The 57,230-nt window shown below is 74.8% G+C and carries 52 protein-coding genes (2 of these 52 only partly in view); 11 read left to right on the top strand and 41 right to left on the bottom strand.

Annotated elements, in window-relative coordinates; all coding sequences use genetic code 11:
* The 21 genes from IEV86_RS11795 to IEV86_RS11695 form a co-directional block, all read right to left on the bottom strand.
* Positions 1-519, bottom strand: the start of a protein-coding gene (locus tag IEV86_RS11795; protein ID WP_152605734.1) for a fibronectin type III domain-containing protein. Its footprint begins 5,376 nt before the window's first position; the window shows 519 of its 5,895 coding nt (coding positions 1-519); the start codon lies at positions 517-519; the stop codon falls past the left edge of the window.
* A complete protein-coding gene (locus IEV86_RS11790; protein ID WP_043608904.1) occupies positions 516-2,066 on the bottom strand; it encodes a serine/threonine-protein kinase in 1,551 nt (516 codons plus the stop codon). The genes IEV86_RS11795 and IEV86_RS11790 overlap by 4 nt, the downstream gene beginning before the upstream one ends.
* Complete coding sequence (locus IEV86_RS18125) at positions 2,063-3,409, bottom strand: FHA domain-containing protein (RefSeq protein ID WP_188484675.1); 1,347 nt, start codon at positions 3,407-3,409, stop codon at positions 2,063-2,065. Before IEV86_RS18125 ends, IEV86_RS11790 begins: the two co-directional genes overlap by 4 nt.
* Entirely contained in the window at positions 3,406-4,437 is a 1,032-nt protein-coding gene (locus tag IEV86_RS11780) for a PP2C family protein-serine/threonine phosphatase (RefSeq protein ID WP_081978626.1), read from the bottom strand. Before IEV86_RS11780 ends, IEV86_RS18125 begins: the two co-directional genes overlap by 4 nt.
* A 284-nt stretch (positions 4,438-4,721) precedes the next feature.
* The gene (locus tag IEV86_RS11775; RefSeq protein WP_043604791.1) at positions 4,722-5,723 is read right to left on the bottom strand and encodes a polyprenyl synthetase family protein; all 1,002 of its coding nucleotides are present in this window, start codon (positions 5,721-5,723) and stop codon (positions 4,722-4,724) included.
* Entirely contained in the window at positions 5,720-7,294 is a 1,575-nt protein-coding gene (gene nuoN / locus IEV86_RS11770) for an NADH-quinone oxidoreductase subunit NuoN (protein WP_043604794.1), read from the bottom strand. The genes IEV86_RS11775 and nuoN overlap by 4 nt, the downstream gene beginning before the upstream one ends.
* Positions 7,291-8,934, bottom strand: coding sequence for an NADH-quinone oxidoreductase subunit M (locus IEV86_RS11765; protein WP_043604796.1), 1,644 nt, complete (start codon positions 8,932-8,934; stop codon positions 7,291-7,293). Before IEV86_RS11765 ends, nuoN begins: the two co-directional genes overlap by 4 nt.
* A gap of 15 nt (positions 8,935-8,949) precedes the next feature.
* A complete protein-coding gene (gene nuoL, locus IEV86_RS11760) occupies positions 8,950-10,947 on the bottom strand; it encodes an NADH-quinone oxidoreductase subunit L (RefSeq protein ID WP_081978621.1) in 1,998 nt (665 codons plus the stop codon).
* Positions 10,948-10,957: 10 nt separating this feature from the next.
* Positions 10,958-11,257 carry an NADH-quinone oxidoreductase subunit NuoK gene (nuoK, locus tag IEV86_RS11755; protein ID WP_043604798.1) on the bottom strand — a complete coding sequence of 100 codons (300 nt, stop codon included), beginning with the start codon at positions 11,255-11,257 and terminating at the stop codon, positions 10,958-10,960.
* On the bottom strand, positions 11,254-12,165 hold the full coding sequence (locus tag IEV86_RS11750; protein ID WP_081978622.1) for an NADH-quinone oxidoreductase subunit J: 912 nt from the start codon (positions 12,163-12,165) through the stop codon (positions 11,254-11,256). Before IEV86_RS11750 ends, nuoK begins: the two co-directional genes overlap by 4 nt.
* Positions 12,162-12,866, bottom strand: a complete 705-nt coding sequence (gene nuoI, locus IEV86_RS11745) for an NADH-quinone oxidoreductase subunit NuoI (protein WP_438501595.1) — start codon at positions 12,864-12,866, stop codon at positions 12,162-12,164. The genes IEV86_RS11750 and nuoI overlap by 4 nt, the downstream gene beginning before the upstream one ends.
* On the bottom strand, positions 12,859-14,274 hold the full coding sequence (gene nuoH / locus IEV86_RS11740; protein WP_229734619.1) for an NADH-quinone oxidoreductase subunit NuoH: 1,416 nt from the start codon (positions 14,272-14,274) through the stop codon (positions 12,859-12,861). The genes nuoI and nuoH overlap by 8 nt, the downstream gene beginning before the upstream one ends.
* Positions 14,274-16,916, bottom strand: a complete 2,643-nt coding sequence (locus IEV86_RS11735; protein WP_052426064.1) for an NADH-quinone oxidoreductase subunit G — start codon at positions 16,914-16,916, stop codon at positions 14,274-14,276. Before IEV86_RS11735 ends, nuoH begins: the two co-directional genes overlap by 1 nt.
* Positions 16,913-18,265, bottom strand: a complete 1,353-nt coding sequence (nuoF, locus tag IEV86_RS11730; RefSeq protein WP_043604800.1) for an NADH-quinone oxidoreductase subunit NuoF — start codon at positions 18,263-18,265, stop codon at positions 16,913-16,915. Before nuoF ends, IEV86_RS11735 begins: the two co-directional genes overlap by 4 nt.
* Positions 18,265-19,131, bottom strand: coding sequence for an NADH-quinone oxidoreductase subunit NuoE (nuoE, locus tag IEV86_RS11725; protein ID WP_043604802.1), 867 nt, complete (start codon positions 19,129-19,131; stop codon positions 18,265-18,267). The genes nuoF and nuoE overlap by 1 nt, the downstream gene beginning before the upstream one ends.
* Positions 19,131-20,507: an NADH-quinone oxidoreductase subunit D gene (locus tag IEV86_RS11720; RefSeq protein ID WP_043604805.1), complete on the bottom strand. Its 1,377-nt coding sequence runs from the start codon at positions 20,505-20,507 to the stop codon at positions 19,131-19,133. Before IEV86_RS11720 ends, nuoE begins: the two co-directional genes overlap by 1 nt.
* Positions 20,507-21,337 carry an NADH-quinone oxidoreductase subunit C gene (locus IEV86_RS11715; protein WP_081978623.1) on the bottom strand — a complete coding sequence of 277 codons (831 nt, stop codon included), beginning with the start codon at positions 21,335-21,337 and terminating at the stop codon, positions 20,507-20,509. Before IEV86_RS11715 ends, IEV86_RS11720 begins: the two co-directional genes overlap by 1 nt.
* The gene (locus tag IEV86_RS11710) at positions 21,334-21,888 is read right to left on the bottom strand and encodes a NuoB/complex I 20 kDa subunit family protein (protein ID WP_043604808.1); all 555 of its coding nucleotides are present in this window, start codon (positions 21,886-21,888) and stop codon (positions 21,334-21,336) included. The genes IEV86_RS11715 and IEV86_RS11710 overlap by 4 nt, the downstream gene beginning before the upstream one ends.
* A 118-nt stretch (positions 21,889-22,006) precedes the next feature.
* Complete coding sequence (locus IEV86_RS11705; protein ID WP_043604811.1) at positions 22,007-22,369, bottom strand: NADH-quinone oxidoreductase subunit A; 363 nt, start codon at positions 22,367-22,369, stop codon at positions 22,007-22,009.
* A 55-nt stretch (positions 22,370-22,424) separates the two neighbouring features.
* Positions 22,425-23,720 (bottom strand): geranylgeranyl reductase family protein, encoded by a 1,296-nt coding sequence (locus tag IEV86_RS11700; RefSeq protein ID WP_043604813.1) that lies wholly within the window; start codon positions 23,718-23,720, stop codon positions 22,425-22,427.
* A gap of 142 nt (positions 23,721-23,862) precedes the next feature.
* Positions 23,863-24,555 (bottom strand): demethylmenaquinone methyltransferase, encoded by a 693-nt coding sequence (locus tag IEV86_RS11695; protein WP_043604817.1) that lies wholly within the window; start codon positions 24,553-24,555, stop codon positions 23,863-23,865.
* A gap of 41 nt (positions 24,556-24,596) precedes the next feature.
* Between IEV86_RS11695 and IEV86_RS11690 the strand changes: the two genes are divergently transcribed.
* Positions 24,597-25,913 carry an isochorismate synthase gene (locus IEV86_RS11690; RefSeq protein WP_043604820.1) on the top strand — a complete coding sequence of 439 codons (1,317 nt, stop codon included), beginning with the start codon at positions 24,597-24,599 and terminating at the stop codon, positions 25,911-25,913.
* 117 nt (positions 25,914-26,030) lie between these two features.
* Entirely contained in the window at positions 26,031-26,453 is a 423-nt protein-coding gene (locus IEV86_RS11685; protein ID WP_043604856.1) for a DoxX family protein, read from the top strand.
* A 240-nt stretch (positions 26,454-26,693) separates the two neighbouring features.
* Here IEV86_RS11685 and IEV86_RS11680 read toward each other — a convergent pair whose 3' ends face one another.
* The 7 genes from IEV86_RS11680 to IEV86_RS11650 form a co-directional block, all read right to left on the bottom strand.
* Entirely contained in the window at positions 26,694-28,157 is a 1,464-nt protein-coding gene (locus IEV86_RS11680; protein ID WP_052426065.1) for a S1C family serine protease, read from the bottom strand.
* 89 nt (positions 28,158-28,246) lie between these two features.
* Entirely contained in the window at positions 28,247-30,775 is a 2,529-nt protein-coding gene (locus IEV86_RS11675; protein ID WP_043604861.1) for a glycoside hydrolase family 65 protein, read from the bottom strand.
* 110 nt (positions 30,776-30,885) lie between these two features.
* Complete coding sequence (locus IEV86_RS11670) at positions 30,886-31,599, bottom strand: HAD family hydrolase (RefSeq protein ID WP_043604823.1); 714 nt, start codon at positions 31,597-31,599, stop codon at positions 30,886-30,888.
* Between the two features lie 129 nt (positions 31,600-31,728).
* The gene (gene menD / locus IEV86_RS11665; RefSeq protein ID WP_052426066.1) at positions 31,729-33,645 is read right to left on the bottom strand and encodes a 2-succinyl-5-enolpyruvyl-6-hydroxy-3-cyclohexene-1-carboxylic-acid synthase; all 1,917 of its coding nucleotides are present in this window, start codon (positions 33,643-33,645) and stop codon (positions 31,729-31,731) included.
* On the bottom strand, positions 33,642-34,592 hold the full coding sequence (locus IEV86_RS11660) for an o-succinylbenzoate synthase (protein ID WP_043604866.1): 951 nt from the start codon (positions 34,590-34,592) through the stop codon (positions 33,642-33,644). The genes menD and IEV86_RS11660 overlap by 4 nt, the downstream gene beginning before the upstream one ends.
* Before the next feature lie 113 nt (positions 34,593-34,705).
* Positions 34,706-35,158 (bottom strand): hypothetical protein, encoded by a 453-nt coding sequence (locus IEV86_RS11655; protein WP_043604826.1) that lies wholly within the window; start codon positions 35,156-35,158, stop codon positions 34,706-34,708.
* Between the two features lie 108 nt (positions 35,159-35,266).
* Positions 35,267-36,643 carry an MFS transporter gene (locus IEV86_RS11650; RefSeq protein WP_052426067.1) on the bottom strand — a complete coding sequence of 459 codons (1,377 nt, stop codon included), beginning with the start codon at positions 36,641-36,643 and terminating at the stop codon, positions 35,267-35,269.
* 181 nt (positions 36,644-36,824) lie between these two features.
* Between IEV86_RS11650 and IEV86_RS11645 the strand changes: the two genes are divergently transcribed.
* Positions 36,825-37,766 (top strand): 1,4-dihydroxy-2-naphthoyl-CoA synthase, encoded by a 942-nt coding sequence (locus IEV86_RS11645; protein WP_043604828.1) that lies wholly within the window; start codon positions 36,825-36,827, stop codon positions 37,764-37,766.
* A 213-nt stretch (positions 37,767-37,979) separates the two neighbouring features.
* On the opposite strand, the gene IEV86_RS11640 is transcribed toward IEV86_RS11645, so the two are convergent.
* Entirely contained in the window at positions 37,980-38,156 is a 177-nt protein-coding gene (locus IEV86_RS11640) for a hypothetical protein (protein ID WP_161784032.1), read from the bottom strand.
* A 216-nt stretch (positions 38,157-38,372) separates the two neighbouring features.
* On the opposite strand from IEV86_RS11640, the gene IEV86_RS11635 reads away from it, so the two are divergent.
* Positions 38,373-39,557 (top strand): NAD(P)/FAD-dependent oxidoreductase, encoded by a 1,185-nt coding sequence (locus tag IEV86_RS11635; RefSeq protein WP_043604831.1) that lies wholly within the window; start codon positions 38,373-38,375, stop codon positions 39,555-39,557.
* Between the two features lie 45 nt (positions 39,558-39,602).
* On the opposite strand, the gene IEV86_RS11630 is transcribed toward IEV86_RS11635, so the two are convergent.
* Entirely contained in the window at positions 39,603-40,769 is a 1,167-nt protein-coding gene (locus IEV86_RS11630) for a DUF3048 domain-containing protein (protein WP_229734618.1), read from the bottom strand.
* A 105-nt stretch (positions 40,770-40,874) separates the two neighbouring features.
* On the opposite strand from IEV86_RS11630, the gene menE reads away from it, so the two are divergent.
* Together menE and IEV86_RS11620 are read left to right on the top strand one after the other, a co-directional pair.
* Positions 40,875-42,092, top strand: coding sequence for an o-succinylbenzoate--CoA ligase (gene menE, locus IEV86_RS11625; protein ID WP_229734617.1), 1,218 nt, complete (start codon positions 40,875-40,877; stop codon positions 42,090-42,092).
* A gap of 108 nt (positions 42,093-42,200) precedes the next feature.
* Positions 42,201-43,070 (top strand): 1,4-dihydroxy-2-naphthoate polyprenyltransferase, encoded by an 870-nt coding sequence (locus IEV86_RS11620; protein ID WP_043604001.1) that lies wholly within the window; start codon positions 42,201-42,203, stop codon positions 43,068-43,070.
* Between the two features lie 71 nt (positions 43,071-43,141).
* Here IEV86_RS11620 and IEV86_RS11615 read toward each other — a convergent pair whose 3' ends face one another.
* Positions 43,142-43,564 (bottom strand): PLDc N-terminal domain-containing protein, encoded by a 423-nt coding sequence (locus IEV86_RS11615; RefSeq protein ID WP_081978560.1) that lies wholly within the window; start codon positions 43,562-43,564, stop codon positions 43,142-43,144.
* A gap of 169 nt (positions 43,565-43,733) precedes the next feature.
* Here IEV86_RS11615 and IEV86_RS11610 point away from each other — a divergent pair, with 169 nt between their 5' ends.
* Positions 43,734-44,012: a DUF4229 domain-containing protein gene (locus tag IEV86_RS11610; RefSeq protein ID WP_043603999.1), complete on the top strand. Its 279-nt coding sequence runs from the start codon at positions 43,734-43,736 to the stop codon at positions 44,010-44,012.
* Between the two features lie 7 nt (positions 44,013-44,019).
* Here IEV86_RS11610 and ccsB read toward each other — a convergent pair whose 3' ends face one another.
* The 6 genes from ccsB to IEV86_RS11580 all read right to left on the bottom strand — a co-directional run bounded on the left by ccsB (position 44,020) and on the right by IEV86_RS11580 (position 49,546).
* Positions 44,020-45,015: a c-type cytochrome biogenesis protein CcsB gene (gene ccsB, locus IEV86_RS11605; protein ID WP_043603996.1), complete on the bottom strand. Its 996-nt coding sequence runs from the start codon at positions 45,013-45,015 to the stop codon at positions 44,020-44,022.
* A gap of 3 nt (positions 45,016-45,018) precedes the next feature.
* Positions 45,019-46,755, bottom strand: a complete 1,737-nt coding sequence (gene resB, locus IEV86_RS11600) for a cytochrome c biogenesis protein ResB (RefSeq protein WP_052425970.1) — start codon at positions 46,753-46,755, stop codon at positions 45,019-45,021.
* Positions 46,755-47,525, bottom strand: a complete 771-nt coding sequence (locus IEV86_RS11595; protein ID WP_043604025.1) for a cytochrome c biogenesis CcdA family protein — start codon at positions 47,523-47,525, stop codon at positions 46,755-46,757. The genes resB and IEV86_RS11595 overlap by 1 nt, the downstream gene beginning before the upstream one ends.
* Positions 47,526-47,579: 54 nt before the next feature.
* Complete coding sequence (locus tag IEV86_RS11590; RefSeq protein WP_043603995.1) at positions 47,580-48,215, bottom strand: TlpA family protein disulfide reductase; 636 nt, start codon at positions 48,213-48,215, stop codon at positions 47,580-47,582.
* A complete protein-coding gene (locus tag IEV86_RS11585; RefSeq protein ID WP_043603993.1) occupies positions 48,208-48,870 on the bottom strand; it encodes a histidine phosphatase family protein in 663 nt (220 codons plus the stop codon). Before IEV86_RS11585 ends, IEV86_RS11590 begins: the two co-directional genes overlap by 8 nt.
* A gap of 100 nt (positions 48,871-48,970) precedes the next feature.
* Positions 48,971-49,546, bottom strand: a complete 576-nt coding sequence (locus IEV86_RS11580; protein ID WP_081978559.1) for a MarR family winged helix-turn-helix transcriptional regulator — start codon at positions 49,544-49,546, stop codon at positions 48,971-48,973.
* Positions 49,547-49,755: 209 nt separating this feature from the next.
* Between IEV86_RS11580 and IEV86_RS11575 the strand changes: the two genes are divergently transcribed.
* Positions 49,756-50,307: a YceI family protein gene (locus IEV86_RS11575; RefSeq protein WP_043603991.1), complete on the top strand. Its 552-nt coding sequence runs from the start codon at positions 49,756-49,758 to the stop codon at positions 50,305-50,307.
* 264 nt (positions 50,308-50,571) lie between these two features.
* The gene (locus IEV86_RS11570; RefSeq protein ID WP_043603988.1) at positions 50,572-51,099 is read left to right on the top strand and encodes a DUF488 domain-containing protein; all 528 of its coding nucleotides are present in this window, start codon (positions 50,572-50,574) and stop codon (positions 51,097-51,099) included.
* Here IEV86_RS11570 and IEV86_RS11565 read toward each other — a convergent pair.
* Together IEV86_RS11565 and IEV86_RS11560 are read right to left on the bottom strand one after the other, a co-directional pair.
* Entirely contained in the window at positions 51,087-51,728 is a 642-nt protein-coding gene (locus IEV86_RS11565; protein ID WP_052425969.1) for a redox-sensing transcriptional repressor Rex, read from the bottom strand. The two genes, IEV86_RS11570 and IEV86_RS11565, sit on opposite strands and share 13 nt — an antisense overlap.
* Entirely contained in the window at positions 51,725-51,991 is a 267-nt protein-coding gene (locus IEV86_RS11560) for a glutaredoxin family protein (RefSeq protein WP_043603987.1), read from the bottom strand. The genes IEV86_RS11565 and IEV86_RS11560 overlap by 4 nt, the downstream gene beginning before the upstream one ends.
* A 35-nt stretch (positions 51,992-52,026) precedes the next feature.
* Here IEV86_RS11560 and IEV86_RS11555 point away from each other — a divergent pair, with 35 nt between their 5' ends.
* Positions 52,027-52,887, top strand: coding sequence for an HAD family hydrolase (locus IEV86_RS11555; RefSeq protein WP_081978558.1), 861 nt, complete (start codon positions 52,027-52,029; stop codon positions 52,885-52,887).
* A 63-nt stretch (positions 52,888-52,950) separates the two neighbouring features.
* The gene (locus IEV86_RS11550) at positions 52,951-54,846 is read left to right on the top strand and encodes an arylsulfotransferase family protein (RefSeq protein ID WP_052425968.1); all 1,896 of its coding nucleotides are present in this window, start codon (positions 52,951-52,953) and stop codon (positions 54,844-54,846) included.
* 131 nt (positions 54,847-54,977) lie between these two features.
* Here the strand turns inward: IEV86_RS11550 and arfA are convergent, their stop codons facing one another.
* A complete protein-coding gene (gene arfA / locus IEV86_RS11545; protein WP_043603984.1) occupies positions 54,978-56,486 on the bottom strand; it encodes an arabinosylfuranosidase ArfA in 1,509 nt (502 codons plus the stop codon).
* A gap of 60 nt (positions 56,487-56,546) precedes the next feature.
* A protein-coding gene (locus tag IEV86_RS11540) for a carbohydrate ABC transporter permease (RefSeq protein WP_081978557.1) crosses the window boundary here: on the bottom strand, positions 56,547-57,230 show its 3' portion. 273 nt of this gene lie beyond the right edge of the window; the window shows 684 of its 957 coding nt (coding positions 274-957); its start codon lies off the right edge, out of view; it ends in the stop codon at positions 56,547-56,549.

Raw genomic sequence — 57,230 nt, 5'->3', positions numbered from 1 at the left:
GCCCGGCGAGACAACCGCCCGCCCGCCGGCACCGAGCTCGAGGTCCGGCTCGTCCGAGTCGACCGAGAGCGTCCCGAGGTCCGTCGTCGTCGTGACCCACGCGGAGCCCGACGCGTCGACGACGGCGACGGTCCCGGCGGCCATCGCGACCACGGAGCCCGACGGCGTCGCGGCGCGCGCCGCGAGCGTGACCGACGCGGTGTCGACGACCGACGCCGACGCGCCCTCGACGAGCAGGACGTCGTCGCCGTCCTGGAGCACGTCGAAGTCCGCGGACTCGGGCACGAGCCCGGCGTTGAGCTCGTCGACCGCGGGGTTGTACCGCCCGAGGGTCCGCTGCGACTCGTTCGTGAGCCACACCGCGCCGTCGTGCAGGTCCACCTGCGACACGGGGGTCCCCGGGTGCAGCACCGCGAGCGTCGCGAGGACCGCCGGGACCGTCACCGCACCCACGCCGCGGGCACGCCGGAGGCGGCGCTCCCTCGCGGGGGCGCCGAGGGTCACGGGGCGGCGGCTCACGGCTCGGCGCACCCCACGGCGGGCGCGGTCGACATGCGGCCGTCCGCGCGCACGATCGAGACCTCGATGCACACGTCGTCGTCGGGCGCGCCGACGGGCACCGTCACGGTCGGCTCGTCGACGACGTCGAGGTCGGTCGACGTGCCGGGCAGCACCACGCCCCACAGGTAGCGGTCCCCGTCGGCCGGGTCGGGGTTCGCCCAGCTGAACACCGCGGTGCCGTCCGCCGAGAGCGTGCCCGCGAGCTCCGTCGGGCTGGGGACGGCGCGCACGGCGGGCTGACGCGCCGCGGGGGCCTCGCTCGTCGGGGTCGGCCGGACGGCGGTCGGGTCGTCGTCGGAGAAGGCGAGCACGGCACCGGTCGCGACCGCGGCGACGACGACGAGGCCCGCGACCGAGCCCGCCACGACGCGACCCCACGACCTGCGGCCGCCCGCCTCGGGCGCTGTCGGGAGCGCTGCGGCGTCGCGCTGCCACGCCTCGGGGACGTCGTCCTCGTGCGCGTCCGCGGGGTCGGCGGGCTCGGTGCCCGCGGCGACGCGCAGCGCCTCCTGCTCCTGCGCCGCCGTCGGCGACACGGCTGCCGAGACGGACCGGACGGGACGCAGGCGCGTGGCCTGGGCGGCCTCGCCGTCGGCAGCAGGACGCGTGTCCTCGTCGGGCAGCTCGACGCGCTCCTCGGCGAGGTCGAGCGCCGTGAGCGGCAGCATGAGCTCGGCCTCGACCTGCTGGAGCGCACGGGCGAACGCGAGCGCGCTCGGGTGCCGACGGGCCGGGTCCTTGTCCATCGCGCGCTCGAGCACCGCGTGCAGCGACGCCGGCACGTCCGCGCGGCCCGTCGGGGCCAGTGGCGAGCGCTCGATGCGCGCGATCAGGTCAGCGGAGGAGTTCCCACCGCCCGGGACCTCGAACGGCGACCGGCGTGCGAGCAGCGAGTACACGGTGGCCGCGAGCGAGTACACGTCGGAGCGCTCGTCCCCGTGCGGCGTCTCGCCGAGCAGCTCGGGCGGCGCCCACGGGATCGACATCCCGACCGCGGAGCCCGTGCTCCAGCCCGTCGTCGCCGCGATGCCGAAGTCGGTCAGCGCGGGCCAGCCGAAGTCGGTGATGAGGACGTTCGCCGGCTTGATGTCGCGGTGCAGGACGCCCGCGCGGTGCGCCGTCTCGACCGCCGACGCGAGCCGCACACCCATCCGGAGGACCTCCGCGACGGCCATGCGCTCGTTGCGGTACCGCTCACCCAGCCCCGGGCGCGAGCAGTGCTCCATGACCAGGTACGGGCGCCCGTCGGCGGCGACGTCCGCGTGGTGGATCGTCACGATCGACGGGTGGTGCGACAGGCGCGCCATGAGGTCGGCCTCGAGCCGGAACCGCTCGCGCACCGCGTCGCTCAGGGACCCCGCGAGCAGCACCTTGACCGCGACGGAGCGCCGCGGCATGTGCTGCTCGTAGAGGAAGACGTCGGCGAACCCGCCCATGCCGAGCAGCCCGACGTGGCTGTACCCGGGGATCGTGGGCGGGGTCGACGCCTCGCGGCGAGAGCTCATCCGTGCTCCACGGTGAAGGTCACGCCCTCACCCAGGTCGACGACGACGCCCGGCTCGACGACGGTCGGCTCGGCGGGGTGGAGCCGCTGGGGGCCGTGGCCCTGACGCAGGAGGAGCACGCCGTTGGTCGACCGCAGGTCCGTGACGAGGACGTGCTCACCCTCCTGGCGGACCTCGGCGTGCGTGCGGGAGATGTCCTGGTTGGGGCTCGCGACCGTCACGAGCCGCGGCAGCCGGCTGTTGGTGACGCGCGAGACCTGCGGCGCGCGGCCCAGCAGGACGGGCCGGTTGAGCGCGATGACGAGACCCGACGACAGGTGGATCTTCGCGACCGGCGGCGCCTGCGGGGCGGGGACGGCGAACGGGCCGGGGACGGCGTCGCCCGCCCACTCGGGCAGCTGCCGACGCAGCGCGACGACGTCGGACGACAGCACGGTGAGGCCGTCGTGGTCGGCCCCCGCGGCGGCTGCGTCGGAGTCGTCGTCGGAGGCCGGTGCAGCGGGGGCGGCGGTGACCGTGGGGCGTGCGGCCGCTGCGGTCACGGCGGTGGTCGCCGGCGCGTCGGCCGGGGTCGGGCCCGGCTCCGCGGGCGCCTCCGCGGGCGGGGGGCCCGCCGGGCTCGGCGGTGCGGCGGGGGCGGTCGGGGTGGGCTGCCCGGTGGGCTCGGCGGGCGCGACGGGCGCGGCGGCCGGGCTGGGCCGGACGGTGGGAACGGTCGGCGCGGCAGGGGCGGCCGCCGGGGCGACCTGCTCGACGGCGGCGGGCTCCGCGACGGGAACGCCCGCGGGCGGGGTCGCGGCGCGCTGGTCGCGGCGACGGACGGGAGCCGGCTCCGCGCCGTCCGGGCCGTCGGCCGACGCGTCCGCGGCGGCCGCGGACCCGTCGCGAGCCGCCTCGCCGTCGCGGTCGAGGACGACGCCGACGACCGACGCGCGCACGACCGCGGAGAGCACGGGGAGGCCGTCGTCCGCTGCGCCGGCCACGGCGTCCGCGGCGCGCACCGTGACGGCCGTCGCACCGGCGACAGCCGCCTCGCTCCACGTCGTGACGTCGGCGCCCGACAGCACGCGCGGGCCCTCGGCGGTCGAGACCTCGACGACCACGGGACCACGGACCACCGTCTGGACGCGCCCGTCGCCGAGGCGCACGAGCGCGAACGGCGGCAGGGCGGCGAGGCCGTCGCTCACCAGGACCTGGAGGTGCTCCCCCAGGCCGACGTCCTCGCGCAGCGACGCCCACAGGCGTGCGACGAGGTCGGCCGACGCGGACGGCGGCAGCAGGCCGACGGTCCCGTCGGTGACGGCGGCGAACCACTCGCCCGGGACGTAACGGGGAACGATCACGGGGAGACCTCCGGCGGGCGACGACGGGTCGGTCGAGGCACGGTCGCGCCGTCGAGGACCTCGTCCCAGGTGTCGCGGTCCGCGGGCACCTGGGGGTGGACGGGGGCGTCACCGCGGGGTGCGGCGACGGGGGCGACGCCCGGGGCGGGCGTCAGGACGGGGGGTGACGAGGGCGGGGCGGGTGCTGCCACCACGGCCGCCGGCGGTGCCGGGACGGGCGACGCGGTGGCGGGTGGCGCGGTGGCGGGTGGCGCGAGCTCGTCGGCGTCAGGGTGCCCGGGCGGCCGCGTCGTCCGGTCGCGGTCGCTCTGACCGCGCACCGCGGCGACGTCGACGACGACCACGGTCACGTTGTCCCGGCCGCCCGCCTCGAGCGCGGCGTCGACGAGCCGCTGCGCGGCCTCCTGCGGGTCGACGACGTCGTGCAGCAGCCGGCCGATCACCGCGTCGGGCACCTCCGACGTGAGCCCGTCCGAGCAGACGAGCACGCGGTCCGCGGGTGCGGCGGGGATGAGCCAGTAGTCCGGCTCCGGGTCGGGGCCGGTCCCGACGGCGCGCGTGATGACGTGCCGGTCGGGGTGCGCGGCCGCCGCGCTCGCGTCGATCTGCCCCGCGTCGAGCAGCTCCTGGACGACCGAGTGGTCGACGCTGATCTGCTCGAGGACGCCGTCCGCGAGCCGGTAGACCCGCGAGTCGCCGATGTTGAAGACGAGCCAGTAGGAGCCGCCGTCGTCGGGGACGATCGCGACGCCCGCGACCGTCGTCCCGGCCGTCCGTCCTCGCGCGACGGTCGCGCGCAACCGGTCGGCAACGCGGTGGAAGCAGGCGTGGATCTCGTCCGCGGTCGCCGTCGTGCGGCCGGCGAGCTGCGAGAACTCCTCGACGGCGAGGCGGCTCGCGACGTCCCCGGCGTCGTGGCCGCCCATGCCGTCGGCGACGAGGAAGACGGGTGGGTAGGCGAGGAGCGCGTCCTCGTTGAGCGCGCGCACGCGACCGCGGTCGGTCGCGGAACCCCACGACGTGCGCACGCGCGCCCCCTTCCCGGCCGCCCACGCGGCCGCCCCTGTCTCATCGGCCGGTGGGACCGCGAGCATGAGCCCTGAGTGTCACCCGTTCGGCTCTGTCCGCGTCACCCGCTCGCCGCAGCCTCCGTCACACGGACGGACCAACGGGTCCGGCGCCGCTCCACGGCTGGTCCCGGACCGGCCGGGGCGGTCACGACCCGCGTCACGGGACGCCGCCCGACGTCCCCGGCGCGGCCCCGGCGCGGCCCAGGAGGGAAACGCCGACGCGCTGCGACCACGGACGGACGTCAGGCCGCGCGGTCGACGAGCGCCTCGGCGAGCTGCACGAGCGCGTCCTTGACCCGGCCGGCGGGGAGCGGGGCGAGCACGTCGACCGCCTCGCGGGCCCACGTCTGCGCGCGGAGCCGCGTCTCGTCGAGGACGGGGTGCGCGCGCACGCCGGCGACGGCTTCGGCGAGCGCCTCGTCGGACGACAGGTCGGAGTCGAGCAGGTCGAGCAGCTCCCGGTCGGCGGCGGTCCCGCCGGCCGCGACGCGACCGCGCAGGAGCAGCGCCGGCATCGTCGGCACCTTCTCGCGCAGGTCCGTGCCGGGGGTCTTGCCGGTGCGCGCGCCGTCGCTGCTGACGTCGATGACGTCGTCGGCGAGCTGGAACGCGACGCCCACCTTCTCGCCGTACGTCACGAGGGTCTGCACGACGTCGGCGGGGCAGCCCGCGAACATCGCGCCGAACCGTCCCGACGTCGCGATGAGCGACGCGGTCTTGTCGGCGAGCACCTCGATGTAGTGCGCGACCGGGTCGACGCCCTCGGCCGGGCCCACCGTCTCGTGGAGCTGGCCGAGGCACAGCCGCTCGAACGTCGCGGCCTGGATGCGGACCGCCTCGGGGCCGAGGCCCGCGACGATCCCCGACGCGCGTGCGAAGAGCAGGTCGCCCGTGAGGATCGCGACCTGGTTCCCCCAGACCTCGTGCGCGGACGGCGCACCCCGGCGCAGGGGGGCCGAGTCCATGACGTCGTCGTGGTAGAGCGTCGCGAGGTGGGTGAGCTCGACGACGACGGCAGCGTCGAGCACCTCGGGTCGCTGCCCCTCCCCCAGCTGCGCGGCGAGCAGCGTGAGCAGTGGGCGCAGCCGCTTGCCGCCCGCGTCGATGAGGTGCCGCGACGTCGTGTCGGCGAGGACGTCGGTCTGCGTCACGGCGTCCCGCAGCCGCTCCTCGACGAGCGCGAGCCGACCCGAGAGCAGCTCGGAGAGCTCCGGGTCGGCCAGCGGCAGGGACGTCGAGGTCACGGGAGGTAGACCGCCGCGTCGGAGAGGAAGCCGAGCACGGGCGACGGCAGGACACCCAGCAGGATCGTGCCGACCACGCCGAGCCCGATCGCGACGTGCGTGAGCCCGTCGGTGCGGACGACCGTCGTGGACGAGCCGGGGGTACCGGCCGGGTCGGTGAAGAACATGAGCACGATCAGCCGGACGTAGAAGAACACCGCCGCGGCGGAGGCGACGACGCCGACGACCGCGAGCCAGGCGAGGTCGCCCTCGACCGCGGCCGAGAAGACCGCGAACTTGCCCGTGAACCCACCCGTGAGCGGGATCCCCGCGAACGACAGCAGGAACAGCGCGAAGGCGCCCGCGAGGACCGGGTGGCGCTGGCCGAGCCCCGACCACTGCGAGACGTGCGTGGCCTCCGCGACGACGGCACCACCGCGCGCGTCGACCTCCCGCACGAGCGACACGATCGCGAAGGCGCCGACGGTCGCGAGGCCGTAGGCCAGCAGGTAGAAGAGCACCGAGGAGATGCCGCTCGACGTCATCGCCACGACGCCGACGAGCACGAAGCCCGCGTGCGCGATCGAGGAGTAGGCGAGCATCCGCTTGACGTCGGTCTGCACGATCGCGACGACCGTGCCGACCAGCATCGTCACGACGGCGACGCCCCAGAGCGCGGGCATGAGGTCCCACTCGAGCGCGGGCAGCACGACGTAGACGAGTCGCAGGATCGCGCCGAACGCGGCGATCTTCGTGACGGCCGCCATGAAGCCCGTGATGGGCGTCGGTGCACCCTGGTAGACGTCGGGCGTCCAGGAGTGGAACGGAACCGCACCCACCTTGAACAGCAGGCCGACGAGGATGAGGACCGAGCCCGCGACCAGCAGCGGGTCCAGGTCGCTCGGCACGCTCACGGCCCTCGCGATGTCCGCGTAGCGCACCGACCCGGCGAAGCCGTAGACGAGCGCCGCGCCGAAGAGCAGGAACGCGGACGCGAAGGCGCCGAGCAGGAAGTACTTCATCGACGCCTCCTGCGACAGCAGGCGACGGCGTCGCGCGGTCCCGGTCAGGAGGTACAGCGGGAGCGACAGGACCTCGAGCGCGATGAACAGCGTGAGGAGGTTCCCGGCCGCCGGGAAGATCATCATGCCGCCGAGCGCGAACAGCGCGAGCGGGAAGACCTCGGTCGTCGTGAGGCCCTTGCGGCGCGCGAGCTCCTCGTAGTCCGACCCGGGCACCGCCGCGGCCGACGGCGCGAAGGCGTCCTCGTGGGAGTCGGTGCGGTCGGCGACGACGAGCAGCCCGACGAGCCCGACGAGCGCGATGACGCCCTGGAGCACGAGCGTGGGGCCGTCGACCAGGACCGAGCCGCCGAGCACCTCCACGCCGCCGTCGGCGCGGACGTCGCGCCACAGCAGCGCGACGGCGACGAGCGCACCGGCGAGCGAGACGACGGTGAGCCCGATGTGGACGGGCCGGCGCGCGGCGCGCGGCGCGAACGCGTCGACGAGGACGCCCACGACGCCCGCGCCGAGGACGAGGATGATCGGGGCGAGCGCCGCCCACTGGACCTCGGGGGCGACGAAGCTCACTGGTCGCTCCCGTCGTGGTCGCCGGTCTCGGCCGGGCTGACGGTGCTCACGGTGGGCTGGCTGTCCTGCACGCCGACATCCTCCAGGGACTGGCCGGCCGGCTCACGGAAGAGGTCGAGCGCCGGGGCCGGGTAGAAGCCGAGCACGAGCATGGCCGCGAGCAGCGGGCCGACGACCCACTTCTCGCGCGTCGACAGGTCGCGGGTCGCGACCAGCTCGGGACGGGTGGGGCCGGTGAAGACGCGCTGGTACGTGAGGAGCACGTACAGCGCTGCGAGCACGACGCCCGTGGTCGCCACGATCGCCGCCGCGGGGTGCCGCGTGAACGTGCCGACCAGGACGAGGAACTCGCTGACGAACGTCGAGAGCCCCGGCAGCGAGAGCGCGGAGAGGCCGGCCACGAGGAAGGTGCCCGCGAGCACCGGGACGACCTTCTGCAGGCCGCCGAAGTCCGCGATCCGCTGCGAGCCGCGCCGCGCGACGAGGAAGCCGGCCAGCAGGAACAGCGCACCCGTGGAGAGGCCGTGGTTGACCATGTAGAACGACGCGCCCTGGATGCTGACCGAGCTGAACGCGAAGATCCCCAGCACGATGAAGCCGAAGTGGCTGACCGACGTGTACGCGATGAGGCGCATGAGGTCGGCCTGGCCGATCGCGAGCAGCGCGCCGTACAGCACCGAGACGACCGCGAGCACGATGATCACGGGCGCGGCCCACCGCGACGCCTCGGGGAACAGCGGGAGGCAGAGCGTCAGCATGCCGAACGTGCCGACCTTGTCGAGGACGCCGACGAGCAGCGCGGACGTGCCGGCCGGGGCCTGCTCGGCCGCGTCGGGCAGCCACGTGTGGACGGGCCACATCGGCGCCTTGATCGCGAAGGCGAGGAAGAACGACAGGAAGATGAGCCGCTCGGTCCACGTCGACATCTCCGCGCCGACGAGCGTGTCGACGAGGAAGCCCTGCTCGCCCCCGGGGCCCTGCAGGTACAGCGCGATGACGCCGACGAGCATGACGAGCCCGCCCGCGAGCGAGAACAGCAGGAACTTGACCGCGGCGTACCGCCGCTGGAGCCCGCCGAACATGCCGATCATGAAGTAGACCGGGATGAGCATCGCCTCGAACAGCACGTAGAACAGGAACACGTCGCGCGCGGCGAAGATCGCGACCATGAACGCCTCGAGCAGCAGCACGAGCGCGACGTAGGTGCGGATCCGCGTGCCGTCGACCACGGGAGCCGTCGTCGCCGAGGTGACCGTCGCGGCCTCGGCCGTCGCGGTGCCCGGACCCGGCCGCCCGGCCGCGTCGTCCGGGTGCTCGCGCCAGGCTGCGAGCAGCACGAGCGGGACGAGCACGACCGACAGGAGCACGAGCGAGAGGCCCACGCCGTCGACGGCGAGCGCCCAGCTCACGCCGAACGCGGGGATCCACGGCACGAGGTCGGCGAGCTGGTGCGTCGCCGCGGCGCCGGTGTCGAACTGCAGGAGCGCGCCGACGCCGAGCGCCAGGACGAGGAGCGACACGGCGAGGCCGACGTGCCGTGCGTGGCGGCGGACGCCCGCGGGCAGGGCCCACACGGCGAGCGCGCCGACCACCGGCAGCACGACCATCGCCGTGAGCCAGGGGAAGGTGGAATCCGTCATGTGTGTCTCTTCCCCTCAGAGCTGGAACGCCAGGACGACGGCGGCCAGGACGACGACACCGAGCACCATGGTCGCGGCGTAGGAGCGCACGAAGCCGTTCTGGAGCCGGCGGACCAGCTCGCCGGAGCCGGCGACCGTGCGGGCCAGACCCGTCGCGGCGCCGTCGACGACCTGACGGTCCCCGAAGACGAGCGAGCGCGTGAGGTACTGGCCGGGGCGCATGAGCAGCGCCTCGTTGACGTCGTCCTGGTACAGGTCGCGACGTGCGGCACGCGTGAGCACGGAGCCCCGCGGGGCGACGACGGCGACGGGTGCCGCGCCGTACTGCCGCCACGCGAGGAACGCGCCGGCCGCCACGAGGACGAGGGTCAGCGCCATGATCAGCCAGATCGGCAGGACCGGCTCGTGGTGCTCGACGTGGCCGGTCACCGGCTCGAGCCACCCCGCGAACGCGTCACCGATCGTGAGCAGGCCGCCGAGCGCGACCGACCCGACGGCGAGCACGATCATCGGCCACGTCATGAGCGCGGGCGACTCGTGCGGGTGCCGCACGGGCGCGTCGGCGTCGACGTCCGAGCGCCCGTGGCCGTCCGACCAGCGGCGACGGCCGTGGAACGTCATGAAGAACAGGCGCGACATGTAGAACGCCGTGATCCCGGCACCCACGAGCGCGACCAGGCCGAAGACCCACGGCTGCCAGCCGTGGCCGTCGTTGGTCGCGAACGCCGACTCGATGATCTTGTCCTTGGACCAGAAGCCCGAGAACGGCGGGACTCCGAGGATCGCGAGCCACCCGAGCCCGAAGGTGATCCAGGTGACCTTCATCAGGCCCGAGAGGGCGCCGTAGCGGCGCATGTTCACGTCGTCGTCCATGCCGTGCATGACGGAGCCCGCACCGAGGAACATGCCGGCCTTGAAGAAGCCGTGCGTGAGCAGGTGGAAGATCGCGAACGCGTAGCCGATGGGACCGAGGCCCGCCGCGAGCATCATGTAGCCGATCTGCGACATCGTCGACGCGGCGAGCGCCTTCTTGATGTCGTCCTTCGCCGTACCGATGATCGCGCCGAAGAGCAGCGTGAACGCCCCGACGATCGCGACGACGAGCAGCGCGGTCGGCGCACCGGCGTAGACCGGGCCCGAGCGCACCACCAGGTAGACGCCCGCGGTGACCATGGTCGCGGCGTGGATGAGCGCCGAGACGGGCGTCGGGCCCGCCATCGCGTCGCCGAGCCACGACTGGAGCGGGAACTGGGCGCTCTTGCCGGTCGCGGCGAGCAGCAGCATGAGCCCGGTCGCCGTGAGCAGGCCCTCGCTCGCCGCGGGCGAGCCCGCGAAGACCGTCTCGAAGTCGGTCGCGCCGAAGGTCGCGAACATGAGCCCGATGGCGATGATCATGCCGACGTCACCGACGCGGTTCGCGACGAACGCCTTCTTCGCGGCGACGGAGTTCGGCATCTCGTGGTTCCAGAACCCGATGAGCAGGTACGACGCGAGGCCGACGCCCTCCCAGCCGACGAACAGCAGCAGATAGCTGTCCGCGAGCACGAGGAGGAGCATCGCGGCGACGAAGAGGTTGAGGTACGCGAAGAAGCGCCGACGGTCGCGGTCGTGCTCCATGTACGCCACGGAGTAGACGTGGATCAGCGTGCCGACGAACGTCACGAGCAGCACGAAGGTCATCGACAGCGGGTCCACGCGCATCCCGGCGTCGAGCGTGAACTCGCCCGCGGGGATCCACGAGAACAGGTGCAGGTCGCGCACGCGCTCCTCGTCCGGCTGGCCGAGCATCGTGAGCAGGATCGACGCGCCGACGACGAACGACGCCGCCGACGCGAGCACGCCGAGCCAGTGGCCCCAGCGGTCGGTGCGGCGTCCCGCGAGCAGGAGCACCGCCGCGCTGACGAGCGGGATGGCGACGAGCAGCCACGCCGACGAGTACACGCCGTCCGCGGCCTGCGCGGTCACGTGCTCCTCGGTCGCGGCGAGCACGGGCAGGACAGCAGGGAGGGTCATCACCGGGTCCTCAGCTCTTCAGGAGGTTGACGTCGTCGACCGAGGCCGAGCGCCGGGTCCGGTAGATCGCCACGATGATCGCGAGCCCGACGACGACCTCCGCCGCGGCCACGACCATGACGAAGAACGCGACGACCTGTCCGGTGAGGTCACCGTGCATGCGCGCGAAGGTCACGAAGGCCAGGTTGGCGGAGTTGAGCATGAGCTCGATGCCGAGGAACACGATGATCGCGTTCCGGCGGACGAGCACCGTCGTCGCGCCGATCGTGAAGAGGATCGACGCGAGCACGAGGTAGTTCGCCAGGGTCATCGCACCTGCTCCTCACCCGTGATGGACCGCTGCGGCGGGGTCGAGCCCACGCCCTCGGGACCGCCGAGACCCTCGTCCGCGTCGCGCAGGTGGCGCGCCGCGCCGGCGGCGGTCGCGTCGAGGTGGACCTCCTCGACCGCGCGCTCCTGACCCCGGACGCGCAGGACGCGCGAGACCGAGGCGTCGAGCGGGCGTCCGTCGGGTCCGAGCGCCGGCACGTCCATCGCGTTCGACCGCGCGTAGACACCCGGCGCGGGCAGCGGCGTGAGCGTCTCGCCCGCGAGGATGCGGGCCTCGGAGCGCTCGCGCTGGCCGATCCGGCGCGTGATCCGCTCGCGGTGCGTCAGCACCAGCGCGCCGAGCGCGGCGGTCACGAGGAGGATGCCGACCACCTGCAGGTCGAAGACGAAGTCGCCGAAGATCACCTGCGCGACACCCACCGGGTTGGTCTCCGTGTTCGCGGCCTCGAGCCCCCGCGAGGCGAAGTCGCCCGCGTTGAGCACGACGCTGACGAGCACGACGCCGAGCCCGATCCCCAGGAGCGCGCTGATCCAGCGCTGACCCTTGATCGTCTCGGTGAGCGAGTCCGACGGGTCGACGCCGACGAGCATGAGGACGAACAGGAACAGCATCATCACGGCGCCCGTGTAGACGACCACCTGGACGACGCCGAGGAACGGCGCCTCCTGGGCCACGTACAGCACGGCGAGGCAGATCATGACGACGACGACGCTCATCGCGGCGTAGACCGTGCGGCGGGCGAACAGCAGCCCGAGCGCCGCGAGGACCATGACCGGGCCGATGACCCAGAACAGGACCGCCTCGGCCGACGACGTGCGGCCCGTGTCCGCGAGGGCAGTGCCGACGGGCCCGGCGGCGACGCCGCCGAGCGAGAGGAGTGCGCTCATCGGGTGGCCTCGCTCCGGGCGTCGGCGCGCCGCACGCTCTCCAGGGTCGGGTCGTCCGGCCGGTACTGCGCGACCCAGTCGATCTGCTCGGGCGTCGGGCCCGTGACGGCACCCGTGTAGTAGTCGGTGTCCTCGGTCCCCGGCACCATCGGGTGCGGTGCGGCGAGCATGCTGTCGGACAGCGGCGCGAGCAGGTCCTGCTTCTCGTAGATCATCCCCGCGCGCGACGGGCCGGCGAGCTCGTACTCGTTGGTCATCGTGAGCGCACGCGTCGGGCACGCCTCGATGCACAGCCCGCAGAAGATGCAGCGCAGGTAGTTGATCTGGTAGACGCGGCCGTACCGCTCACCGGGCGAGAACTGCGCGTCGGGCGTGTTGTCCGCACCCTCGACGTAGATCGCGTCCGCGGGGCACGCCCACGCGCACAGCTCGCAGCCGATGCACTTCTCGAGACCGTCCGGGTACCGGTTGAGCTGGTGCCGGCCGTGGTACCGCGGCTTGGTCGGCGCCTTCTCGAACGGGTACTGCTCGGTGACCGTCGGCTTGAACATGTTGGCGATGGTCACGCCGAAGCCGGCCACGGGTGCGAGAGCGCGCGCGACGGGCCCGCGCTCCTCGATGAGCGACTCGTAGGGCTCCGGGCTGCCGGCGCCGCCGACCTCACGGCCCCCCTCGTGCCGGCTGATGTCCTTGTCAGCCACGGGGCACCTCCTCCTCGCCGTCGGTGTCGTCGGTCGTGCCGTCCGGTGCGGGTCCGGCGGCCGTGATGGTCGCGGTGCCGGTCGGGCCGTCCCCCGCGTCCTGCGCGCGCTGCTCCGCCAGCCGCGCGCGCCGCGGCGACGGCGGCAGGACCTGACCGGGCAGCGGCGGCACAGGGTACCCGGCGGCGAACGCGTCGAGGACCTCGGGCTCGTCCGGCCGCTCGGGCTCAGGACGTCTGCGCTCGGGCAGCAGGAACGTGATCCCGACGACGACGAGCGCGGCGACGGCCAGGCCGATCAGCAGCGTGCGCAGGTCGACGTCCGTGAACTGGCGCACGCCCTGGATGATCGCCACGGCGACGATCCACGCGAGCGCGACCGGGATGAGGACCTTCCAGCCGAACGCCATGAACTGGTCGTAGCGGAAGCGCAGCAGCGTGCCGCGGATCCACACGAACAGGAACATGAAGAACCAGAGCTTGGCCAGGAACCACAGGACCGGCCACCAGCCCTCGTTGAACATGCCGTCGTTGATCGCCGACAGCGGCCACGGCGCACGCCAGCCGCCGAAGAACAGCGTCGTCGCGATCGCCGAGACGTTGAGCATGTTGATGTACTCGGCGAGGAAGAACCACGCGAACTTCATCGACGAGTACTCCGTCATGAAGCCCGACACGAGCTCGCCCTCGGCCTCGGGGAGGTCGAACGGGAGCCGGTTGACCTCCCCGACCATCGAGATGAAGTAGATGACGAACGCGGGCAGCAGCGGGATGAACCACCAGATCTGCTGCTGCGACCCGACGATCTGCGACGTCGACATCGAGCCCGCGAGCAGGAAGACGCTCACGAGCGACAGGCCCATCGCGAGCTCGTAGGAGATGACCTGGGCCGTCGAGCGCACGCCGCCGAGCAGCGGGTACGTCGAGCCCGAGGACCAGCCGCCGAGCACGATCCCGTACACGCCGAACGACGCGGCCGCGAGGATGTACAGCACGGCGACCGGGAAGTCGGTGAGCTGCAGCGGCGTGACGACGCCGAAGATGTTCACCGCGGGCCCCAGCGGGATGACCGCGAAGATCAGCAGCGACGCGAACACCGAGATCATCGGCGCGACGATGTAGACGACCTTGTCGGCCGCCTTGACGTTCATGTCCTCCTTGACGAGGAGCTTCATCGCGTCGGCGAGCGACTGCAGCAGCCCGAAGGGGCCGTGCACGTTGGGCCCCGGGCGGATCTGCATCCGCGCGACGACCTTCCGCTCGAACCAGATCGCGAAGAGCACGCTCGTCAGCAGGAAGACGACGATGCCGACCGCCTTGATCGCGACGATCCACCACGTGTCGTTGCTGAAGTCGGCCGCCGCGGCGGTGCCGCCGACCTGCGCCAGGACCCCCGGGCCCATCCCCATCACAGCCCCTTCCCGTCCGTCGTCGCCGGCGCGAGGCGCGCCGCCTCGACCCGGACGACCGCGCCGGCGTCCGCGCCGAGCGTCGAGCGCACCATGGACCCGGTCGAGTGCAGCGGGAGCCACACCACGCCGTCGGGCATCGGCGTGACCACGAGCGGCAGCGACACCTGACCGCGGTCCGTCCGCACCGTGACGACGTCACCCGTGCCGACGCCGAGCTCGGCGGCGTGCGCGGGCGACAGGCGTGCGACCGGGCGCTGCGCCGTCCCGGCGAGGAACCGCTCGCCGTCCTGGCAGCGACCCGCGTCGAGCAGCAGGTGCCACGTCGCGAGGACCGCCTCGCCCGCCCCGAGGGCCGGCGGCTCGGCGTACGCGACCTCGGGCGCCGCGCCGCGCGCACCGTCCCAGGCGGCCAGCTGGTCGATCTCGCGGTGCACCTGCGCGACGGTGCGCGTGCCGAGCGGCACGTCCATCGCGTCGGCGAGCGCGGCGAGCACCCGGTGGTCGGCCATGGCGGTCGACGTGAGCGCCTGCGGGAACGGCCGCGGGCGACCCTCCCAGTTGAGGAACGTGCCGGCCTTCTCGACCGGCGGCGCGACGGGCAGCACCACGTCGGCGAGCTCGCTCACCGCGGAGGACCGCACCTCGAGCGACACCAGGAAGCCGACCTGCGCGAACGCCCGCAGCGCGAGCGCCGGGTCGGGCAGGTCCGCGGGGTCCACGCCGCCGACGACGAGGCCGCCGAGCGTGCCGTCCGCCGCTGCCGCGACGATCGCCGAGGCGTCGCGCCCCGGCGTCGACGGGAGCTGGTCGACGCCCCACACGGCACCCATGTCGATGCGTGCGCGGGCGTCCTCGACGAGGCGACCGCCCGGCAGGAGGCCGGGCAGCGTGCCCATCTCGACGCCACCGCGCTCGCCCGCGCGGCGCGGGATCCACACCAGGCGCGCACCCGTCCGCTCGGCGAGGCGCAGCGCGGCGCTCAGACCGCCCGGCACGCCCGCGAGACGCTCGCCGACGACGACCACGGCATCGGGGCCGAGCGCCGCGGCCGCCTGGCCGAGCACGCCGTCGGCGCCCGGGGCCAGCGCGTCGAGGACCTCGGCCTCGGTGCCCGGGGCCGCCGGGACGAGCGTGCCGTCGAGCCGCGAGAGGCCGCGGCCCGCGAAGGGCGCGACCGAGAACACGCGCGCCTTGTGGCGCTGGACGGCCTTGCGCAGGCGGAGGAAGACGATGCCGCCCTCGTCCTCGGGCTCGAACCCGACGAGCAGCGTCGCCGGAGCCTTCTCGAGGTCCGCGAACGTCACGCCCATCGGCGTGCCGGCGACGTGGTGCGCGAGGAACGCCTCCTCCTCGGCGGAGTGCGTCCGCGCGCGGTGGTCGACGTCGTTCGTGCCGAGGACGACACGGGCGAACTTGGCGTACGCGTAGGCGTCCTCGACGGTCAGGCGGCCGCCGGGCAGCACCCCCACACCACCAGCGGCGCGTGCCGCCGCGAGACCCGTGGCCGCGGCGTCGAGCGCCTCGGACCAGCTCGCGGGCCGCAGCTCGCCGCGCGTCCCGTCGGGCAGCGTGTCGCGCACGTGCGGGACCGTCAGGCGGTCCGGCATGCCCTGCCACGTGAACGCGAAGCGGTCCTTGTCGGAGATCCACTCCTCGTTGACCGCCGCGTCCTCGAGCGCGAGCCGGCGCAGGACGACGCCGCGGCGGTGGTCCACGCGCAGCGCGGCGCCGTTGCTGTCGTGCTCGGAGACGCCGGGCGTCGACACGAGGTCGAACGGCCGCGAGCGGAACCGGTACGCGGCGTTGGTGAGCGCGCCGACCGGGCAGATCTGGATCGTGTTGCCCGAGAAGTACGACGCGAAGGGGCGTCCGGAGGTGTCGACCGTGGCCTGGCCCGCGGGGCCGGCCGGGTCCTGCGCCGGGAGGCCCATCGCGGCGTCGACGGGCGTCCCGTCGGGCTGCGCGCCGCGGTACACCTGGACCGGCTCGGCGCCGCCGAAGCCGAGCACGCCCGGGTCGAAGACGCCGACCTGCTGCTTGATGCCGCGCATCTGCAGGTCGATGAACGGGTCGCCCGCGATCTCCTCGGAGAACCGCGTGCACCGCTGGCACAGGACGCACCGCTCGCGGTCGAGCAGGATCTCGGTCGAGATCGCGACCGGCTTGGGGAACGTCCGCTTGGTGTCGTGGAACCGGCTCGTCGCACGACCGTTGCTCATCGCCTGGTTCTGCAGCGGGCACTCGCCGCCCTTGTCGCAGGTCGGGCAGTCGAGCGGGTGGTTGATGAGCAGGAGCTCCATCACCCCGTGCTGCGCCTTGTCCGCGACGGCCGACGTGCGCTGCGTGCGCACGACCATGCCGGGCGACGCCTCGAGCGTGCACGACGCCTGCGGCTTGGGCATCGGGCGGACGTTGCCCTCGCGGTCCGGCGTCGCGACCTCGACGAGGCACTGCCGGCACGCTCCGACGGGCTGCAGGAGCGGGTGGTCGCAGAAGCGCGGGATCTGGATCCCGATCTCCTCCGCGGCGCGGATCACGAGGGTGCCCTTGGGGACCGACACCTCGACGTCGTCGATGGTGAAGGTCACGAGGTCCGCGCGGGCCACCTCGGACGAGGTCTTTCCGGTGGTGGTCGTCATGCTCCTGCCGTTCCTGCGGAGGCACCCTCGAGCGCGGCGGGGCGCCGGCGCGGGGTGTAGGGGAACAGGGCCGAGGCGGCCGGGTCGAACGGGCAGCCCGCCCCGTCGATGTGCGCCTCGAACTCGGCGCGGAAGTACTGGAGCCCGGACGTGATCGGCGAGGTGGCGCCGTCGCCGAGCGCGCAGAACGCGCGGCCGAGGATGTTGTCGCAGACGTCGAGCAGGGTGTCGAGGTCCTCGCGGGTGCCCTCGCCGTCCTCGATGCGGTGGAGGATCTGCTTGAGCCACCACGTGCCCTCGCGGCACGGCGTGCACTTGCCGCAGGACTCGTGCTGGTAGAAGTCCGTCCAGCGCGAGATCGCGCGCACGACGCACGTCGTCTCGTCGAAGATCTGCAGCGCACGCGTCCCGAGCATGGACCCCGCCGCGCCGACCGACTCGTAGTCGAGCGGGACGTCGAGGTGCTCGGCCGTGAACAGCGGCGTCGAGGACCCCCCCGGGGTCCAGAACTTGAGCTCGTGGCCCTCGCGGACGCCGCCCGCCATCTCGAGCAGCTCGCGCAGCGTGATGCCGAGCGGGGCCTCGTACTGCCCCGGCCGGACGACGTGGCCCGAGAGCGAGAACAGGCCGAAGCCCGCCGACTTCTCGGTCCCCATCGAGCGGAACCAGTCGACGCCCTTGCCGATGATCGCGGGCACCGACGCGATGCTCTCGACGTTGTTGACGACCGTGGGGCGCGCGTACAGGCCCGCGACGGCCGGGAACGGCGGCTTGAGACGCGGCTGACCGCGACGACCCTCGAGCGAGTCGAGCAGCGCCGTCTCCTCACCGCAGATGTAGGCGCCCGCGCCCGCGTGCACCGTGACGTCGAGGTCGTACCCCGAGCCGAGCACGTCCTTGCCGAGGTAGCCCTTCTCGTACGCGTCCTCGACCGCCTGGAGCAGGCGGCGGTAGACGTGCACGACCTCGCCGCGCAGGTAGATGAAGGCGTGGTTGCAGCCGATCGCGAACGACGTGATCGCGACGCCCTCGAGCAGCAGGTGCGGCGACGCCATCATCAGCGGGATGTCCTTGCAGGTGCCCGGCTCCGACTCGTCCGCGTTGACGACGAGGTAGCGCGGCCCGCCGTCGGGCTGCGGGAGGAAGCTCCACTTGAGGCCCGTCGGGAACCCGGCGCCGCCTCGACCGCGCAGGCCCGAGTCCTTGACCGCGGTGACGATGTCCGCCGGAGCCATCGTGAGGGCCTTGCGGAACGCCTGGTAGCCGTCGTGGGACTCGTACGTCGACAGGCTCCACGGCCGCTGCGCACCCCACGTGGCGCTGAGCACCGGGCTGAGGGTCGTCGTCATCACGCCTCCTCGGACTTGCCGGCGTCGCGGCCGGTCTCGGTGTCGGCGGTCCCGCCGCTCGGCGGCGCGGCCGGCTGGTCGACGCTCGAGTGCTCGCCGCCGGTGCCGGCCGTGGTCGGGACCTGCGACGCGACGGGCTCGGGGACCGCCGGCGACGACGGCAGCGACGGCTCGTCGCCGCCGCCCGCGTCGACGTGACCGGGCGCCGTCCAGCCCTTCTCGTTCGCGAGCCGCAGGCCCACGAGGGTCGCGTCGCCCGCGCCGACGCCCTCGTCCGCGCGGCCGTCGTTGAAGCCCGCGAGCACGCGCGACATCTGCTTGAAGGTGCACACCGAGGACGCACCGCGCGTCGGCGCGACCGGCTCGCCCGCCCGCAGGCGGTCGGCGACCTGCTTGGCCGACTCGGGCGTCTGGTTGTCGAAGAACTCCCAGTTGACCATCACGACCGGCGCGTAGTCGCACGCGGCGTTGCACTCGATGCGCTCGAGCGTGATCGCGCCGTCGGGCGTGGTCTCGTCGTGGCCCACGCCCAGGTGGTCCGAGAGCTCGTCGAAGATCGCGTCGCCGCCCATGACGGCGCACAGCGTGTTGGTGCACACGCCGACCGTGTACTCGCCGTTGGGGTGGCGCTTGTACTGCGTGTAGAACGTCGCGACGGCCGACACCTCGGCCGTGCTCAGGCCCAGCACCTGCGCGCAGAACGCGATGCCGTCCGGGCTGACGTAGCCGTCCTCGGACTGCACGAGGTGCAGCAGCGGCAGGAGCGCCGACATCGGGTCCGGGTACCGCGCCTTGGCGGTCTCCGCGTCGCGCGTCATGCGCTCGAGCTTCGCGCCCTCGTAGGGCTCGTACGACGTGGTCGCCATCAGCGGTCCACCCCTCCCAGCACGGGGTCCAAGGCCGCGACCGCGACGACGACGTCGGCCACCTGGCCGCCCTCGCACATGAGCGACACGCCCTGCAGGTTGTTGAACGACGGGTCGCGGAAGTGCGCCCGGTACGGCCGCGTCCCGCCGTCGGAGACGAGGTGCGCGCCCAGCACGCCGCGCGGGTGCTCGACGGCCTGGAAGACCTGGCCGGCGGGGACCCGGAAGCCCTCGGTCACGATCTTGAAGTGGTGGATGAGCGCCTCCATCGAGGTGCCCATGATCGTCCGGATGTGGTCGAGCGAGTTGCCCATGCCGTCCGAGCCGATCGCGAGCTGCGCGGGCCACGCGATCTTCTTGTCGGCCACCATGACGGGGCCCGGGCCGATGGCCTGGAGCCGGTCGAGCGCCTGCTCGACGATCCGCATGGACTGGTAGCACTCCTCGATCCGCAGGACGGTCCGCGAGAAGGAGTCGGCGTCCGTCGACGTCGGGACGTCGAAGTCGTACGTCTCGTAGCCGCAGTACGGGTCGGCCTTGCGCAGGTCGTACGGCAGTCCGGCGGACCGCAGGACCGGCCCCGTGATCCCGAGCGCCATGCAGCCCGCGAGGGACAGGTGCCCGACGCCGACCGTGCGCCCCTTGTAGATCGGGTTGCCGAGCATGAGGTCCTCGAGCTCGCGGATGTACCCGCGCATCGTCCCGAGGGCCTCACGGATCGTGTCGAGGGCACCCGGCGGGATGTCCTGCACGACGCCGCCCGGGCGGACGTACGCGTGGTTCATGCGCAGGCCCGTGACCAGCTCGAAGATCTTGAGGATCTCCTCGCGGGCGGTGAAGCCCGTCGTCATGATCGTCGTCGCGCCGAGCTCGTTGCCGCCGGTCGCGAGGCACACGAGGTGCGACGAGATCCGGTTGAGCTCCATCATCAGGACGCGGATGACGGTCGCGCGCTCGGGGACGTCGTCGGCGATGCCGAGCAGCCGCTCGACGCCGAGGCAGAACGCCGTCTCCTGGAAGAAGCTCGCCAGGTAGTCCATGCGCGTGCAGAACGTGGGGCCCTGGGACCAGGTCCGGTACTCCATGTTCTTCTCGATGCCGGTGTGCAGGTAGCCGATGCCGCAGCGGGCCTCGGTCACCGTCTCGCCGTCGATCTCGAGCATGAGGCGGAGCACGCCGTGCGTCGACGGGTGCTGCGGACCCATGTTGACGACGATGCGCTCCTCGCCCAGGCGCGCGGCCTCCTCGGCGATCTCGGACCAGTCGCCGCCGGTCGCCTCGAACGACGGGACGTCCTCGACGCCGTCGTCGACGATCGAGCCCGCGGCCCGCGGGGTGCCCTGAGCGCCGTGGGCGCTCGACGTGGTGGAAGACATCAGCTGTACGACCTCCGCGTGTCGGGCGGCGGGATGTGCGCGCCCTTGTACTCGACGGGGATGCCGCCGAGCGGGTAGTCCTTGCGCTGCGGGTGACCGGGCCAGTCGTCCGGCATCTCGATCCGCGCCAGGCCGGGGTGCCCGTCGAAGACGATCCCGAAGAAGTCCCAGGTCTCGCGCTCGTGCCAGTCGTGGCCCGGGTACACCGCGACGCTCGACGGGATGTGCGGGTCCTCCTCGGGGACCGCGACCTCGAGCCGGACGCGGCGCGAGTGGGTCACCGAGTACAGGTGGTAGACCGCGTGGAGCTCGCGGCCCGTGTCGTGCGGGTAGTGCACGCCCGAGACGCCCAGGCCGAGCTCGAAGCGGAGGTCCTGGTCGTCGCGCAGCGCGCGGCACACCGTGACGAGGTGCTCGCGCCGCACGAAGAGCGTGAGCTCCTCGCGGTCGACGACGACCTTCTCGACCGCGTCGTCGAACGCCGTGCCGCCCTCGCCGAGGACCTCGGCGAGCAGGTCGACGACCTCGTCGAAGTACCCGCCGTAGGGCCGCTCGCTCGGACCGGGCATCGCGATGGTGCGGACGAGCCCGCCGTAGCCGCTCGTGTCGCCGCCCTGAGCGCTGCCGAACATGCCCGTCCGGACGGCGACGACGTCGAGCTGCGCACGGGCGCCCGGGTCGGCCGGCAGGTTCTGCGAGCCGCCCTCGTGCGCGGCCTCGGTCGCCGTCTGGGGCGTGTCGGCGGCCGGCGTGCCGACCGGGCCGTCGCCCGCCTTGGCCGCCGCGGCGGCGTCCTTCGCCTCGCGGGGTGCGTCCGTCGCGTCGCTCACCGCAGCAGACCCTTCATCTCGGACGTGGGGGTGGCCCGCAGCGCGGCCTCCTCCGCGGCGCGCGCCGCGGCCTCGCGGTTGACGCCGAGGGGCTCGTTGCGCACCTGCTCGTGCAGCGTGAGGATCGCGTTGAGCAGCATCTCGGGCCGCGGCGGGCAGCCGGGCAGGTAGATGTCGACCGGGACGATGTGGTCGACGCCCTGGACGATCGCGTAGTTGTTGAACATCCCGCCGCTCGACGCGCACACGCCCATCGACAGGACCCACTTGGGCGCCGCCATCTGGTCGTAGACCTGCCGGACGACGGGCGCCATCTTCTGGCTCACGCGCCCGGCGACGATCATCAGGTCGGCCTGGCGCGGCGACGCGCGGAAGACCTCCATGCCGAAGCGCGAGAGGTCGAACCGCGGCGTGCCCGCAGCCATCATCTCGATCGCGCAGCAGGCGAGGCCGAAGGTCACCGGCCACATCGACGCCTTGCGGGTCAGGCCGACGGCCTTCTCCAGGGTCGTCAGCAGGAACCCGGACGGAGCTGCTTCCTCGATGCCCACGGTGTCCTCCTTCCTTCGTCAGCGCTCGTGCGCGTGCTGGGTGCGTGCTCGCGTGCCCGCGGCTGGTGGCCGCCCGCCGGGGCGGACGCCTCCGCGCGCCGGTGGTGGTGCGGCGGGGTCAGTCCCACTCGAAGCCGCCGCGCCGCCACTCGTACACGAACGGCACGGTGATCAGGGTGAGGAACGTCAGCATCGAGACGACGCCGAAGAGCCCGAGCTGGCCGAACGCGACCGCCCAGGGGTACATGAAGACGACCTCGATGTCGAAGATGATGAAGGTCATCGCGACGAGGTAGTACTTGATCGGGAACCGGCCGCCGCCGACGGCGTGCGGCGTCGGGTCGATGCCGCACTCGTAGGCCTCGAGCTTGGCGCGGTTGTACCGCCGCGGGCCGATGATCCAGCTGGCCCCCACGCCGCCGAGCGCGAGGACCGCGGCGACGCCCATGAGGACGAGCAGCGGGACGTACGGGTTGCTCATCGTGCCCTCCAGTGGTGCCGGCGACCGGCGTCGGTCCTGGCCGAGTCTCGTGCGCTCATGCCGCAGGCGCAATTCTCGACAGCGCGCTGATCATGCGGTCCGAGACGTCGCCGCCCCGGGGCTCGTACACGTCGGCGAGCAGCTTGAGCGTCAGGCGCATGAGCGCGGGGCGCGGGAGGCCGTACCGCGTGAGGAACCGCATGATCTCCGGCTTCTCGATGATCGCGGTGAAGACGCGCCCGAGCGAGTAGTAGCCGCCCAGCTCGTCGGCCATGATCCGCGGGTACGTCCCGAGGGTCGCCTCGCGCGCGGCGTCGGTGCGGCGCGAGCGGGCCTGCGCGACGACCTCGGCCGCGATGCGCGCGGCCTGCATCGCGTACGCGATGCCCTCGCCGTTGAACGGGTTGACCATGCCGCCCGAGTCCCCGACGAGCAGGACGCCGCGCGTGTAGTGCGGCTTGCGGTTGAACGCCATCGGCAGCGCGGCGCTGCGCACCGGGCCGACCTGGTTCTCGGGCGTGAACTCCCACTCCGCGGGCGTGTTCGCGACCCAGCGCTGGAGCAGGTCCTTGAAGTCGGTCTTCGTCGTCGTCGCGCGCGAGCTCACCGTGCCGAGGCCGACGTTCGCGGTGCCGTCACCCAGGCCGAAGATCCAGCCGTAGCCGGGCAGGAGCTTGGACCGGCCGGGCTCGCCGTCCCACAGCTCGAGGTGCGACTCCATCCAGTCGTCGTCGTGCCGCGGGGTGCGGAAGTACGTGCGGACCGCGACGCCCATCGGCCGGCGCGGGTCCTTCTCGATGCCGAGCGCGAGCGCGAAGCGCCCGGACACGCCGTCGGCGGCGATGACGACGGGGGCGCGGAACGTCTGCTCGTCGCCCGCGCGCCGGCCGTTCGCGTCGACCGGACGGGCCGTGACGCCGACGACACGCCCCGTGCGCTCGTCGACCACAGGCCCCGTGACGTTCATCTGCTCCTGGATCCGCGCGCCCGCCTTCGCGGCGTGCCGGGCGAGCGTCTCGTCGAAGTCCTTGCGCGTGCGGCACACGCCGTAGTCCGGGAACGACTCGAGCTCGGGCCACGGCAGCTCGATGCGGTGCCCGCCGCCGATGACGCGCAGGCCCTTGTTGCGGATCCAGCCGTCCTCCTCGCGGAGCGGCACGCCCATCGCGACGAGCTCGCGGACGGTGCGGGGCGTGAAGCCGTCGCCGCAGACCTTCTCGCGCGGGAACGCCGTCTTCTCCAGGACGAGGACGTCGAGTCCCGCCGTCGCGAGGTAGTACGCCGCCGTGGACCCGCCGGGACCTGCTCCGACGACGATGACGTCGGCGTCATCGATGCGAGCACTCACCACGCGGCCGTCCTTGTGAAGACCTTCACGAACACAACGTCCCCAAGTCTAACCGCGACCTCCCAGCGTGTCTGGTGAGGCTTGCCTTCCTCAAGGGACCAGGGTCCCCGTGGGAAACCGCGCTCGCCTGCGCTCGACGCAGGCCTCACACCGGCCGCGTCGCGCGGTGCATCGCGACGACGCCGCCGGTCAGGTTGCGGTACGCGACGTCCGTCCAGCCCGCGCGGCGCACGAGCCGGCCGAGCCCCTCCTGGTCGGGCCACTGCTGGATCGACTCGGCGAGGTACACGTAGGCGTCGGGCTCCTTGGACACCGCGCGCGCCAGGGGCGGCAGGGCGCGCATGAGGTACTCCATGTAGACCGTCCGGAACGGGCCCCAGGTGGGCGTCGAGAACTCGGTCACGACGAGCCGTCCGCCCGGGCGCGTCACGCGGAGCATCTCGCGCAGCGCACCCTCGGTGTCCACGACGTTGCGGAGGCCGAACGAGATGGTGACCGCGTCGAACGAGGCGTCGGCGAAGGGCAGCCGCGTCGCGTCGCCCGCGGTGAAGGGCAGGTCCGGCCGGCGTCGCTTGCCCTCGGTGAGCATCCCGAGCGACAGGTCGCAGGGGACGACGTGCACCCCCGCCGTCACGAACGGCTCGCTGGACGTCCCCGTCCCCGCCGCGAGGTCGAGCACGCGGTCCCCCGCGCGCGCGTCGACCGCCATGATCGTCGCCGTGCGCCACCGTCGGTCCTGACCGAGCGAGATGACGTCGTTCGTCAGGTCGTAGCGGCGGGCGATCCCGTCGAACATCGCGGCGACCTCGTGGGGTCGCTTGTCGAGGCTGGCGCGCATGCCGGTCAGTCTCTCAGGCGCCAGGACCTACCCTTGTCGCGATGAGCACCCACCCCTCCTCGGGCCGTCACGCCGAGGAGCTCCACGCGGACCAGGCGGCCGGCCCGCTCGTCGCGCGTACCGTCGCGGTGGACGTCGACTCGCTCCCCGCGGACCTGCTCGACCTGCTCCCCGCCGACGGCGGCCTCGCGTGGCTGCGCCGCGGCGACGGCATGGTCGCGTGGGGTGAGCTGCTCCGCGTGCCCACGGCCGGTCCCGAGCGCTTCGCGGCCGCCGAGGGTGCGTGGCGACGCCTCGTCGCGCACGCCGTGGTGCGGGACGAGGTCGGCGTGCCGGGCTCGGGTCCCGTCGCGTTCGGCTCCTTCGCGTTCGCCGCCGGGTCGCCCGCGGGCGGCGTCCTCGTCGTGCCGCGCGTCGTCGTGGGCCGCCGCGGGCACGTCGCGTGGGTCACGACGCTCGCGCTCGGCGGCGTCGCCGCGCCGCCCGTCGTCGTCGTGCAGGACCCGCCGGCCGCGCCCGGCGACGTCGACTACGCGGACGGCTCGCTCGACCCGACCGCGTGGCAGGACGCGGTCGCGACCGCGGTCGGACGGATCCGCGCGGGCGAGCTCGAGAAGGTCGTCCTCGCACGCGACGTCGTCGCGCGCACCGCCGAGCCGCTCGACGCGCGCTGGGTGCTGCACCGGCTGTCCGACGACTACCCGACGTGCTGGACGTTCGCCGTCGACGGTCTGCTCGGCGCGACCCCCGAGCTCCTGCTGCGCAGCGAGAAGGGCCTCGTCACCTCGCGCGTGCTCGCCGGGACCATCCGCCGGACCGGCGACGACGAGGCCGACATGGCGCGCGCCGCGATCCTCGCGCACTCCTCGAAGGACCTCGAGGAGCACGAGTACGCCGTCGAGTCGCTCACGCACGCGCTCGACCCGTTCTGCTCGTCGACCAACGTGCCCGAGACGCCGTTCGTGCTGCACCTGCCGAACGTGCTGCACCTCGCGACCGACGTCACGGGCGTCCTGCGCGGCGTCGACGGCGACCACCCCACGAGCCTCGCGATCGCGGCGGCGCTGCACCCGACGGCCGCGGTCGCCGGCACCCCGACCACCGCGGCGTGCGCGCTGATCGGCGAGGTCGAGGGCATGGACCGCGCCCGCTACGCGGGACCCGTCGGGTGGATGGGCGCCGACGGCGACGGGGAGTGGGGCATCGCGCTGCGCTCCGCCGAACTCGACCCGGAGGACGCGCACCGCCTGCGGCTGTTCGCGGGCTGCGGGATCGTCGCGGCGTCCGACCCGCGCGCCGAGCTCGCCGAGTCGGAGGCGAAGCTCGAGCCGATGCGGCACGCGCTCGCCGCCGACTGACGCGCGGCGACCACCCGTCGTACGGTGGCGGTCCGCCCCACCCGAGGAGCCGCCGTGCCCGCCGTGCCCGCCGTGCCCGCCGAGCAGCCGGCGCCCGTCCGTCGCCCGTCGGGACGCGTGCCCGCTCCGTCGGGCCCTGCCCGCACCGTCGGCAGGGTGCTGCTCGGGGCGGCGCTCACGTTCGCGGGGGTGAGCCACCTCGCGTGGGCGCGCGAGGAGTTCCGCGCCCAGGTGCCGCCCTGGTTCCCGGCCGACGCCGACGACGTCGTCGTGGTGTCCGGCGTGGTGGAGGTGGTGCTCGGGACCGCGCTCGTGGTCGCGCCGCGCCGCCTGCGGCCCGTCGTCGGCGCGGTCGTCGCGGCGTTCCTCGTCGCGGTGTTCCCGGGCAACGTCTCGCAGTGGATCACCGGGACCGACGCGTTCGGGCTCGACACCGACACGAAGCGGCTCGTGCGCCTGCCGTTCCAGCCCCTGCTCGTCGTGTGGGCGCTGTGGTCCACGGGCGCGTGGGCCGCGTGGCGCTCGCGCCGCCGCCGCTGACCGGGCGGGCCCGGGCATGACGGGACCCCGGCCCGGCGGAGGGAGTGGCCGCCGGGCCGGGGTGCCGTCGCTCCGCCGGGTGGGCGGAGGGTCGGGCCCGAAGGGGAGACGGGCCCGGACTGGTCCCCTGCACCGGAGGGGGAGCCGGCGCAGGGGGGTCGTGCCCGGCCCGACGGTGGGGGACCCGCCGGGCCGGGAGCGTGGACGGGCGCCGTGCGGCGCGCCCGCGTGCGGTGCCGATCAGCGGCCGAAGAGCTCCTCGAGGTCTTCGGGCGTGATGCCCGGCGGGAGCTGCGGGGTGCTCTCCTGCTGCTGGGGGGTCGCGGTGGTCTCAGGCCGCTCGGCGAGCGTCACCTGGACCTCGGTCGACGTGCCGTCCCGGACCACGGTGAGCGTCACGTCGCTGCCGACGGCGCGCTCGCGGACGAAGGCCGTGAGGGACTCGGCCCCGCTCACCGCGTCGCCGTCGACCGCCACGACGACGTCGCCGACGCGCACCCCGGCCTCCGCGGCGGGCGTCCCGTCGGACACCTGCTCGACGACGGCGCCCCGCCGCGCGACGCCGTCGGTCTCGGCCGTGCCGTCGCTCAGGCTGACGCCGAGGTAGGCGTGCGACGCCTCGCCGTCGGCGATCAGCTCGGCGCCCACGCGGTCGGCGAGGTTCGACGGGATCGCGAAGCCCAGCCCGATCGACCCGGTGGAACCGCCGGCCCCGGTCGGCATGCTCGCGATGGAGGAGTTGATGCCGATGACGCGGCCCGAGGCGTCGAACAGCGGGCCGCCGCTGTTGCCGGGGTTGATCGCGGCGTCGATCTGGATCGCGTTGGTGACGACCGTGAGGTCGCTCCCGTCGCTCGTCGTCACGGGCCGGTCGAGCGCCGAGACGATGCCCGTGGTCACGGTCGAGTCGAGGCCCAGCGGGTTGCCCACGGCCATGACCGGCTCGCCCACCTCGACGTCGTCCGAGTCGCCCAGGGTCGCGGGCTCGAGGTCCGACGGCGGGTCGGTGAGCACGATGACCGCGAGGTCGGTCGTGGCGTCGGTCCCGACGACCGTCGCGGCGAGCACCCGCCCGTCGGCGAGCGTCACGCGCAGGCCGCCGTCGACCGCGCCGGAGACGACGTGGTGGTTCGTGAGGATGTGGCCCTCGGCGTCGATGACGACGCCCGAGCCGGCGCCGCCGCCCGACGAGGTCTGCACGTCGATCGCGACGACGCTCGGACGGACAGCGTCGGCGACGGCCTGCCAGTCCGGCGTCCCGGTGGACGAGGTCGGCACCGTCGAGGACTCAGCGGCCTCCTGGCCGAGCGTCGGGACGACCGCCGTCGTCTCCTCCGGCTCGAAGGCTCCCGTCAGGCCCGCGGTGAGCAGGCTCGCGCTGAGCGCGGCGGCCGTCGCGGTCGCGGCCATCGGGACCCACCCGGGGCGACGGCGGGGCGGGGCCGCGACCGACGTCGTCGTGGGGGGCAGGGGCGGCGCGCCGTGCGAGCCGTACGGGTCGGGCCGGACGCCGAACGCCGCTCCCGGCGGCGGCGGCGGGGCCTGCGGTGCGTGCTGGGCGCCCTGCGGCGCGTGCTGGGGGTGCGGCGCGGCCTGCGGACCGGCCTCGGACGCCTGCCGGGGTGCGTGGGGTGCGCTCCAGCCCTGGCCGGGCGCCGCGGTGCCCCACGGGGTGCGCTCGTCGTGCTGCGGGGTGGTGGTCATGTGTCCTCCTCGGTTCCGGGGACCACGACACACCACGGGGCTTGCGCACCCCTGGGAGGCGCCTGGGAGTTCGCTGGGACGGCAGCCGCTCACCGCACCGGGGCGTCGGCCTCCACCTGCGGGTCCGTCCCCGACGGCTCGGGGACGGAGGAGGTCACGACCGAGCCGTCGGGGCGCACCGTGTCGTGCTGCGCGTAGGGGTCGGGCCTGCCGGGGATCCGCGGCCCCTGCCCGTCGAGGGGGACGACGACGGCCTCGGTGCCCGCGGCGCCGACGGCGTGCTCGACGCCGCGCACGAGGACGGTCGCGCCCGCGCCGGCCTCGGTGACGAGCTCGATCGCGTCGGCACGCACCGTGACGCGCAGGCGCGTCTCGTGCAGCGTGACCCGGAAGGTGACGGCCTCCCACTGCGCGGGGAGCCGCGGGTCGAACGACGTGCGTCCGCCGGGGAGCCGCCGCATGCCGGCGAACCCGTGCACGAGCATGCTCCACACCCCGCCCGCGGACGCGACGTGCACGCCGTCGGCGGTGTTCCCGTGGCGGTCGGCGAGGTCGACGAAGAGCGCGTCGTGGAAGTAGTCCAGCGCGAGCTCGTGGTACCCCACCTCGGCCGCCATGATCGACTGCACGACCGCGGAGAGGCTCGAGTCGCCGGTCGTGATGGGCTCGTAGTACTCGAAGTCGGCGCGCTTGAGCTCGGGGCTGAAGTCCTCGCCCCGGAGGAACGTCGCGAGCACGACGTCGGCCTGCTTGAGCACCTGGAAGCGGTAGATGACGAGCGGGTGGTAGTGCAGCAGCAGGGGCCGACGGTCCGGGGGCGTGCTGCGCAGGTCCCACACCTCGCGCTCGTGGAACTGCGCGTCCTGCGGGTGGATCCCCAGGTGCTCGTCGTACGGGATCGCCATCGCGTCCGCGACGCGCAGCCACTCGTCGACCTCGTCGGCCCCGAGCCCGAGGCGCACGACCATGCGCGCGTGCTGCTCGGGCCACGCGCGCTCGAGGTGGCGCACCGCCGACGCCGCCGCGCGCAGGTTCATGCGCGCCATGACGTTCGTGTAGAGGTTGTCGTTGACGACCGTCGTGTACTCGTCCGGGCCCGTCACGCCGTGGATGTGGAAGCTGCCCGCGCCCTCGCCCCGCCAGAAGCCCAGACCGGCCCACAGGCGGGCCGTCTCGACGAGGACGTCGACGCCCTCGCGAGCGAGGAACTCCTCGTCGCGCGTCACGTCGACGTACGCCTGGAGCGCGTACGCGATGTCGGCGTTGATGTGGTACTGCGCGGTCCCCGCGGCGTAGTACGCGGAGGCCTCGGCGCCGTTGATCGTCCGCCACGGGAACAGCGCGCCGCCCTCGTTGAGCTCGCGCGCCCGGCTCTGCGCCGCGGGCAGCATCGTGTACCGGAAGCGCAGCGCGTTCCTCGCCATGATCGGCGACGTGTAGATGAGGTACGGGACGACGTAGATCTCGGTGTCCCAGAAGTAGTGCCCGCCGTACCCGCTCCCCGTCAGGCCCTTGGCCGGGATGCCGCTGCCCTCCGCGCGGCCCGCCGCCTGGGCGACCTGGAACAGGTTCCACCGGACGGCCTGCTGCACCGACGGCTCGCCGGGCACCTCGACGTCGGACCGCTGCCAGTAGCCGTCGAGCCACGTGCGCTGGTCGGCGAGCTGCTTGTCGACGCCCTCGGCCCCGACGCGGTCGAGCGTGCGCTCGCAGCGGTCCGCGAGCTCGCTCGCGGGCACCTCGCGCGAGGTGTGGTAGCTCACGAGCTTGGTGACCGTCAGCGTCCGGCCGGGCTGGGCCTGCGCGCGGACGTCGGTGGTCGCGAGGTCACCCGTGACGACGGTCGTCGTCGTCGCACCATCGCCCTCGACGAGGTGGTGGACCCCGACGCCCAACGTCATCCCCGAGGTGGCGCACCGGTACGCGAGCACCGCGCGGTCGCCGGCGCGGCGGTGCTCGACCGGTTCCAGGACGCGGTGCGCGAGGCGCTCACCGCGGCGCGGGTCGGCCGGACCTTCGCCCCCGCCGCCGTTCCCGTTCCCGTTGCCGTCCGCGCCACCTCGCCCCACGCCGTCGCCGTGCAGGCCACCGTGCAGCTCGTCGGTCGCGTACCTGTTCACGACCTGCGACGTCACGACGACCGGCGCGGGCGCGTCGAGGAGCGTCACCGACAGGGTGAGCACCGCGAGGTGCCGCTGCGTGAAGGACACCATGCGCTGCGACCGGACGTGCACGCGGTTGCCGCTGGGCGTGCGCCACACGAGGTCACGCGTCAGCACGCCGTCGGCCATGTCGAGCGTCCGCTCGTAGTCGACGAGCTCGGCGACCGACAGCAGCAGGGGCTCGTCGTCGACGTGCAGGCGCATGACGGTCGCGTCCGGGACGTCGACCATGGTCTGCCCGACCTCGGCGAGCCCGTACGCGGCCTCGGCGTGCTGGATGCGCCACGTCTCGTGGAACCCGTTGACGTACGTCCCGTGCTGGTGCGCGGGGCGTCCCTCCTCGAGGGTCCCGCGGATGCCGAGGTAGCCGTTGCCGACGGCGAACAAGGTCTCGGTGCGCCCCAGGTCGTCCGCGTCGAACACGCGCTCCGTGAGCCGCCAGGGGTGGCACGGCATGCGCGACCGGTCGAGCGGATCGGGCCCACCCACGTACCGGCGGTAGCCGACGACCCGCTCCGTCGCCCCGTCGGCCTCGGGCAGGTGCCGGTGCTCCTCGCGCGCTGCGCTCATGCGAGCAGCTCGGCCAGGTCCTGGACGACGACGTCGGCGCCTGAGTCGATCAGCACGTCGGCACCCGCACCGCGGTCGACCCCGACGACGAGCCCGAAGCCGCCCGCGCGACCGGCGGCGACGCCGGAGACCGCGTCCTCGACGACGACGGCGCGCGCCGGTGGCACGCCGAGCCGGGACGCCGCTCGCAGGAAGGTGTCGGGTGCGGGCTTGCCCGGCAGGTGCTCCGCCGCGGCCACCGTGCCGTCGACGACGACACCGAAGCGCCCGGCGAGCCCCGCGGCGCCGAGGACCGCGGGCGTGTTGCGCGAGCTCGACACGACCGCCATCGCGACGCCGCGCCGCTCGAGGTCGTCGACGACGCGCACCGATCCCGGGTAGGGCTCGACGCCCTCGCGCTCGAGGACCTCGTTGACCATCGCGTTCTTCGTGTTGCCGAGGCCGCACACGGTCGGCGTGCCCGGCGGGTCGCCCGGCAGCCCCTCCGGCAGGCGCACGCCGCGCGACGCGAGCGTCGCGCGGACACCGTCGTACCGGGGCCGGCCGTCGACGTGCGCGAAGTAGTCCTCGTCGGTGTACGGCGGCTCGATCCCGTGCGTCGAGAAGTACCCGCGGAACATGAGCTCCCACGCCCGCATGTGGACCGCGGCCGTCGGCGTGAGCACGCCGTCCAGGTCGAACAGCACGGCCTCGGCCTCGTCCCAGCGCACGAGCCGACGGTACTGCGACCTGCTCCGCCGCGCGGGTCGGGAGCGCGGACGGGCCCGTGGGTGGTGCGCACCGGCGGGGCGCCCGTGCGCGGCGAGGGCGCGGCGGGCCAGGCTGCCGGACGTCCGCCCTCAGTCCTGGGTGCGAGCCTGCCGTACGCCGTCGGGCCCGCGCGCGTCGCCCCGCACGGCCTCCTGCACCGCGGCCGCGACCGCGGCGTGCAGGTCCCGTCGGCCCGCGCGGTCGACGACGACCTCGACGACGGACCTGCCCGCGACGCGTGCGGCGAGCGCCGACCGGAGCTCCTCGAGCGTCGTCAAGCGCTGGTGCGGGACGCCGTACCCCGCGCAGAGCGCCCCGAGGTCCGCGTCGTGCGGCGTCCCGAAGACACGCTCGAACGTCGCCGCCCGCGCGGGCTCACCGTGCTCGAGCGTCGCGAAGATCGAGCCGCCGTCGTCGTTGGCGACGACGAGCCGGACGTCGGGCTCGCGCTCGAGCGGACCGACGAGGAGCCCGCCGACCTCGTGCAGGAAGGTGAGGTCACCCAGCAGCGCGACGACGGGCCGGCCGAGCGCGAGCGCGACACCGCCGGCGGTCGACACGGTGCCGTCGATCCCCGCGAGGCCGCGGTTGGCGACGACGGCGGGCGGCTCGTCCCACGCCGCGACGAGGTCGAGGTCGCGCACGGGGTTGCTCGACCCGACGACCAGGACGTCGTCGGGGCCCACCGACGCGGCGACCTCGGCGGCGACCGCGAGGCCCGACAGGCCGCCGAGCCCCTCCCCGGTCGCGGCGGGGGCGGGGTTCTCCTCAGCCCCCACGGCCCGCACGGCCCCGAGCGCCGCCGCACCCGCCGTGCGCCACGCCTCGAGCCACGGTCGGCCGGACGGCGTGACGGCGCCCTCCCCGAGGCGACCGCGGAGCAGCCCCGGCGGGACCTCGGCGAGCACCTGCGTGGCGTTGCGCGACGCGTCGGGCCAGTCACCGCCGTGCGGCGCGACGACGAGGGACTCGACGTCCGGCCGCGCGAGCAGCGCCTGCACGGGCCGTGACAGCGTCGGGCGCCCGAGCACGACGGCGCGTCGCACGGCCCCGCCCAGCTCCGTGTCCGCGAGCAGGAGCCGGTAGGCCGCGACCGCGTTGGGGCCGCCGCGCGCACCCGACGACGGCTCGGCGAGCAGCGGCCAGCCGTTCGCCTCGGCGAGCCGGCGCGCGAGCGGGCCGGCCTCGTCGCCCGCGACGACGACGGTCGGCACGCCGTCCGGTTCGAGGTCCCCGGGCAGCGACGCGTCCGGGGCGGTCGTCAGCGGGGCAGCCGTCAGCGCGGCGGTCGGGTGCGGCGCGCCGGACGCCACGCCACCGACAGCGGCCCCACGGCGCAGGACCTCGGCGAGCCCGTCGCGCGACGGCTCGGGCCACGGCTCGTCGTCGGGCACGAGCGGGTCGCGGAACGCGAGGTTGACGTGGACGGGGCCCGGGTCGCCCGTGCGCGCACCGGTCGCGAAGGCCACCGCACGTGCCGCGACGTGGCGCAGGTCGCGGTCCTCCCCCGGGCGGCCGGTCGGTGCCGGCACGTCGATCGTGAGGCGCACCGGCTCCAGGAGCCCGACCTGCTCGGTCGTCTGGTTGGCACCCGTACCGCGCAGCTCGTGCGGGCGGTCGGCCGTGAGGAGCAGGAGCGGGACGCCGCTGTGGTGCGCCTCGAGGACGGCCGGGTGGAGGTTCGCGACCGCCGTCCCCGACGTCGTCACGACCGCGACGGGACGCGGGTCCCCCGCCAGGCGTGCCCCGCGCGCGAGGCCGAGCGCGAGGAAGCCGGCGCTGCGCTCGTCGACGCGCACGTGCAGGTCGAGCCGCGGGACGCCCGGCGCACGCGCGTCGTCGCCGGGCGCGCCGCTCCGCGCGCCCCCCTCGCGGTGCGCCGCTGCCTCGGCGAGCGCGTACGCGAGCGGAGCGCTCCGCGACCCGGGCGACAGAACGACGTCGTGCACCCCGAGGGCCGCGAGCGCCTGGAGCAGGACCCGTGCCGCGCGCGTCGAGGCGCTCATGCGCGCACCGCGTCGAGCCGTGCGAGCCAGCGGGTCGTGAGGTCGTCGTCGGCGGCGTGGGCCGCGAGCAGCGCGTCGTCGGGCTCGGGGCGACGCACCGCGATCGCGCCGTCGACCGGCAGCAGGGGCTCGGCGACGACGTCGTCGGTGAGGAGCTGCGCGGTCGCGAGACCGCACGCGTGGTGCAGGTCGGGCAGCGCGGCCGCGAGGGCGACGCCCGCCGCGAGCCCGACGGACGTCTCGAGCGCGGACGAGACCACGACCGGCAGGCCGACCTGCTCGGCGAGCCGCAGGCACGCGCGCACTCCCCCGAGCGGCTGGACCTTGAGCACGACGACGTCCGCCGCCGCGGCACGCACCACCTCGAGCGGGTCCTCCGCGCGGCGGATCGACTCGTCGGCCGCGACGGGCACCACGGTGCGCCGCCGGACCTCGGCGAGCTCGGCGACCGTCCGGCACGGCTGCTCGACGTACTCGAGCCCGCCCGCGGCGCGGTCGAGGGCGGCGAGGCGGGCGACGGCGGTGTCGACGTCCCAGGCGCCGTTGGCGTCGACCCGCACGCGGCCGCCCGGCCCGAGGGCGTCGCGCACGGCCTCGAGGCGCTCGACCTCGTCGTCGACCGTCTGCCCGGGCTCGGCGACCTTGACCTTCGCGGTGCGGCAGCCGGCGGACCGCTCGACGATCCCCCGCGCGGTCACGCCGTCGACGGCGGGCACCGTGACGTTGACGGGGACGGCGTCGCGCACCGGAGCGGGCCAGCCCTCCTCGGCGGCCTCGCGCGCGGCCCGCCACCACGCACGCGACTCGGCGACGTCGTAGTCCCAGAACGGCGAGAACTCGCCCCAGCCCGCGTCGCCCCGCACGAGGACGCCGTCGCGCGAGGTCAGGCCCCGGAAGCGGGTGCGCAGGCCCACGCGGTAGACGCGGGGCGGGGCGGGCGCGGTCACGAGGGCCACCGTAGTGCCGGGCACCGACGCACCTCGCGGCCGGGCTCGTACGGCGGACCCCCCGCGCCGGGGCTGTGCAGCGAGGCTCGTGCGGCCGGCCCGCGTGGCCCGCGTCAGCCGCGGCGGACCTCGTCGAGCACGACGACGCCGCGGTCCCGGACCCCGCAGAAGCCGCCGAACGAGGAGAAGTAGGAGTCCCCGCCGTCCCGGTAGTCCGGGAGCGCCTCGGGCTCGACGTGCGCGCCCGTCGCGACGAGGAGGTCGCCCTGGCCGACCGACGTGCCGTCAGGGAGCGTCACGTGGTCCCCGTCGTGCTGGCCGCCCGACGGCCACACGATCCACGGCCGGGACGCCTCGTCGCCACCCTCGGCCACCCAGGTGAAGCACCCGTCGTCCTCGACGTGCAGCGTCCCGCGCAGCTCCTCGCGCTCACCCGCGACGGGGTCGTCGGGTGGCTGGGTCGGGAGACCGAACCCCGCCTCGGTGCTCGCGTCGCCCGTCGCGCACGAGACCGCACCCGCGCCGAGGAGCAGGACCAGGGCCGCGACGGCGACGCTCCTGCGCACGGGTCCTCCTCGGGGGCGGGACGGCCTGCGCCGTCGTCTGACGCGAGCGTCCCGGTCGGAGCCGCCCGCTCGCAACGCCGGGACGATCACGATCACGCGGCGGTCGGGTCACGCGGCGGGCGCACGTCCGATGCGGCCGCTCACCGCGAGCGCCGCGAGCCCCGCGACCGGCGCCACCGCGAGCACCGCCGCGTACGCGCCGACGGGTGCGACGGGCAGCAGCACCGCGACGAGCACGCCCCCGAGCGCGAGCCCGACGGCCTGCACCACGGCGTCGCTCGTCTGCATGCCGGCGCTCGCCGCGCCGTGCTCGCCGGGCGCCGCGCGCTCGAGCAGCAGCACCGACAGCGTCGACGACGCGACGCCCATCCCGAGCCCCGCGAGCGGCCAGAGCGCGGCGACCGCCGCGAGCGGTGCGCCGGCCACGAGGAGCACGCCCGAGACCGCGCCGAGCGCGACGAGCCCCGTCCCGAGCCGCACGCGGCGCACCGTGTCCGCGAGCACGGGGAGGTTCGCGGCGAGCCACGAGCCCGCGAACCACAGCACGGCACCCCCCGTGAGGAACAGCCCCGCCTGGGTCGGGGTCAGCGAGCGCTGCTCGACGAGGACGAGGGGCAGGTACGCCTCGACGCCGAAGAACGCGAGCGACACGACGCTCCGGGTGGCGATCACGGCGGGCAGCCCGCGGCGCCCCGTCCACGTGCCGCGCGGCAGGAGGGGCGGGACGACGACGGCGACGACCGCGAGCGACGCGACGAGCACGACCGGCCACAGCGCCGAGTCCTGACGCGCCGCAGAGCTCACGCCGAGCACCCCGACCGCCGCCGCGGACGCGAGCAGCACGCGCCCCGGGCGCAGCCGCGCACCGGGGTGGGCGCCGGGACGGCGCGCGACGCCCACGAGCAGCGACACCGCGACGAGCGACGGGACGACGGCGCCGAGGAGCGCCCACCGCCAGCCGAACGTCTCGGCGACCCAGCCCGCGACGAGCGGCCCCACGAGCGCGGGCAGGACCCACGCCGACGTCATGACGACGAACACCCGGGGCCGCACGTGCTCGTCGAACACCTGCCCGACGAGCACGTACAGCGCCACGGTGACCAGCCCCGACCCGAGGCCCTGCACGAGACGCCCCGCGAGGAACGCCTCCATGGTCGGCGCGAGACCTGCGACGAGCAGGCCGACGACGAATCCCCCGACCCCCACGAGCAGCGGGCCGCCCGGACCGCTGCGGTCGGCCCACGGTCCCGCGGCCGTCATCGTCGCGACCGATGCCGCCAGGGGCGCCGCGAACGAGACGGCGTACAGCGCGACGCCGTCCAGGTCGGCCGCGACCAGCGGGAGCGCGACCGCGACCGCGTACGCCTCGAACGCGAAGAGGAAGGCGGTCGCGAAGACGCCCGCCACGACCGTCCCGAGCGGGCCGGTCCAGAGCCGTTCCCGCACGACGGCGGGGCGCGCGGGCGCGGGTGGTGCGACGGTCACGCGGTTCCTTCCGTGCTGGTCCCGCCGTGCGGCGGGCTCGGGGCGCGGCGAGCGGGGGCGGGCCGGCCGTCGGCGGACCGTCGGCAGGTCGTCACCCGACGGTCGGCCGACCGTCGGGTCCGGCGCGCGGCCGAGGGGAAGGGTACGTCGCCCCGCCGGGCGCCCACCTACCCTGACGCCCATGAGTGCGCTTCCGGAGAAGGTGTCCGAGACGTTCGACCCGACGCGCTGGCGGTCGGTCGCCGGGTTCGAGGACCTCACCGACCTGACCTACCACCGCGGCGTCGACGGCGACCGCGACCTGGGCGTCGTCCGCATCGCGTTCCACCGGCCCGAGGTCCGCAACGCGTTCCGCCCGCACACCGTCGACGAGCTCTACCGGACGCTCGACCACGCGCGCATGACCTCCGACGTCGGGACCGTCCTGCTGACCGGCAACGGCCCGAGCCCGCGCGACGGCGGCTGGGCGTTCTGCTCGGGCGGGGACCAGCGCATCCGCGGGCGCGACGGCTACCGGTACACGTCCGACCCGGACGCCGAGACGGCCGACGCGATCGACCCCGCACGCGCGGGTCGGCTGCACATCCTCGAGGTCCAGCGGCTCATCCGGACCATGCCGAAGGTCGTCGTCGCCGTCGTCGACGGGTGGGCCGCCGGCGGCGGGCACTCGCTGCACGTCGTCGCCGACCTGACCATCGCGTGCCGCCAGCACGGGCGCTTCAAGCAGACCGACGCGAACGTCGGCTCGTTCGACGGCGGCTACGGCTCGGCGTACCTCGCGCGGCAGGTGGGTCAGAAGCGCGCCCGCGAGATCTTCTTCCTCGCCCGCGAGTACTCCGCCGACGACGCCGAGCGGTGGGGTGCCGTGAACGAGGTCGCCGACCACGAGGACCTCGAGGGGCTCGCCCTCGAGTACGCGCGGACCATCGCGACCAAGTCGCCCCAGGCCGTCCGGATGCTCAAGTTCGCGTTCAACCTCCCGGACGACGGGCTCATGGGTCAGCAGGTGTTCGCGGGCGAGGCGACGCGCCTGGCCTACATGACCGACGAGGCGGTCGAGGGCCGCGACGCGTTCCTCGAGCGCCGCGACCCCGACTGGAGCGGCTTCCCGTACGCGTTCTGACCCGCCGCCCCGCACCCGGCGCCCGGCTCACGACCCCTGCGGCCGGCCCGACCCGCCCAAACCCGGCCCCGGACGTGAGGAGAGCGGGCGGTGACCCTCCGTCACCGCCCGCCCTCGTGCGCCCCCCGGCGCCACCGCAGCGCGCCCACGCGCCGCTCACCGCGACCGGAGCCCGTCGACGCGCCCCCCAGCGCGCCCGGCTCCCGCGGTGGCCTACTGCGCGCCGACCAGCAGCACGCCGACCTCGACGACCTCGCGGAGCGCGAACGCGACCGCGGCGAGCACCCCGAACAGCATGAGGACCGCCGTGAGGACGGGTGCCGCGGCGCGCAGGTGCGCAGCCGTCGTGCGGGCGTCGTCGTCGGTCCGGTTCGCGGTCGTCGTGCTCATGGGACCAGCCTCGCGCCGAGGGCGGCCCGCGCGGATCGCCCGGTGGTCGGGACCTCGCCGCGACCGCCCTCACCCCTCGGTCGCACACCGGCCCCGCCGCCTCATCCCCGGGACGGAGGACGCGCGCGGGTCGCACCAGGGTCCTCCCCGACCGGCGCGGGGCCGGGCCGTCGCCTAGCGTGGCGAGGGACCCCGTCCCCCGGCCCGGGAGCAGCCATGACGCAGCGGAACCACGACGTCGTCGTCGTCGGCGGGGGGAACGCGGGCATCTCGCTCGCGGCGAGGCTCCTGAGGTCCGGGTGCCGCGACGTCGCGCTCGTCGAGCCCAAGGCCGTCCACCACTACCGCCCGCTGCTGTCCTACGTCGCGTCGGGGATGGCGACGCTCGAGGACCTGCGGCGCCCGCAGGCCGACGTCGTGCCCGACGGCTGCCGCTGGTACGCCGACGAGGCGGTCGAGGTCGACCCGACGCGCCGCGTCGTGCGGCTCGCGGGCGGTGACGAGCTCGGGTACGGGGACGTCGCCGTCTGCCCCGGGTCCGAGGTGGACTGGGACGCGATCCCCGGGAGCGCCGAGGCCGTCGGGACGCCGCACGCGTCGACCAGCTACCTGCCCGAGCACGCGCCCGCGACGTGGGACATGCTCGCGGCCCTCACCTCGGGCCGGGCCGTGTTCGTCGTCTCCGACCGGCACGTGCCGTGCGCGCCCGTCGCGCTCAAGCCGCTGCTCACCGCCGCGGACCACTGGCGCCGCACGGGCGTGCTCGACGCGATCGACGTCGACCTGCTCGTCGAGGGCGACGTGCTCGTCCGGCACGAGGGGGCGGACCGCGTGCTGCGCGACGCGGTGGCGTCGTACGGCATCCGCACGCGGTTCGGCACGACCGTCGAGAGCGTCGACGCCGCGGCGCGCTCGCTCGCCCTGCGCACGCCCGACGGCGCCGCGACGGCGTCGTACGACGCGCTGTACCTCGCGCCGCCGCACCGGGCACCGGCCTGGGTCCGCGGCCTCGCGACCCCCGGCAGCGACGGGTTCGTCGCCGTCGACCCCGGCACGCTCGAGCACGTCGAGCACGCGCGCGTGTGGGGCCTCGGCGACGTCGCGACGGTCGGCACGCTCCCGTCGGGCGGCGCGCTGCGCAAGCAGGTGCCGGTCGTCGCGCACAACATCGCCGCCCGCCGCACGGGCCGGCCGATGCGCCGGTACGACGGCTACTCGGTCGCGCCCGTCACGACGTCACGACGTCGGCTCCTCCTCGCCGAGTTCGACCGCGACGGCCGGCCGGAGCCGACGATCCCGTTCCCCGACCTCGTCCGGCCGCGGCTCGCGACGCTGCTCTTCGACCGCTACCTCGAGCCGCCCGTGTACTGGCACCGGTTGCTGCGCGGCAAGGTGTCGTGACGCGTCGTCGGCCGTGACCCGCCGGCCGTCCCCGGGCGCGCCGCGTCAGGAGACGGTGAGCGAGCCCTTGCCCGCCGGGATCATCTCGACCCACGTGTTGCCCGGTGCGAGCAGGAGCGGCGCGCCGTCGGCCGTGAAGAGCTGCAGGGGCGCGTCGAGCGCGGTCTTGCGCCACCGTCCCGCGACGGTCGCGGGACCGCTCGCGACGACGACGTCGCCCTCGCCGACGAGGTCGTACGTCGGGACCGGCGCGCCGCCCTGCGCGCCGTACGGGCTGTTCGGGTGGTCCGCGGTGAGCGCGACGACGTTGACCGCGGACAGCCGGGCCCCGCTCGCGGCCGTCGCCGGCGTCGACCCCTCGGAGCGCAGCCACGTGCCCGACGCGCCGTCGAACGTCCAGGAGGGGCTCGACTGCGCCGAGAGCCGGAACGCGAGCGTCCCCGCGGGCGTGCCCGCGACGCGCGCGGTCGCCTGCTCGGGCCGCAGCGCGAACGCGAACTGCTCGGCGGGGGGCGCCGCGTGCTCGGCGTCGGCGGACGCGAGGAACGTGGGCAGCGAGCCGTAGACGTTGTGCGGCGCGCTGCGGAAGCCCACGCGGTACATGCCGGCCGCCCCGGCGTCGTGGCTGATCGACTGCACGCCGCTCGCGCGGACCTCGTCGAGGATGCCCTGCTGCCCGCCCGAGTAGGCGAGCAGGCCGCGCAGCGGCGCGACGATCAGCGGGTCCATCGGGCGGACGGACCGGATGGGCCCGACCTCTTCGGGGACCTGCGAGTGGAAGACCGCGACGAACCGCGAGACCTCGAACTCGACGATCGTCTCCCACACCACGTCCGCGGACTCGAGCCCCGTCTGGGGGCGCGCGACCGACGTGTTCTCGACCTTGACGGCGACCGCGGGCCGCGCCGCGACCTCGGCCGTCTCGACGCCCGTGAGCGGCCATGTGAGCGGGACCTCGGGCTCCGGGGCAGGGGTTCGGCTCGGCTCGATCGACGGCGACACGGTCACCGGCTCGGGCACCTCGGGCTCGGCGACCTCCTCGCCGCCGCTGCACGCGGTCAGCGCGAGCGCCGCCGCGACGGCGACGACCGCGAGACGCCCGGGCAGCCCCCGCCGCGCGAGCGACGAGCGCTCCGGGCGCGGCCGACGCGGGCGGCCGGGGTGGGTCGCGCCGAGCCGGGCGGGGCGACGGGACGTGGTCGACTGGGCCACGGGGAACTCCTTCGGTGGACCCGGGCGCACCCGGTCCGATCACGTGCAGGGGCGCCGTCCGCACGGGGCGCCCGGGACACTGTACGGCGCACCTAGGCTGGCGACGTGGACCTCCCGCTCGTACCGCTGCCGGTGGGTCCGACGGACCGCGCGACGGCGGACCGGGTGGCCGAGGCCCTGCACGTCGCGCTCACGGGCGGACCCGCGGTGCTCCCCCACCCGGTCGGCGAGGCGCCCGACGACGCCTCGCGCGTGCCCGACGGCGTCGCGCTCGTGGTCCGGACGTCGGGCTCGACGGGCCGCCCGCGGGGCGTCCTGCTGGACGGCGCGGCGCTGCGCGCCTCGGCCGACGCGACGCACGCGCGGCTCGGCGGCCCCGGTCGCTGGGTCCTGTCGCTGCCGCTGGTCCACGTCGCCGGGCTCCAGGTCCTCGTGCGCTCGCTCGTCGCGGGGCTCGACCCCGTCGTGGGGCCGCCGGGCCCGTTCGACGGCGGCTCGTGGCTGCGGTCCGTCGCCGACGCGCCGTCGGGCGCACCGCTGCACGGCTCGCTCGTGCCGACGCAGCTGCACCGCGTCGTCGCCGCGGCCGAGGACGACGCGGGCCTCGCCGCCGCGGCGCGCGTGCGGCTCAGCGCGGTGCTGCTCGGCGGTGCGGCCACGCCCGGGCCGCTGCGGGCGCGCGCGACCGCGCTCGGGCTCCCGGTGGTCCGGACCTACGGGATGACCGAGACGAGCGGCGGCTGCGTGTACGACGGCGTACCGCTCGACGGCGTGTCCGTGCGCCTCGTCGACGGCGCCGTCGAGCTCGCGGGGCCCGTGCTCGCGCGCGGCTACCTCGGGCGGCCGGACCTGGACGCGGCGGCGTTCGAGCACGACGGCGGACGGCGCTGGTTCCGCACGCAGGACGTGGGCTCGGTCGACGCCGGCGGCCGCCTCGCGGTCCTCGGCCGGCGCGACGACGTGCTGGTCACGGGTGGCGCGAAGGTCGCGCCCACCGCGGTCGAGGGCGAGGTCGCGACCCTCGACGGCGTCGGCGAGGTGTGCGTCGTCGGCGTGCCCGACCCCGAGTGGGGTCAGGCCGTCACCGCCGTCGTCGTCGTCGGAACGTCCGGCAGGACGCCGTCGTTGGAGGAGGTGCGTGCGCACGTGGCCCGTACCCTGGGCGCTGCTGCCGCCCCGCGGCACCTCGTGCTCGTCGACGCGCTCCCCCTGCGGGGCCCGGGCAAGGTCGACCGTGCCGAGGTCGCGCGGCTCGCGGCGGCCGAGGTCGCGCGCGACGGGCGCACGGGTGCCGACGGGCGCCCGGGCGCTGAGCACCGCTGAGGGGCACCGGGCAGCACCGGGCATCACCGGGCAGCACCGGGAGCACTGAGGCAGCACCGAGGAGCACGACGGTCGGGCACACGCGACCACGACAGGACAGGAGCACCGATGGCGACGGCGGGCGAGTGGATCGAGGGGGCACGGCTGCGGACCCTCCCGGCGGCGGTCGCCCCGGTGGCGGTCGGCACGGGTGCCGCGGCCGAGCTCGGCTCGGCGTCCGGCGTCCGTGCGCTGCTCGCGGCGGGCGTCGCGCTCGCGCTCCAGGTCGGCGTCAACTACGCCAACGACTACTCCGACGGCGTGCGCGGCACGGACGTCGACCGCGTGGGGCCGATGCGGCTCACGGCGTCGGGCGCCGCGCGTCCCGGCCAGGTGAAGGCCGCCGCGTTCGCGTCCTTCGGCGTGGCCGCGGTCCTCGGTCTCGCGCTCGTCGCGCTGAGCGGGCACTGGTGGCTGCTCGCGGTCGGCGCGCTGAGCGTCCTCGCCGCCTGGTTCTACACGGGCGGGCGGCGCCCGTACGGCTACCGCGGGCTCGGCGAGGTCGGCGTCTTCGTGTTCTTCGGCCTCGTCGCGGTGCTGGGCACGACGTACACGCAGGCCGACACCGTCTCGTGGCCGGCCGTCGTCGGCGCCGTCGCGGTCGGGCTCCTCGCGTGCGCGCTGCTCATGGTGAACAACCTGCGCGACATCCCGACGGACGTCGTCGCAGGCAAGCGGACCCTCGCGGTGCGGCTCGGCGACCACCGCTCGCGGCGCGTCTACGCGGTGCTGGTCACCGCCCCGGTCGTGCTCGGGACGCTGTGCGCGCTCGCCAACCCGTGGGCGGCGCTGACACTCCTGCTCGGACTGCCCGCCGGGCTGCTCGCCGGGACGGTGCTCCTGGGCGCACGCGGGCGGCTGCTGCGGCCCGTCCTCGCGGGCACGGGCATGCTCGAGCTCGCGTTCGGCCTCGTGCTCGGGCTCGGCCTGGCGATCTGAGTGCTCGGGCTCGGCCTCGCGTTCTGAGTCCTCGAGCCGGTCCGGCCGGCCGACGCGTCGCCGGCCCCGCGTCAGGCGCGCGGGTCGTCCGGGTCGGGGGCGGGTCGGTCGGAGCGGTCGTCCGCCGCCGGACCGTCGAGGTGCTCACCCGGGGCGGCGTCGTCCGGCGCACCCGCTCCCGCCTCACGGCGTCGGCGCTCGCGCTCGATGCGCCACAGGAAGTCCGGGTCGTCGTCGGGCGCGACGGGGCCGCGGCGTCGCGGCACGCCCCGCGCGCGGCCGGGCCGCTGGGGAGCGGCGGAGGGGGTCTGCTGGCTGCGCAGGTACCGGCTCGTCGCGATCCACGCGACCGGCCCGAGCACGGGCACGAGCACGACGACGACCGCCCACAGCCACGGCCGGAGGCCGGCGCGCTCCTGGGGACGGCTCTGCGACAGGTCGATGAGGGCGTAGATCGCCAGACCGATGGGGACGACGTACACCAGGTACCGCATGCCCCCAGGGTAAGCCGCGCACGGCCGGGCGGCTCCGGCGGGACGTGAGCAGCGCCGTGGGCGGGCGGTCCCGACCGTCACGGGCGCTCGTCGGACCGGGGCCGGGACCGTCGAGACCGGCCTCGCGGCGCCGGTCCGCGGTGCCGGGTCGCGGGCCTACGCTGGCGGTGTGCCCGTCGTGACCTACTCCCTGCTCCGCCTCGCGGTCCTCGTCATGGCCGCCGCCCTCCTGTGGTGGGCCGGCGTCGGCGGCTGGTTGCTCGCCGTCCTCGCCGTCGTCGTCGCCTGGGCCGTGTCCTACCTGTTCCTGCGCAGGCAGCGCGACGCGGCCGCCGCCTGGCTCGCCGCGCGGGCCGAGCGCCGCCTGGCGCGTCCGGCCGAGGTCGACGACGACACCGCGGCCGAGGACGCCGCGGCGGACGAGATCCGGCGCACCGAGGGCGCGTGAGGGTCGGTCAGGACACGCCGCTGTAGGCGTGCAGCCCCTGGAACAGCAGGTTGACCACGGTGAAGTTGAAGATCACGGTCGCGTAGCCGACGAGGACGAACCAGGCCGCGCGGCGCCCGCCCCACCCGCGCGTCGTGCGCGCGTGCAGGTACGCCGCGAACACGACCCACACGACGAAGCTCCACACCTCCTTGGGGTCCCAGCCCCAGTAGCGGCCCCACGTGTGGTCGGCCCAGATCGCGCCCGCCATGATCGTGAAGGTCCACAGCACGAACGCCACGGCGTTGATCCGGAACGACAGGGCCTCGAGCTCACGGACCGACGGCAGCATCTCGAGCGCGCGCCAGCGCGGACCCGCGAGGCGTGACGAGCCCTGCTCGCGCGAGTCCTTGAGCAACTGCAGCGTGCTCGCCGCGAACGCGACGGTGAACAGACCCGTCGCGATGGTCGCGATCGAGACGTGGATGACGAGCCACGGGCTCTGCAGCGCGGGCTCCACGCCGCGTGCGGGCGTGTAGAAGCCGACGAGCGCGACCCCCAGCGCGACGACGGTGAGCCCCAGCACGATCGTCCCGAGGAACCGGACGTCGCGACGTCGGACGAGCGCGAGGAAGGTCGCGACGGCGACGAGCGTCCCGACGAGCGTGAACTCGTACATGTTCGCCCACGGCACGCGACCCGCGGCGAGCCCGCGCAGCACCGCGCTCACGGTGTGCAGCAGGAGACCGACGGTGGTCACGGAGACGGCGATCGCGGCCGCGCGGCGAGGCAGCGGGCGGGCGTCGTCCGCTCCCCCGGCCGCCGCACGGTCGGTCGTCGGGCGGACGACGCCCGGCCCGGCGGACACCCCGGCGAACGTCCCGACGCGCTCCTGCGCCGGGCGGCGGCGCTGGGCCGCGTGGTCCGCGAGCGTCGCGAGGTCGGCCGCGAAGGCGACGAGCGCGACCGCGTACGCGGAGGTCGCACCCCACGCCAGCAGGTGGCTCAGCTCACCGAGGTCCATACGTCATGCCTTTCCCAGGGGTGCCGACTCCGGCACGTCGTCGGCGGTCTGCGCGTGGCCGCCGGTCGCGCGCGCGTCGGGCACCTCGCCGAGCGCACGCACCGCCGTCATGGTGCGCTCGAGCTCGGCGGCGAGCCCGAGGTCGTCGCTGCGGGCGAGCGCAGCGGCGCGCACCACTGTACGTCCGTCGTCCGAGGGGACGACCCGGAGCCAGACGCGTCGACGCGGCGTGAACAGCGACACCGCGAGGCCGAGCAGCGCCGCGACCGACGACGCGAGCACCCAGGGCAGCGACGGGTCGTGTCGCAGGTCGAGCGCCACGAACCGCGGCAGCCCGTCCCACGTGAGCGTGCCGAGGCCCTCCGGCAGGTCGACCGTCTGGCCGGGCCGCACGACGAGCGTCACGGGCTCGCCGTCGGCGTCGAGCACCTGGTCCATCCCGCTCTCGTCGAGCTGGTAGACGTTCTGCGGGATGCCGTCGTCGAGGCCGAGGTCACCGGACCAGACGGTGAGCACGAGCACGGGGTCGAGCGGCTGCGGGTGCACCGAGCGGGCGCCCGCCTCCGTGATCTCCGCCGAGGGCAGCAGGTAGCCCACGAGGCCGATCTGGTCGCCCGCCGACACGTCGGGCACCTTGACGACGCCGCGCGAGGTGTAGACCGCGTCCTCGGGGAGGAACGGCACCGCACCCGCGAACGCGACCTCGCCCGCGGCGTCCTCGACGACGACCTCGGGCGCGTACCCGTTGCCCTGGAGGAACACCTTCGCGCCGCCGACCCGCAGCGGGTGGTTGACCCGGATCGTCGTCTCACGCACGTCGTCGCCCGGCTCGCGAACCGTGACCTCGGCCGTGAAGTCGACCGCACGCGCGTCGGGCGTGAACTCGGACGTGAAGCGGTCGAGCGTCATCGTGAACGGGACGAGGGACCGGGGGTCGAAGGCCGTGCCCGCCTCGAACGTGTCGTAGTCCGTGACCGCGTTGGCGAAGCCGCGGCCCTCGACGACGATCGCCTGGCCGCGGTAGTGCTGGAGCTGGCCCCAGGCGACCGAGACGAGGAGCCCGACGAGCGCGAGGTGGAAGAGCAGGTTGCCCGTCTCGCGCAGGTAGCCGCGCTCGGCGGCGACGGTGCGGACGCCCTGCGGCTCCTCCCCGGTGTCGACCCGGAACCGCGGCAGCACGGAGAGCGGCCCGCGCAGCGAGGTCCGCGCAGCACGCACGACGTCCTCGGCCGGCGCGTCGACGACGGCCTCGTCGCGCACCGCGAACCGGTCGAAGCGTCGCGGCGTGCGGGGCGGGCGCGCCCCGGCCGAGCGCAGGTGCGCCCACGTGCGCGGCAGGATGCAGCCGATGAGCGAGACGAACAGCAGCAGGTAGACCGCCGAGAACCACACGGACGCGTAGACGTCGAAGAAGCCGAGCCGGTCGAGCCACGTGCCGAGCGTCGGGTTGTCCCGGACGTACTCGGCGACGGCGGCGGGGTCGACCGGACGCTGCGGCAGCACCGAGCCAGGCACCGCGACGACGGCGAGCAGCATGAGCAGCAGGAGCGCGACGCGCATGCTCGTGAGCTGGCGCCACACCCACCGCAGCGAGCCGCGCACGCCCAGGCGCGGCAGCTCGACGGGGCGGTCCGGACGGCCGTCCGGACCGGAGGTGCCCGCCTGGGAGGTGCCCGCCTCGGACGCGGCCGCCTCGAACGGTGCGGCGTGGTCGTCCGGACGCCGTTCGCGCTCGCTCATCACACCACCGTCTCGAAGCCGCCGACGAGACCCTGGAGCGACTGCGTCCACAGGCTCCACAGCCCGCTGACGAGCGCGAGACCGACGACGACGAGCACCGCGCCGCCGATCCGCATGACGAGCACGCGCCGCTCGCGCAGCAGGCGCAGCGCGCGGGCCGACCGGTCCAGGCTCAGCGCGATGAGCAGGAACGGCAGGCCGAGGCCGAGGCAGTACGCGACCGACAGGACGGCGCCACGGCCCGCGGACGCCTCGTCGAGCGCGAGCGTGTAGACCGCGACGAGCGTCGGGCCGATGCACGGCGCCCACCCGAGGCCGAACACCACGCCGAGCAGCGGCGCACCCCACAGACCCGCCGTCGGCGCCAGGTGGATCCGCCGCTCGCGCTGCGCGAAGGGCACCCAGCCGAGGAACACCAGACCCATGAGGACGACGACGACGCCCAGCACGCGCGTGATCGGGTCGCTCCACTGCGCGACGAGACCGCCGAGGGACCCCGCGAGCACGCCGAACAGGACGAAGACGACGGTGAACCCGGCGACGAACAGCGCGACCCCCGCGAGGACGCGGCCGCGCGCGACGGACGACAGCGTCGCGACGCCGCCCGGGACGCGTGCGCCGTCGGCCCCGCGCCGCCCGCGGCGCGCGTCCGCACCGCTGCCGGCCATGCCCGACACGTAGCCGAGGTACCCGGGCACGAGCGGCAGCACGCACGGGGACGCGAACGAGACGAGCCCGGCCAGGACCGCGAAGGGCACCGCGAGCAGCATCGAGCCGCTCAGCACCGTGCGCTGGAAGAGGTCGCCGACGTCGAGGGCCAGCACCTAGGCGCTCCCGCCCGGGTCCTCGGCCAGCGCGTCGTCGACGAGGGCGCGCAGCGTGCTGCCGTCGACCTTGCCCAGGACCCGCGCCGCGACGTTGCCCTCACGGTCGAGCACGACGGTCGTCGGCACGGCCTGGACGGGCACGACGCCCTGGAGCGCCGCGACGGCCGCACCGTCGGCGTCGTGGACCGACGGGTAGGGCACCTCGAAGGTGCGCTCGTAGGCGAGGGCGGCGCCGGCGTCGTCGTGCGAGTTGATCCCGAGGAGGTGGACGCCGTCGTCGGCGTAGTCGGTCGCGAGCGCGACGAGGTCGGGCGCCTCGGCGCGGCACGGCGGGCACGACGCGTACCACGTGTTGAGCACGACGACGTCGCCGCGCCAGTCCGCGACGTCGACGGCGGCGCCGTCGTACGCGGTCCCCGCGAGCTCGACCGGCCCCGTCCGGTCCCCCGCGTCCCACGTGGTGACGGAGCTGTCGCCCGAGACGTAGCCGGTCTCCGCCCCGCTCTCGTCCCAGCCGCCCGTGACGCTCGGCGAGCACCCGGCGACGCCGAGGGTCGCGACCGAGGTCGCGACGACGGCGAGGCGGCGGGCCACCGTGCGGTGCCGAGGGGTCGAGGGACGCACGTCAGGCACCCGGGATGATCGGCGCGTCCGGGAGGAGGTCGGCCGCGGGCTCGGAGTACGTGATGCCGGTGAACCGGTCGCCGTCGTAGTGCACCGAGGTGAGCGACGCGACGGTGCACTCGCGCTTGCGAGGGTCGTGCCACAGGCGGCGGCCCTCGAGCGCGGACCGGGTGACCCAGATCGGCAGCTGGTGGCTCACGACGACGGCCTCGTGCCCCTCGGCGGCGTCCCGCGCGGCGGCGACCGCGGCGAGCATGCGCGCGACCTGGACCCGGTACGGCTCGCCCCACGACGGCAGGAACGGGTTGTACAGGTGGCGCCAGTGCGACGGACGGCGCAGCGACCCGTCGCCCACGCCGAAGGTCAGGCCCTCGAAACGGTTCTCGGCCTCGATGAGCCGCGGGTCGGTGGCGACCTCGAGCCCGAACGCCGCGGCGATCGGCGCGGCGGTCTCCTGCGCGCGCTGGAGGGGTGAGGCGACGACGTGGACGACGTCGCGCTTCTCGGCCCCCGACGGGCCGGAGCCCGCGAGGTGCGCGGCGACGCGCTCGGCCATGGCCTGACCGCGCTCGGACAGCCGGTAGCCCTCGAGGCGGCCGTACAGCACGCCGGCGGGGTTGTGGACCTCGCCGTGGCGCAGCAGGTGGACGGTCGTGATCGGCATGGGTCCAGTCTCGCCCACGCCGCCGGGTGCTCGCGCACGCCCTGGGCGCGGACGGGTGGCCCGGTGGGGCCGTGCGGCGCACCGGGTTCCCGGCGGCGGCTCAGCCGCGAGCGGTCGCCGGTCCGGGTCGCGCGGCGTCGTCGTCGGCCGGGCCCTGGGCGACGACCCCCATCACGGCGCCGAGCGCGCGGAACTGGTCGTCGGTGAGCAGGTCGACGAGGTTGCGGCGGACGGCCTCGACGTGACCGGGCGCGGTCCGCTCGAGCAGCGCGTACCCGGCCTCCGTGAGGGTGCAGTTGACGCCCCGACGGTCGTCCGAGCACGCCGTGCGGACGACGAGGCCGCGGCGCTCCATGCGCGAGACGGTGTGCGTGAGGCGGCTGCGGGAGTGCATGACGGACGCGGCGAGCTCGGACATGCGGACCGTGCGGTCCTCGACCTCCGACAGGCGCACGAGGATCTCGTACTCGCTGAGCGACATGTCGGCGTCGTCCTCGAGCTGGCGGTTGAGCGCCTCCTGGAGCCGCGCCGAGCCCAGGAGGTAGGCACGCCAGTGCCGCTGCTGCTCCGCGGAGAGCCAGCGGACGGGGGCGGGGTCCGTCGACGGCGTCGCACCGGCGACCGGGCGCTCCTGCTCCTCGGCGGTGCCGACGTCCTCGCCCACGTGCTGCGTCATGCGCCCCTCCTCTCCACCGCGGGAACCGTAACAGGGGGTTGCGGCCCGCCCCGGGGCTGTAGTAGAAATATCAACTAGTTGGTTGATGCTTCAAGCATAGCGATCCGGGCGGCTCCCCGCCCGGGGTGCGGACACCGACGCAGACCTCACGCAGGCAGCAGACCGCAGGACCCACCCAGACCGAACGCCCCACGCACCGGAGGACCCACATGACCACCACCACGCTCCCCACCGAGCTCGCCACCGGCACGTACGTCATCGACGCGTCGCACTCGGAGGCCGCCTTCACGGTCCGTCACGCGGGCATCGCGAAGGTCCGCGGGACCGTCGCGATCACCGAGGGCACCATCACCGTCGGCGAGGACGGCGTCGCATCGGTCACCGCCACGCTCGACCCCACCACGGTCGACACGCGTGACGCGAACCGCGACGGCCACCTCAAGAGCGCCGACTTCTTCGAGGTCGAGACGTACCCGACGTGGTCCTTCGTCTCGACCTCGGTCGAGCACGACGGCGACGACTGGGTCGTCACGGGCGACCTCACGATCCACGGCGTCACCAAGCAGGTCCGCCTCGAGACCGAGTTCAACGGCACCGCGACCGACCCGTTCGGCAACGCGCGCGCCGGCTTCTCGGCCACGACCGAGATCTCCCGCAAGGAGTTCGGCCTGACCTGGAACGCCGCGCTCGAGACCGGCGGCGTCCTCGTCGCCGACAAGGTCAAGATCGGGCTCGAGATCTCGGCGATCCGCCAGGCCTGACCACCAGGCCTGACCACCCGGCCTGACCGCCCCGCCCGGCAGACGGGCCGGGCGACGGGCCGCTCCCGGGCCGCGGGCCCGGACCCCGCACCCTCCGAGCACCCCCCGCTCGGAGTGCCGACGCCGCCGGTACCCCCCACCGGCGGCGTCGTGCTGCCCGGGGCGCGGCGCGAGGGATCGGGCCCTGGCCGCGGTTCGCCCCCGGGCCGCGCTCCCGGAGGTACCGGAGGTGCCGTTCGGGGCCCCTCGGACCAGGCTGCTGCCATGCCCGACGACGCCCCGCTCCTGACGACGTTCGGCCACGGCACCGCGGACGCCGCGACCATCGGCACCCTCCTGCGCGACGCCGGCGTCGGCCTCGTGGTCGACGTGCGGCGGTTCCCGGGGAGCCGGCGGCACCCGCACGTCGCGCGCGACGAGATGCTCCGGTGGCTGCCCGAGGCCGGCGTGGCGTACCGGTGGGAGCCCCGGCTGGGCGGTCGGCGAGCGGCGCCCGACGGCCGCGACCCGTGGTGGCGCGTCGCCGCGTTCGCGGCGTACGCCGCCCACATGCGCACGGCGGAGTTCGCCGCGGCCCTCGACGACCTCGTCCGGGACGTCCGCGAGCGCCCCACGGCCGTGATGTGCAGCGAGTCGCTGTGGTGGCGCTGCCACCGACGCCTCGTCTCGGACGCCGCCGTGCTGCTGCGCGGGTTGCGCGTCGAGCACCTCGGCCACGACGGACGGCGGACGGCGCACGAGCCGTCCGCGGGCGCACGCGTCACACCCGACGGGCTGGTCTACGACGGCTGACGGCCGCGCTCGTGGAACGCGAGGATCTGCAGCTCGCGCGCGAGGTCGACCGAGCGGACGTCGACGCCGGCGGGCACCCGCAGCACGCGCGCCGCGAAGGACAGGATGCTCCGCACACCGGCGCCGACGAGCCGGTCGCACACCTCCTGCGCGACGGACGCAGGCGTCGCGAGCACCGCGACGGTCGCCGCCTCGCGCTCGACGACCTTCTCCAGGTCGGGCGCGTCCTCGACGACGAGCCCCGCGACGCGCGTCCCGACCACGGCCGGGTCGGCGTCCACGAGCGCCGCGACCCGGAACCCCTGCCCGCCGTCGGCGGCGTACGCGTGCACGTAGTTGGCGAGCGCCTGACCCAGGTTGCCGAGCCCCACGATGACGACCGCGAGGTCGCGCGTCAGCCCGAGCACCGCGGTGACCTGCTGACGCAGGTGCGCGACGTCGTACCCGACGCCCCGGACGCCGTGCGAGCCCAGGTAGGACAGGTCGCGGCGCAGCTGGGCGGGCCCGACGCCCGCGAGCGCGCCGAGCTGGCCCGACGACGTCGTCGTGACGCCCTGGTCGACGAGCTGGTCGAGCGCACGCAGGTAGATCGGCAGACGCGCGACCGTCGACGGGGGGACGTCCGTCATCGCGGCCCGGCCGCGAGCGCGCGCACCACGCGATCCGCGTCGATGCGCCAGAACCCCTGCTGGACCCCGTCGACGCTGACGACCGGGACGAGGTCGCCGTAGCGGGCGACGAGGTCGGCGCTGGCGGGCCCGGTGTCGACGTCGACCTCGGTCCAGCGCACCCCGGCGGCGGCGAGCGCGGCACGCGCGTCGTCGCACAGGTGGCACCCGCTGCGGACGTGGAGCACGACGCGGGAGGCGTCGTCGTCGGGCTGCGTCGTCACCGGACCACCCTAGAGGCGGTGGCTAGAGTGACCGGGTGGCCGAGCGGACGAGTCCCGAGGACGTCGAGGCCTCGGGTGCCGCGGCGGCGCGCGCGAGCCTCCAGCACGTGCACGGGGTCCGTCCCACGACGACGGCGGCGTTCTTCGACCTCGACAACACGATCATCCGCGGGGCGAGCGCGTTCCACCTCGCCGTGGGGCTGCGCCGCCGGGGGTTCGTCCGCGGGCGCGACATCGTGACGTTCGCGTGGCAGCAGGCCCGCTACCTGCTGGTCGGCGAGAACCTCAAGGACATCGCGGTCATCCGCGCGCGCGCGCTGTCGATCGTCGCCGGCCGCTCGGTCGCCGAGATCACCGCGATCGGCGAGGAGGTCTGGGACGAGGTCCTCTCGCTGCGGATCTTCCCCGGGACGCAGGAGATCCTGTCCGAGCACCTGGACCAGGGGCACCAGGTCTGGATCATCACCGCGAGCCCCGTCGAGATCGGCGAGCTCATCGCGGCCCGCCTCGGCGTCACGGGCTGCCTCGGCACGGTCGCCGAGCACAAGGACGGCTTCTACACCGGCCGGCTCATCGGCGACATGATGCACGGGCGGGCGAAGGCGCGCGCCGTCGAGGAGCTCGCGCGCACCGAGGGCCTCGACCTGCGGCGGTGCTACGCCTACGGCGACTCGGCGCACGACGCCGCGATCCTCTCGGCCGTCGGCCATCCCTTCGCCATCAACCCGGACCTGCGGCTCAAGCGCACCGCGCGCGAGCGAGGCTGGCCCGTGCACGAGTTCCGGGGGCGTCGCCGCGCGGCGACCCGGCGCGGCGTGCAGACCGCGAGCGTCGCGGGGCTGCTGTGGGCCGCGCGGGTCGTCTTCCGCGCCGCGCGCCGCACGCTGCGCGGGTAGGGGCGCCCGGCGCACGGCGACCGCACCGCTGGCGCACGCCGTCGTGCGGCGTGACAGTGGGTCGTGAGCTCCGAGCCGTCCGCGACGGGTGCCGTCCGGTCGCTGCGCCGCCGCCCCGCGGCACTCCTCGCCCTCGGCGTCGTCGTGACGGCCGCCGCGACCGGTGCAGCGCTCGGCATCCGGGCCGCCCTCGAGCCCGCCGCACCGCCCGAGCCGAGCGTCACCGCCCTCGCGCCGACCGGCGACGGCGCTGCCGCCTTCCCCGTCCCGGGCACGACGGTCGTCCACCCCCGCGCGCAGCTCGCGTTCCGCGGGGTCGACCCGGCCGTCGTCGCGGGCGCCGAGGTCGTCGGCTCGGTGTCCGGCACGCACCGCGGGGAGGTGCTCGAGCACCCGGACGGCGGCGGCGCGTCGCTCGTCCCCGACGAGCCGTTCGCCGAGGGCGAGCAGCTCACGGTGCGCCTGGGCGTCCCCGTCGCGGGCGCCGACGACGGCACCTGGACCCTCGGCGTCGCGCGCCTGGCGGAGCGGCCGGAGGCGCGCGAGCCGCCGGTGACGGACGTCGAGGACGCCGAGCCGGGCGGGGACCTCGTGGTCGAGCACGTCCGGACGTTCGCGTCCGCCCCCGACCTCGAGCCGCCGCGCGTCGACGTCGCCGGACCCGAGGCGGGCACCACCGGTCCGGGCGGCTCCTCCCCCGGCTACACGCTGCTCGGCGTGAAGAACGGGTTCGGGCACAAGGGGCCGCTGCTGCTCGACGACGCAGGCGAGCCCGTGTGGTTCCTCCCGCTCGACGGCGTCGACGCGCGCGACGTCCGCGTGCAGACCTACCGCGACGAGCCCGTGCTCACGTGGTGGGAGGGCAGGCAGGCGAGGGGGTACGGGTGGGGCGAGGGCGTCGTCGTCGACGCGTCCTACCGCGAGGTCGCGCGCGTGCAGATGGCGGGGTACGAGGCCGACTCGCACGAGATGCTGCTGACGGACGCCGGCACGGCGCTGCTCATCGCCTACGAGCCGGTGCGCCTCGACCTCACGGCCGTCGGCGGTCCCGCGGACGGCGTGGTGGTCGACAACGTCGTGCAGGAGGTCGACGTCGCCACCGGTGCCGTGCTCCTGGAGTGGCACGGCGTCGGGCAGGTCGCTCTCGACGAGTCCTACCTCGACGTCGAGGACGGCGAGGCGTTCGACTACCTGCACCTGAACTCGGTGGACCTCGACGCCGACGGCGACCTGCTGGTGTCCGCGCGCCACACGTGCGCGGTGTACTCGATCGACCGCGCGACGGGCACGGTCGAGTGGCGCCTGGGCGGTCGCGAGTCCGACGTGGCGCTCCCCGCCGACGCGGTGTTCCTCAAGCAGCACGACGCCCGGCGCGCCGACGACGGCACGCTCACGGTGCTCGACAACGGCGGGACGTGCGGCGACACCGTGCGCGAGGTCAGCCGCGGCATCGCGCTCGACGTCGACGAGGAGGCCGGGACCGCACGCGTGGTGCGCGAGGTGCACCACCCGGACGGGGTCTTCACCGAGAGCCAGGCGAACTTCCAGGAGCTCGACGACGGCACGGCGTTCCTCGGCTGGGGCAGCGTCCCGCGCGCGACGCTCGTCGGACCCGACGGCGAGGTGCTGCTCGACCTGACCATCCCCGACGCGCTCTCCGTCACCACCTACCGCGCGTACCGGGTCGCGTGGACGGGACGCCCGCTGACCGACCCGTCGGCCGTCGTCGTGGACGGCCCCGGGGGGCCCGCCGTGCACGTGAGCTGGAACGGCGCGACGGAGGTCGCGTCGTGGCGCGTCGTCGACGCTGCGGGCGCGACGGTCGTCGAGGGGCCGAGGGACGGCTTCGAGACGGTCCTGCCGCTGCCCGGGGCGGGTGCGGACCTCCGGACGGGCCTCGCGGTCGAGGCGCTCGACGACGACGGGGAGGTGCTGGGCTCCGGGGAGGTCGCCGGCTGACGCGGGCCGCGCCGGCCCCGGACGTGCCGGACGCCGTCGGACGCGCAGGAGCGCCGGCCCCGAAGGACCGGCGCTCCTCGGTGGCCCCCCAGCCACCCTCCCGTGGAGGCTCCCCGAAGGCGCGGGAAGGATCAGTCGCGCACGAGCCGCAGCACGGTCCAGGACACGGGCGGCAGCGTGATGCGCCCGGTCCCGCCCTCGAGCACGGCCGACGTGTTCGGGCGCGGCGCGAGGGTCTCGTCGTCGTCGACGGTCGCCCGGGCGTACGCGTCCGGGTTCGCGAGCGTGAGGGCCTCCTCGACGCGCAGGCCCTCGAACGCGCGCAGGTCGACCTCGAGGGTCATGTCCTCCGTGAGCGACCTGTTGACCGCGAAGACCGCGACGGCACCCGACTCGGGGTCGTGCGTCGCGACGCCGTCCACGAGCGGCGTCTCGCCGAACTTCGCCGTCTCGTGCGTGGGCGTCCGCAGCTCGGTGTGCAGCACCTCACCGACCGCGTAGCGCGACGTCAGCGCGAACGGGTGGAACGTCGTCTGGCGCCAGATGCGGCCACCGGGCTCGGTCATGATCGGCGCGATGACGTTGACGAGCTGAGCGAGGCTCGCGGCGTGCACCCGGTCGCTGTGCCGCAGGAGCGAGATGAGCAGGTTCCCCACGACGACGGCGTCGGCCACGTTGTAGTGGTCCTCGAGCAGCACGGGCGCGACGGGCCAGCTGTCCTTGGGCGGGACCGACGGCGCCGCGTGCTGGTACCAGACGTTCCACTCGTCGAACGAGATGTTGATGCGCTTGGTGAGCTTGCGCGCGGCGCGCACCGCGTCGGCGGTCGCCACGACGTCGTCGATGAAGGCGTCCATGTTCATCGCGGAGGCCAGGAACGAGGCGAGGTCGCCGTCCTCCTCGAAGTAGTACGCGTGCGCCGAGACGTAGTCGACGAACTCGTACGCCTCGGTCAGCACGGTCGACTCCCACGCGCCGAACGTCGGCATCGCCGAGCTCGACGAGCCGCAGGCGACGAGCTCCAGGTCGGGCTGGACCATGCGCATCGCGCGCGCCGTCTCGGCCGCGAGGCGGCCGTACTCATCGGCGGTCTTGTGGCCGATCTGCCACGGGCCGTCCATCTCGTTGCCGAGGCACCACATGCGCACGCCGTGCGGCTCGGCGGTGCCGTTCGCGCGCCGCAGGTCCGACCACGCGGTGCCCGACTCGACGTTGCAGTACTCGAGGACGTCGAGCGCCTCCTGCACGCCACGCGTGCCCAGGTTGACGGCCATCATCGGCTCGACGCCCGCCTTGCGGCACCAGCGCATGAACTCGTCCACGCCGACCGTGTTCGGCTCGGTGCTGTGCCACGCGAGGTCGAGGCGTGCGGGGCGGTCCTCGACGGGGCCGATCCCGTCCTCCCAGCGGTAGCCGGAGACGAAGTTGCCGCCCGGGTAGCGGACCGTCGTCACGCCCAGGTCCTGCACGAGCTGGATGACGTCCTTGCGGAAGCCGTCCTCGTCGGCGGTCGGGTGCGACGGGTCGTGGATGCCCGTGTACACGCACCGGCCGAGGTGCTCGACGAAGCTCCCGAACGTCCGGCGGTGGACGGGCGACACCGTGAAGGCCGGGTTGAGGGACATGGAGGCGTGCGGCATGACGATCTTCTCTCCGGGGTGTGTTTCTGGTGGTGGTCGTGTGGGGCGGGCGGGCGCCGGCTACTTGATCGCGCCGAGCGTGAGGCCGCCCTGCCAGTACCGCTGCAGCGAGAGGAACGCCACGATGAGCGGGAGGATCGAGACGAAGGCCCCGGTGACGATGAGGTTCCAGACCTGCTCACCGCCCGCGCCCGCGTTGGACAGCATCTGCCAGTTGTTGAGGCCGACCGTGATGGGCAGCAGGTCCGGGCTGCGCAGCATCGCGAGCGCGAGGAAGTAGTTGTTCCACGTCGCGACGACGGACAGCAGCAGCACCGTGACGATCGCGGGGCGCAGCAGGGGCAGCGCGACCTGGAAGAACAGGCGCAGCTCCCCCGCGCCGTCCACGCGGCCCGCGTCGAGCATCTCGTCCGGGACGACGTCCTGCGCGTAGACGCGGATCAGGTACACGCCCAGCGGGCTGAGCAGCGACGGCAGGATGACCGCCCACCGCGTGTTGACCAGCTGGAACTCGCTGAGGAGCACGAACGTCGGGATCACGAGCGCCGTCAGCGGCACCATGACGCTGCCGAGCAGGAGCGCGAAGGAGAAGGTGCGCCCGCGGAAGCGGTACTTGGCGAACCCGTAGCCGGCGAGCACCGCGAGCACCGTGGCGCCGACGCCCGCCGAGAGCGCGTACAGGAACGAGTTGCCGAGCCACGTCCAGTAGATGCCGCCCTGGTGCGTGCTCAGGTCGCGCAGGTT

This window comes from Cellulomonas carbonis, assembly GCF_014636275.1.
In the GTDB taxonomy this organism is placed as follows: Bacteria; Actinomycetota; Actinomycetes; order Actinomycetales; family Cellulomonadaceae; genus Actinotalea; species Actinotalea carbonis.
Note: the sequence above shows the minus strand (reverse complement) of the source record. Positions and strands in the feature narration are given on the sequence as shown.

Coding starts and splice junctions, on each gene's coding strand:
- IEV86_RS11790 (WP_043608904.1), bottom strand. CDS start 2,066: ATGAGCTCTCGCCGCGAGGCGTCGACCCCGCCCACGATCCCCGGGTAC.
- IEV86_RS11765 (WP_043604796.1), bottom strand. CDS start 8,934: ATGACGGATTCCACCTTCCCCTGGCTCACGGCGATGGTCGTGCTGCCG.
- nuoL (WP_081978621.1), bottom strand. CDS start 10,947: ATGACCCTCCCTGCTGTCCTGCCCGTGCTCGCCGCGACCGAGGAGCAC.
- nuoK (WP_043604798.1), bottom strand. CDS start 11,257: ATGACCCTGGCGAACTACCTCGTGCTCGCGTCGATCCTCTTCACGATC.
- IEV86_RS11750 (WP_081978622.1), bottom strand. CDS start 12,165: ATGAGCGCACTCCTCTCGCTCGGCGGCGTCGCCGCCGGGCCCGTCGGC.
- nuoH (WP_229734619.1), bottom strand. CDS start 14,274: ATGGGGATGGGCCCGGGGGTCCTGGCGCAGGTCGGCGGCACCGCCGCG.
- IEV86_RS11735 (WP_052426064.1), bottom strand. CDS start 16,916: ATGACGACCACCACCGGAAAGACCTCGTCCGAGGTGGCCCGCGCGGAC.
- nuoF (WP_043604800.1), bottom strand. CDS start 18,265: ATGACGACGACCCTCAGCCCGGTGCTCAGCGCCACGTGGGGTGCGCAG.
- nuoE (WP_043604802.1), bottom strand. CDS start 19,131: ATGGCGACCACGTCGTACGAGCCCTACGAGGGCGCGAAGCTCGAGCGC.
- IEV86_RS11720 (WP_043604805.1), bottom strand. CDS start 20,507: ATGTCTTCCACCACGTCGAGCGCCCACGGCGCTCAGGGCACCCCGCGG.
- IEV86_RS11705 (WP_043604811.1), bottom strand. CDS start 22,369: ATGAGCAACCCGTACGTCCCGCTGCTCGTCCTCATGGGCGTCGCCGCG.
- IEV86_RS11695 (WP_043604817.1), bottom strand. CDS start 24,555: ATGCGCGCCAGCCTCGACAAGCGACCCCACGAGGTCGCCGCGATGTTC.
- IEV86_RS11690 (WP_043604820.1), top strand. CDS start 24,597: ATGAGCACCCACCCCTCCTCGGGCCGTCACGCCGAGGAGCTCCACGCG.
- IEV86_RS11680 (WP_052426065.1), bottom strand. CDS start 28,157: ATGACCACCACCCCGCAGCACGACGAGCGCACCCCGTGGGGCACCGCG.
- IEV86_RS11675 (WP_043604861.1), bottom strand. CDS start 30,775: ATGCCGTGCCACCCCTGGCGGCTCACGGAGCGCGTGTTCGACGCGGAC.
- menD (WP_052426066.1), bottom strand. CDS start 33,645: ATGAGCGCCTCGACGCGCGCGGCACGGGTCCTGCTCCAGGCGCTCGCG.
- IEV86_RS11645 (WP_043604828.1), top strand. CDS start 36,825: ATGAGTGCGCTTCCGGAGAAGGTGTCCGAGACGTTCGACCCGACGCGC.
- IEV86_RS11640 (WP_161784032.1), bottom strand. CDS start 38,156: ATGAGCACGACGACCGCGAACCGGACCGACGACGACGCCCGCACGACG.
- IEV86_RS11635 (WP_043604831.1), top strand. CDS start 38,373: ATGACGCAGCGGAACCACGACGTCGTCGTCGTCGGCGGGGGGAACGCG.
- IEV86_RS11620 (WP_043604001.1), top strand. CDS start 42,201: ATGGCGACGGCGGGCGAGTGGATCGAGGGGGCACGGCTGCGGACCCTC.
- IEV86_RS11615 (WP_081978560.1), bottom strand. CDS start 43,564: ATGCGGTACCTGGTGTACGTCGTCCCCATCGGTCTGGCGATCTACGCC.
- ccsB (WP_043603996.1), bottom strand. CDS start 45,015: ATGGACCTCGGTGAGCTGAGCCACCTGCTGGCGTGGGGTGCGACCTCC.
- resB (WP_052425970.1), bottom strand. CDS start 46,755: ATGAGCGAGCGCGAACGGCGTCCGGACGACCACGCCGCACCGTTCGAG.
- IEV86_RS11595 (WP_043604025.1), bottom strand. CDS start 47,525: ATGCTGCTCGCGGTGCCCTTCGCGGTCCTGGCCGGGCTCGTCTCGTTC.
- IEV86_RS11585 (WP_043603993.1), bottom strand. CDS start 48,870: ATGCCGATCACGACCGTCCACCTGCTGCGCCACGGCGAGGTCCACAAC.
- IEV86_RS11580 (WP_081978559.1), bottom strand. CDS start 49,546: ATGACGCAGCACGTGGGCGAGGACGTCGGCACCGCCGAGGAGCAGGAG.
- IEV86_RS11575 (WP_043603991.1), top strand. CDS start 49,756: ATGACCACCACCACGCTCCCCACCGAGCTCGCCACCGGCACGTACGTC.
- IEV86_RS11570 (WP_043603988.1), top strand. CDS start 50,572: ATGCCCGACGACGCCCCGCTCCTGACGACGTTCGGCCACGGCACCGCG.
- IEV86_RS11565 (WP_052425969.1), bottom strand. CDS start 51,728: ATGACGGACGTCCCCCCGTCGACGGTCGCGCGTCTGCCGATCTACCTG.
- arfA (WP_043603984.1), bottom strand. CDS start 56,486: ATGCCGCACGCCTCCATGTCCCTCAACCCGGCCTTCACGGTGTCGCCC.